The sequence below is a fragment of the Neolewinella aurantiaca genome (genome assembly GCF_008014675.1).
Classification (GTDB): Bacteria; Bacteroidota; Bacteroidia; order Chitinophagales; family Saprospiraceae; genus Neolewinella; species Neolewinella aurantiaca.
In genome coordinates, this window is sequence record NZ_VOXD01000025.1 from 1 (window position 1) to 57671 (window position 57671).

Annotated in this window: 45 protein-coding genes (1 of these 45 running past the window's edge); 24 read left to right on the forward strand and 21 right to left on the reverse strand. The window is 54.0% G+C overall.

What is annotated here, in order from left to right:
* The first annotated feature begins 767 nt into the window (after window positions 1-767).
* The 4 genes from pdhA to FUA23_RS22390 all read left to right on the forward strand — a co-directional run bounded on the left by pdhA (window position 768) and on the right by FUA23_RS22390 (window position 5220).
* Window positions 768-1826 (forward strand): pyruvate dehydrogenase (acetyl-transferring) E1 component subunit alpha, encoded by a 1059-nt coding sequence (gene pdhA / locus FUA23_RS15415; RefSeq protein ID WP_147931655.1) that lies wholly within the window; start codon window positions 768-770, stop codon window positions 1824-1826.
* Between the two features lie 268 nt (window positions 1827-2094).
* Window positions 2095-2850 (forward strand): tetratricopeptide repeat protein, encoded by a 756-nt coding sequence (locus FUA23_RS15420; RefSeq protein WP_147931656.1) that lies wholly within the window; start codon window positions 2095-2097, stop codon window positions 2848-2850.
* A gap of 179 nt (window positions 2851-3029) precedes the next feature.
* Window positions 3030-4574, forward strand: coding sequence for a hydroxymethylglutaryl-CoA synthase family protein (locus FUA23_RS15425; protein WP_147931657.1), 1545 nt, complete (start codon window positions 3030-3032; stop codon window positions 4572-4574).
* 484 nt (window positions 4575-5058) lie between these two features.
* On the forward strand, window positions 5059-5220 hold the full coding sequence (locus FUA23_RS22390) for a hypothetical protein (protein WP_187271084.1): 162 nt from the start codon (window positions 5059-5061) through the stop codon (window positions 5218-5220).
* Between the two features lie 41 nt (window positions 5221-5261).
* Here the strand turns inward: FUA23_RS22390 and FUA23_RS15430 are convergent, their stop codons facing one another.
* Together FUA23_RS15430 and FUA23_RS15435 are read right to left on the reverse strand one after the other, a co-directional pair.
* On the reverse strand, window positions 5262-5621 hold the full coding sequence (locus tag FUA23_RS15430; protein WP_147931658.1) for a VOC family protein: 360 nt from the start codon (window positions 5619-5621) through the stop codon (window positions 5262-5264).
* Window positions 5622-5780: 159 nt separating this feature from the next.
* Complete coding sequence (locus FUA23_RS15435) at window positions 5781-7418, reverse strand: S41 family peptidase (protein WP_246144255.1); 1638 nt, start codon at window positions 7416-7418, stop codon at window positions 5781-5783.
* A 437-nt stretch (window positions 7419-7855) separates the two neighbouring features.
* On the opposite strand from FUA23_RS15435, the gene FUA23_RS15440 reads away from it, so the two are divergent.
* From FUA23_RS15440 to FUA23_RS15450, 3 genes are all read left to right on the forward strand, one after another.
* A complete protein-coding gene (locus FUA23_RS15440) occupies window positions 7856-8377 on the forward strand; it encodes a GrpB family protein (RefSeq protein WP_147931659.1) in 522 nt (173 codons plus the stop codon).
* Between the two features lie 105 nt (window positions 8378-8482).
* The gene (locus FUA23_RS15445) at window positions 8483-8839 is read left to right on the forward strand and encodes a rhodanese-like domain-containing protein (protein ID WP_147931660.1); all 357 of its coding nucleotides are present in this window, start codon (window positions 8483-8485) and stop codon (window positions 8837-8839) included.
* A 15-nt stretch (window positions 8840-8854) separates the two neighbouring features.
* Window positions 8855-9253 (forward strand): rhodanese-like domain-containing protein, encoded by a 399-nt coding sequence (locus FUA23_RS15450; protein WP_147931661.1) that lies wholly within the window; start codon window positions 8855-8857, stop codon window positions 9251-9253.
* A 32-nt stretch (window positions 9254-9285) separates the two neighbouring features.
* Here FUA23_RS15450 and FUA23_RS15455 read toward each other — a convergent pair whose 3' ends face one another.
* Window positions 9286-10227, reverse strand: a complete 942-nt coding sequence (locus tag FUA23_RS15455) for a lipid A-modifier LpxR family protein (protein ID WP_147931662.1) — start codon at window positions 10225-10227, stop codon at window positions 9286-9288.
* Between the two features lie 171 nt (window positions 10228-10398).
* Here FUA23_RS15455 and FUA23_RS15460 point away from each other — a divergent pair, with 171 nt between their 5' ends.
* The gene (locus FUA23_RS15460) at window positions 10399-11100 is read left to right on the forward strand and encodes an SAM-dependent methyltransferase (RefSeq protein WP_147931663.1); all 702 of its coding nucleotides are present in this window, start codon (window positions 10399-10401) and stop codon (window positions 11098-11100) included.
* A gap of 23 nt (window positions 11101-11123) precedes the next feature.
* On the opposite strand, the gene FUA23_RS15465 is transcribed toward FUA23_RS15460, so the two are convergent.
* From FUA23_RS15465 to FUA23_RS15480, 3 genes are all read right to left on the reverse strand, one after another.
* Window positions 11124-12602 carry a DUF5723 family protein gene (locus FUA23_RS15465; RefSeq protein ID WP_147931664.1) on the reverse strand — a complete coding sequence of 493 codons (1479 nt, stop codon included), beginning with the start codon at window positions 12600-12602 and terminating at the stop codon, window positions 11124-11126.
* A gap of 245 nt (window positions 12603-12847) precedes the next feature.
* Window positions 12848-15001, reverse strand: coding sequence for a 4Fe-4S binding protein (locus FUA23_RS22585; protein ID WP_222707044.1), 2154 nt, complete (start codon window positions 14999-15001; stop codon window positions 12848-12850).
* 76 nt (window positions 15002-15077) lie between these two features.
* Window positions 15078-16481, reverse strand: coding sequence for an NAD(P)/FAD-dependent oxidoreductase (locus tag FUA23_RS15480; protein ID WP_246144256.1), 1404 nt, complete (start codon window positions 16479-16481; stop codon window positions 15078-15080).
* A 283-nt stretch (window positions 16482-16764) separates the two neighbouring features.
* Here FUA23_RS15480 and FUA23_RS15485 point away from each other — a divergent pair, with 283 nt between their 5' ends.
* Window positions 16765-17295, forward strand: a complete 531-nt coding sequence (locus FUA23_RS15485; RefSeq protein ID WP_147931665.1) for a hypothetical protein — start codon at window positions 16765-16767, stop codon at window positions 17293-17295.
* 112 nt (window positions 17296-17407) lie between these two features.
* Here FUA23_RS15485 and clpX read toward each other — a convergent pair whose 3' ends face one another.
* Together clpX and FUA23_RS15495 are read right to left on the reverse strand one after the other, a co-directional pair.
* The gene (gene clpX, locus FUA23_RS15490) at window positions 17408-18679 is read right to left on the reverse strand and encodes an ATP-dependent Clp protease ATP-binding subunit ClpX (protein ID WP_147931724.1); all 1272 of its coding nucleotides are present in this window, start codon (window positions 18677-18679) and stop codon (window positions 17408-17410) included.
* 203 nt (window positions 18680-18882) lie between these two features.
* A complete protein-coding gene (locus tag FUA23_RS15495) occupies window positions 18883-19581 on the reverse strand; it encodes a ClpP family protease (protein ID WP_147931666.1) in 699 nt (232 codons plus the stop codon).
* Window positions 19582-19978: 397 nt separating this feature from the next.
* On the opposite strand from FUA23_RS15495, the gene FUA23_RS15500 reads away from it, so the two are divergent.
* Entirely contained in the window at window positions 19979-22819 is a 2841-nt protein-coding gene (locus tag FUA23_RS15500; RefSeq protein ID WP_222707045.1) for a peroxidase family protein, read from the forward strand.
* Between the two features lie 122 nt (window positions 22820-22941).
* Here the strand turns inward: FUA23_RS15500 and eno are convergent, their stop codons facing one another.
* Together eno and carA are read right to left on the reverse strand one after the other, a co-directional pair.
* The gene (eno, locus tag FUA23_RS15505; protein WP_147931668.1) at window positions 22942-24237 is read right to left on the reverse strand and encodes a phosphopyruvate hydratase; all 1296 of its coding nucleotides are present in this window, start codon (window positions 24235-24237) and stop codon (window positions 22942-22944) included.
* Between the two features lie 221 nt (window positions 24238-24458).
* The gene (gene carA, locus FUA23_RS15510) at window positions 24459-25562 is read right to left on the reverse strand and encodes a glutamine-hydrolyzing carbamoyl-phosphate synthase small subunit (protein WP_147931669.1); all 1104 of its coding nucleotides are present in this window, start codon (window positions 25560-25562) and stop codon (window positions 24459-24461) included.
* 244 nt (window positions 25563-25806) lie between these two features.
* Between carA and FUA23_RS15515 the strand changes: the two genes are divergently transcribed.
* Together FUA23_RS15515 and FUA23_RS15520 are read left to right on the forward strand one after the other, a co-directional pair.
* Window positions 25807-27387: an ArnT family glycosyltransferase gene (locus tag FUA23_RS15515; protein ID WP_147931670.1), complete on the forward strand. Its 1581-nt coding sequence runs from the start codon at window positions 25807-25809 to the stop codon at window positions 27385-27387.
* Window positions 27374-28027 (forward strand): phosphatase PAP2 family protein, encoded by a 654-nt coding sequence (locus FUA23_RS15520; protein WP_147931671.1) that lies wholly within the window; start codon window positions 27374-27376, stop codon window positions 28025-28027. Before FUA23_RS15515 ends, FUA23_RS15520 begins: the two co-directional genes overlap by 14 nt.
* Window positions 28028-28064: 37 nt before the next feature.
* Here the strand turns inward: FUA23_RS15520 and FUA23_RS15525 are convergent, their stop codons facing one another.
* Together FUA23_RS15525 and FUA23_RS15530 are read right to left on the reverse strand one after the other, a co-directional pair.
* Window positions 28065-28502: a hypothetical protein gene (locus tag FUA23_RS15525; protein WP_147931672.1), complete on the reverse strand. Its 438-nt coding sequence runs from the start codon at window positions 28500-28502 to the stop codon at window positions 28065-28067.
* A 70-nt stretch (window positions 28503-28572) separates the two neighbouring features.
* Window positions 28573-29196 (reverse strand): HAD family hydrolase, encoded by a 624-nt coding sequence (locus tag FUA23_RS15530; protein WP_147931673.1) that lies wholly within the window; start codon window positions 29194-29196, stop codon window positions 28573-28575.
* A 226-nt stretch (window positions 29197-29422) separates the two neighbouring features.
* Between FUA23_RS15530 and FUA23_RS15535 the strand changes: the two genes are divergently transcribed.
* The 4 genes from FUA23_RS15535 to porX all read left to right on the forward strand — a co-directional run bounded on the left by FUA23_RS15535 (window position 29423) and on the right by porX (window position 35806).
* Window positions 29423-31036 (forward strand): T9SS type B sorting domain-containing protein, encoded by a 1614-nt coding sequence (locus FUA23_RS15535; RefSeq protein WP_147931674.1) that lies wholly within the window; start codon window positions 29423-29425, stop codon window positions 31034-31036.
* Between the two features lie 101 nt (window positions 31037-31137).
* Window positions 31138-31653 carry a T9SS type A sorting domain-containing protein gene (locus FUA23_RS15540; protein ID WP_187271085.1) on the forward strand — a complete coding sequence of 172 codons (516 nt, stop codon included), beginning with the start codon at window positions 31138-31140 and terminating at the stop codon, window positions 31651-31653.
* 82 nt (window positions 31654-31735) lie between these two features.
* Window positions 31736-33952, forward strand: a complete 2217-nt coding sequence (locus FUA23_RS15545; protein ID WP_147931676.1) for a tail fiber domain-containing protein — start codon at window positions 31736-31738, stop codon at window positions 33950-33952.
* A 297-nt stretch (window positions 33953-34249) separates the two neighbouring features.
* Window positions 34250-35806 carry a T9SS response regulator signal transducer PorX gene (porX, locus tag FUA23_RS15550; RefSeq protein ID WP_147931677.1) on the forward strand — a complete coding sequence of 519 codons (1557 nt, stop codon included), beginning with the start codon at window positions 34250-34252 and terminating at the stop codon, window positions 35804-35806.
* Between the two features lie 13 nt (window positions 35807-35819).
* Here porX and FUA23_RS15555 read toward each other — a convergent pair whose 3' ends face one another.
* From FUA23_RS15555 to FUA23_RS15570, 4 genes are all read right to left on the reverse strand, one after another.
* On the reverse strand, window positions 35820-36356 hold the full coding sequence (locus tag FUA23_RS15555; protein WP_147931678.1) for a DUF421 domain-containing protein: 537 nt from the start codon (window positions 36354-36356) through the stop codon (window positions 35820-35822).
* Between the two features lie 118 nt (window positions 36357-36474).
* Window positions 36475-37926: a YfcC family protein gene (locus tag FUA23_RS15560; protein ID WP_147931679.1), complete on the reverse strand. Its 1452-nt coding sequence runs from the start codon at window positions 37924-37926 to the stop codon at window positions 36475-36477.
* Between the two features lie 144 nt (window positions 37927-38070).
* A complete protein-coding gene (locus FUA23_RS15565) occupies window positions 38071-40035 on the reverse strand; it encodes a CBS domain-containing protein (protein WP_246144270.1) in 1965 nt (654 codons plus the stop codon).
* 162 nt (window positions 40036-40197) lie between these two features.
* Window positions 40198-41604: a c-type cytochrome gene (locus FUA23_RS15570; RefSeq protein WP_147931680.1), complete on the reverse strand. Its 1407-nt coding sequence runs from the start codon at window positions 41602-41604 to the stop codon at window positions 40198-40200.
* Window positions 41605-41942: 338 nt separating this feature from the next.
* On the opposite strand from FUA23_RS15570, the gene FUA23_RS15575 reads away from it, so the two are divergent.
* The 3 genes from FUA23_RS15575 to FUA23_RS15585 all read left to right on the forward strand — a co-directional run bounded on the left by FUA23_RS15575 (window position 41943) and on the right by FUA23_RS15585 (window position 46295).
* Window positions 41943-43325, forward strand: coding sequence for an efflux RND transporter periplasmic adaptor subunit (locus FUA23_RS15575; protein ID WP_147931681.1), 1383 nt, complete (start codon window positions 41943-41945; stop codon window positions 43323-43325).
* Between the two features lie 77 nt (window positions 43326-43402).
* Window positions 43403-44722, forward strand: a complete 1320-nt coding sequence (locus FUA23_RS15580; protein WP_147931682.1) for an ABC transporter permease — start codon at window positions 43403-43405, stop codon at window positions 44720-44722.
* Between the two features lie 112 nt (window positions 44723-44834).
* Window positions 44835-46295 carry a TolC family protein gene (locus FUA23_RS15585; protein WP_147931683.1) on the forward strand — a complete coding sequence of 487 codons (1461 nt, stop codon included), beginning with the start codon at window positions 44835-44837 and terminating at the stop codon, window positions 46293-46295.
* A 128-nt stretch (window positions 46296-46423) separates the two neighbouring features.
* Here FUA23_RS15585 and FUA23_RS15590 read toward each other — a convergent pair whose 3' ends face one another.
* Together FUA23_RS15590 and FUA23_RS15595 are read right to left on the reverse strand one after the other, a co-directional pair.
* Window positions 46424-47596, reverse strand: coding sequence for a thiolase family protein (locus FUA23_RS15590; protein ID WP_147931684.1), 1173 nt, complete (start codon window positions 47594-47596; stop codon window positions 46424-46426).
* A gap of 91 nt (window positions 47597-47687) precedes the next feature.
* The gene (locus FUA23_RS15595; RefSeq protein WP_147931685.1) at window positions 47688-50087 is read right to left on the reverse strand and encodes a 3-hydroxyacyl-CoA dehydrogenase/enoyl-CoA hydratase family protein; all 2400 of its coding nucleotides are present in this window, start codon (window positions 50085-50087) and stop codon (window positions 47688-47690) included.
* A 521-nt stretch (window positions 50088-50608) separates the two neighbouring features.
* Between FUA23_RS15595 and FUA23_RS15600 the strand changes: the two genes are divergently transcribed.
* The 5 genes from FUA23_RS15600 (at window position 50609) to FUA23_RS15620 (ending at window position 55511) form a co-directional block, all read left to right on the forward strand.
* Window positions 50609-50854, forward strand: a complete 246-nt coding sequence (locus FUA23_RS15600) for a hypothetical protein (RefSeq protein ID WP_147931686.1) — start codon at window positions 50609-50611, stop codon at window positions 50852-50854.
* A 57-nt stretch (window positions 50855-50911) separates the two neighbouring features.
* Window positions 50912-51334 carry an HNH endonuclease gene (locus tag FUA23_RS15605; protein ID WP_147931687.1) on the forward strand — a complete coding sequence of 141 codons (423 nt, stop codon included), beginning with the start codon at window positions 50912-50914 and terminating at the stop codon, window positions 51332-51334.
* 146 nt (window positions 51335-51480) lie between these two features.
* Window positions 51481-53055, forward strand: a complete 1575-nt coding sequence (locus FUA23_RS15610) for an aryl-sulfate sulfotransferase (protein ID WP_147931688.1) — start codon at window positions 51481-51483, stop codon at window positions 53053-53055.
* Between the two features lie 168 nt (window positions 53056-53223).
* Window positions 53224-53916 carry a sulfotransferase family protein gene (locus tag FUA23_RS15615; RefSeq protein ID WP_147931689.1) on the forward strand — a complete coding sequence of 231 codons (693 nt, stop codon included), beginning with the start codon at window positions 53224-53226 and terminating at the stop codon, window positions 53914-53916.
* Window positions 53917-53966: 50 nt separating this feature from the next.
* Window positions 53967-55511, forward strand: a complete 1545-nt coding sequence (locus tag FUA23_RS15620; RefSeq protein WP_147931690.1) for a glycosyltransferase family 39 protein — start codon at window positions 53967-53969, stop codon at window positions 55509-55511.
* Between the two features lie 165 nt (window positions 55512-55676).
* On the opposite strand, the gene FUA23_RS15625 is transcribed toward FUA23_RS15620, so the two are convergent.
* From FUA23_RS15625 to FUA23_RS15635, 3 genes are all read right to left on the reverse strand, one after another.
* Window positions 55677-56105: a CBS domain-containing protein gene (locus FUA23_RS15625; protein WP_187271086.1), complete on the reverse strand. Its 429-nt coding sequence runs from the start codon at window positions 56103-56105 to the stop codon at window positions 55677-55679.
* 187 nt (window positions 56106-56292) lie between these two features.
* Complete coding sequence (gene sucD / locus FUA23_RS15630; RefSeq protein ID WP_147931692.1) at window positions 56293-57165, reverse strand: succinate--CoA ligase subunit alpha; 873 nt, start codon at window positions 57163-57165, stop codon at window positions 56293-56295.
* Between the two features lie 271 nt (window positions 57166-57436).
* Window positions 57437-57671 carry the 3' portion of an FtsB family cell division protein gene (locus tag FUA23_RS15635; protein WP_246144278.1) on the reverse strand. 32 nt of this gene lie beyond the right edge of the window, so 235 of the gene's 267 nt are visible here — the last part of the coding sequence; its start codon lies beyond the right edge, outside the window; its stop codon occupies window positions 57437-57439.

Genomic DNA, 57671 nt, shown 5'->3' on the forward strand with positions numbered 1-57671 from the left:
GGTTGCGTAACAGACATGCTAGACAAGATGTATGACGAGATATGACGCCGTTACGCTCCTGCAAAGACTGGCCGCACGGAAGTAAAGTCATCTCTTTAGCTATAAACCGTAGCGGACCATTGTAACTCGTAATTTGCACAGCAATTCCTACACAAAAAGACTCCTCACAGAAACAGAGGTAAAGAAAGCGATCAAACAGGGTTTACACGGCGAAAACAACTCCCTGTCAAATAACCCAAATAATGGTGACCAGACGCCACAAAAATACCATATTCCTCAACTAAAGGCGTATCAACTCCCAATTAGCGCAATAATTATTCGCTTGTTGCAGCAGAGAAGTCATAACTCCTTGACAGCCTAATCTGGCGATCTGACCGGCAAGGAGCCCGCAGGAGACTTTGCTGATCATAAACAGCAATCACTTAATAGTAGGGTGTTCCCCCTGGTAGACTAGCCTAACGCTTTCTGCACGGTTCTGCTCACTCCGTTCGTAACCTCATGTCCGGCCCCTTTTGCTGCGCAGTACTTCGTGCTCGCTGCGCGGCTCCCTTCGGAGGTCTGTGGGAGAGGGGAGCAAAACAAGTAAAACGAGGCAGAAAAAAGCAGTCTGATGTGTTTACTCCAGCTAAGTCTATCCGTGAACTAAACCGAGCCGCCAGATATGGGTTATAAAGCAGGAGAGTGAGCTTGCTCTCTGGATTCTCCGTCGCGCAACCTATATTTAACGGGTAACGCAATCTAAATCAGCGAAAATTCGCTAAATCAGCATGGCAACAGTAACAAAGAAAACGACAACGCGGGCGAAGAAAACCACGACCGCCAAAAAGAACGGAACGGCTAAAGGCCTGAAATACAGCGCAGAGCAGTACATAGAGTGGTACACACTCATGTTGCGTATCCGTAGATTTGAAGAACGTGCACTGATGGCCTACGGCCAGCAAAAGATTCGCGGTTTCTGCCACGTGTACATCGGTCAGGAGGCCGTTGCTGCCGGAATGGAGAGTGCAATCACAAAAGATGACGGCATTGTGACGGCTTATCGTCAGCACGGAACGGCCATCGGTCGTGGTGTGTCGATGGACCAGGCAATGGCTGAGCTTTACGGCAAAGAAACCGGCATCGTAAAAGGTAAAGGTGGCTCCATGCACTTCTTCAGCAAAGAGAACAAATACTTTGGCGGCAACGGCATCGTAGGTGCTCAGATTCCGATCGGAACGGGCATTGCAATGGCTGAAAGCTACAAAGGAACCAAGAACCTGTGTGTAACAATGTTTGGCGATGGCGCCAGCCGCCAGGGCGCACTCTGGGAAAGCTGGAATATGGCCATGACCTGGAAGATCCCGGTCCTCTACGTTTGTGAGAACAACGGCTATGCAATGGGAACTTCAGTAGAACGGACCAGTAACGTAACCGACCTCAGCCAGCTGGGTGCCAGCTTCAGCATGCCAAGTAAGAGCGTTGACGGTATGGACCCCGCCGCCGTTCACGAAGCCTTCACCGAAGCCGCTGAACATATTCGCGCAGGCAAAGGACCGTATTACCTGGAAGTGAAAACTTACCGTTACAAAGGTCACTCCGTTTCTGACCCGGCCAAGTACCGCGAAAAGAGCGAACTTCAGGAATATCAGGAGCGTGACCCCATCAAGGTAACCGAAAAACTAATCCTTGAGAACGGCCTTGCTACCGAAGCCGAAATCAAGAAGATCAAAGACGACGTGAAGGCCGAGGTTGCGCAAGCAGCCAAGTTTGCCGAAGAGAGCGACTTCCCTTCTGCCGACACGCTCTACACCGACAACTACTCCGAGCCTTACCCCTTCCTTACCTAATAAGGTGAATGGCGGTAGAAACAACAGCGCAGGAACGAGGTGTTCCGGATTCTTTCTTTCTGCTTCCGCCATTTATTAAAGGCCCGTTTAAAAGCTTCACGATCGCCCTCTTTCCGTCTTCGGGAAGGGGGCGATGTGGTAAGAGCCTCTTTATTCGGCTGAAATCAGAAGGTTTTTCAACGGGATAAACAGAATACCCCGACATTACTTATCTTTGCGCTCGCTTATCGGAGGCCCGTTGAACCGGGCCTTTCTAAATTAAGAGAAAATGGCAAAGAAAAATAACATCGGCCGCCGCCCTCAGGGCACGCCAAGTACCGGTCGCCCCCGCGGCACGTCCGCTCCTGTTCTTGAGGGTGATGAAACCCTAGTAGACCTCGTTGAAGTCCGTGACCAGGGCCTCGATTTTTTTGAACGTAATCGTAACATCATCGTCTTCGGAGCCATCGCCATCGCCCTGCTTGTTGCCGGGTACTTCGTCTATAAGACTTTCGTACAGATCCCTGCTGAGAAAACAGCTATGGCTGAAATGCAACAGGCTCAGATTCAGTTCGAGCGTGACAGTTTCAACCTCGCCCTCGTAAACCCAGGCCAGGGAGGTCTCGGTTTCGTAGACATCGTTGATCAGTACGGCAGCACCAAGGCCGGAAACCTGGCCAACTACTACGCCGCAGTTTCTTACCTCAACGTAGGTAAGTACGAAGCAGCGCTCGACTACGCTAAGTCTTTCGATGCCTCCGGCACCCTGCTCCCCGCAATGAAGTACGGTGTAATCGGAGATGCTGAAAGCGAACTCGGCAACATGGATGCTGCCATCAGCAGCTACCGCAGCGCAGTAGACGCCGCAGGAGACAACTTCGTTACTGCCGGTTACTACCTCAACAAACTTGGACTGCTGCTTCGCAATCAGGGCAAAACCACCGAAGCGCTCGAAGCTTTCAAGCGTCTCAAAACCGACTACGGCCAGAGTCCGGAAGCGGCACAAGCCGACAAGTACATTTCCATGCTGGAAATGGCAAACTAAACAATCAGCCCTGGCCCGATCCAGCGCCCGACTACCTGATTTCAGAAAAAGCCCGCTGCACGATTCCTTATCGTGCAGCGGGCTTTTTCGTTTTATGCAAACCAAATCCGTATCCTGCTGTTGCTTTTCCTGAATCCTGCCGTGTGTCTGTTCCACGGCTAAACCTGATCTCCAAAAGTATGAGCGCTTCTCCTGTCGGTATCGACGACCTGTCCGTTTACGTCCCCCAACTTTACTTCCCGATTGAAGACCTCGCTGCGGCGAGGAACCTCAGCTACCCCAAACTCAGCAAAGGACTCGGGCTGCAGCAAATGGCCATCGCGGACGCCCGTGAAGACGCCGCCACCATGGCCGCCAATGCGGTGCTCGACCTGATGCACAAAAACGATCTGGACCCCAACGACATCGGTCGCCTCTACCTCGGCACCGAATCGGCACTCGACGGAGCCAAACCAACCGCTACTTACGTACTGGAGATGCTACAGGACCACTTCAGCGACAGCCACGGCGGCAACTGCTTCCTTAACTGCGACGTAGTAGACCTCACTTTTGCCTGTATTGGCGCCGTTGATGCACTTCAGAACTCTCTGGAATGGGCAGCGGCTAAAGACGGCCGCATCGGCATTGTAGTAGCAAGCGACGAGGCCAAATACGAAATGAACAGCCCGGGCGAATACACTCAGGGGGCAGGTGCCGTTGCGATGATCGTGAAACAAAACCCGCGCCTACTTGCCATCGATCCCGATTTCGGCGTGGCAACCCGGCCCGCCCACGATTTCTTCAAGCCTAACCGCAAAGTCACCAAGCGCGAAATCATAAATGAGGTCCTCAACCTTCTGCCCGACACTTCTGCGGAAGACTTCGACGTTGACGGGCTTATCGGCAAGCTGTCCGAAGGCCTCGACTGCAACGGCGTGCTGGACTGCAACGAGAACGACCTCTATCTGCACAAGGTCACTCCCGTATTCGATGGTCCGTACAGCAACGAAGCCTACCAGGCCCGCATCCGCGAGGCGTTGCAGGATTACCGCCGCCGCTCGGGTAAAAAAGAAGGTGAGCTCCTGACCGATTTCAGCCACCTGGTCTTTCACCTCCCTTACGCCTTCCAGGCGCGGCGGATGTTCTCAGAAATTTTCATGGAAGAACTCAAGGCCAACGGAGGATGGGTTGACTTCATCCTGAAAAACGAACTGGAAGTACCCTGCGCCGATGATTACTCGGAACGGGAAGAGTACCTGACCAAGTGCACCGATTTCCTTCGCCTGGTCACCAAATCCGAAGATTACAAAGCTTTCGTGAACGAACGCATCGCTCCGGGGGAGTGGGCAAGCTCGCGCGTGGGCAACCTCTACGCAGGTAGCGTTTTCCTGAGCCTGATGAGCACTTTAGAGGCGCTGACGCAGGATGCAAAGAACGTTGAAGGGCAAAGCATCTGTGTCTTCGCCTATGGCAGCGGTTCTAAGTCCAAAGTTTTTGGAGCAACCCTGCAAGCCGGATGGAAAGAAGTCGCTCAACAGTTTGACCTCGAACTCCGCCTCGACCAACGCCAGGCCATTGATTACGCCGCTTACGAACAACTCCACCGTAGCTCGCTGAAAGATAACATTGCCCATTCCGACGGCGGGAGCTTCTTCCTCGCTGATGTCCACGACGAACGGGACGAAACCGAAGGCGTACGCCACTACGGTTACGCTTCGGCCCTCGCGGGAACCTTCACGGCGTAGAGACAAAGAAAAAGCCGGGGCCATTGGCCCCGGCTTCTAATTAATAAGGTTGCAAAAAACGGGAAAATACTCAGTAAGGCTCAGGTGGGTATTCAAGGGATTATAGTGTCTAAATAAAGGGTTTTAGGTGTAAATCATCGGATGACATTCTCTCTGTTTCCGATAGTACAAATATAATACCACTGAAACATTCACACAACTATATGCGTACATTTAATCACAAATAGCACAAACTAACTTTTTTGATTATAAAAATCAATCTTTTTCTTCTCCTTGCTCCTCCAACAGCACCCTGCACCCGCGTCTGCGCCCGCCATCACACGCTGGCCAGTGTATACTCCCCTCAGCTACAGCAGATGATTTTTGACGCGCCATCTTTTCACCTCATGTGACCGAGGGGAGTATAGATAAAGCCGGTTTATCTCCGCAGAATGAAAACATGGACCTGAAAATGAGGTTACTTGCAGAGAGAAAATATCTAACTATGACAGACGCGCCAAAAGACAAAAAGACATCCAAAATGATGACCCTTTTCTACATCATTCTCGGAATCATTTTGCTGACCGTGTTTCTGGAAATGACCGGCATTGCCGACGTTGCCGGCAAACGAGAGCAGCAGGAAATTATTGACCGGCCGCACCAGTAGGATTGTAAACTACGACTTTTACTTTCGTCACGTCGGCCTCTTTAGCCCACATCTTCCATGATAAAGATGGCGTTGTTGTTTAAGTCGTAAAAGCCGAATTCGTTGGTTCCCCAATCGGTCCTCATCCGGAGTTTATCCTGGCCGATGGTTCCCCGCAACACGAATTCCTCGAAGAGAGGTAAAATGCCCTGAACCTGAATGCGCATTACGCCGGCCATTACGGGATCGTCTTCTGTGCCGTGGTGAAGTTGCAGGTGAAACTCCATGTTTTCCCGCTGCATGATGGCGTAACCTTTCTGATCGGCTACGTTTTGAAAACCGGTCTTCTCTTCATACCAGGCAACATCCCGGGCCAGGTCTGAAGAAGCAAGCACAGGAATAGTATTCAGGAATTTAATCATAGCATGTTTTCAGGATAAAACACCTCCCCTGGTACGCGATCGTAGTAGCTCTGGATGGCAGTGGCAACCCGGCAAAAACGTCCTAAGCGGAACGTGTACGTACGGGCCCGGCTCCAACGGATACCAGACCAACGAACGAGCACTGAAGCGGTATTTCCTCTAAGGTTTCAGCAGTTTTGCGTACCGGGCCGGATCGTTGAGTACCGCAATTGCTTCCTGAACTTCTTTGTCGTTCCGTAAGCCCATCTGGACCTCACCACGCTGGTAGTAATAACGGCCGGCGATTTCCTTTTCGATGATGTTGATGATTTCGGCCTTATAGCTCTGGATGGCCTCGAGTTGTTCTTTATCTACCTGGGCTTGAATTGCTTTGAGCTGAGCACTAATATCGTAGCCTTCTTCTTTGGTTGCTTCGAGGGCTTTCTCCAGCGCTTTTTCGGCTTTAGAGGTGTACTCGTAGTCTCCCTTTTGCAGAAAGCCGACGAACTTGTCCCAATCCGTGAAGCGGAAGTCAGCAACGGAGTCGATGGTTGGATGGCTGGTAACCCACTCGTTTACGAAGTCGAAAATGACGTGTTCTTCGAGCAGGCCTTTGGTGATTGCCGTTCCACCGAGAACGGGAAGTTCGATATCCGGGGCAACACCTCCTCCGTCGAGTACTTCGCGGCCGGCACGGGTCTTGAATACGGCGCGTTCGCTGTCGGGGATATCGAACGGCTTACCGTCGCGGTATTCGAGTGCCTGAATACAGCGCAGGCTGGGAATGTAGTATTTGGCCGTGGTGATCTTAACCCGGCTGCCGTAACCGGTTTCCATGATATTCTGGACCAATCCTTTGCCGTAACTCCGCTGGCCGATGAGCACCCCACGGTCGAGATCTTGCAGTGAACCGCTAACGATCTCGGAGGCTGAAGCAGACTTATTGTTGATGAGTACGGCTACGGGCAGTTCCAGGTCCAGGGGATTGCCCTTGGTTTTGTAGCTACGGTCCCATTCGCGCACCTTGCCCTTGGTGGTTACGATCAGTTCGTCCTTCGGGACGAAGATGTTGACGATGTCCACCGCTTCGTTGAGGAGTCCACCGCCGTTGTTTCTCAGGTCGAGTACCACCCCTTTCAATTCTGGGTTTTCGGCGCGCAGCTTGCTAACTGCGTCGCGGACATTCTTCCCGGCCTGTTGGGTGAAGGTCGTCAGCGCAACGTAGCCTACGTTGTTGGCCAGCATTCCGGAATACGGGACATTAGGGATGGAGACGTCTCCACGGAGCAGTTCCAGTTTTTTCTGCCCTACGCCCGGGCGCTCTACCGTCAGCTTCATGGTAGTGCCGGGGAACCCGCGCATTATTTCTTCGAGTTGTTCGCGGTTGTAGCCCGCAGTTTCGCGGCCGTCGATTTCCAGCAGGCGGTCTCCTGTTTTCAGGCCTGCCTCATCGGCAGGCTGGTCTTTAAACAAGACCATAATGGTGGGTAGCCCATCGATGTACTCAATGTCGGCACCAATACCCTGGTACTTTCCGCTTTGCCGCAGACGTGCAAGTTCCACGTCGGTTTCACTGATGTAGTTGGTGTAGGGATCGAGCGAGCTCACCATCGCTTCGATGCCGGTACGCATCAGTTTATTCGGTTCGATGTCGTCTACGTAGTAAGTATTGACTTCTTTATAAACGTTGGTATAGACCTCGATGGCCTTCATTATTTCAAAAAACTTATCGTTTACCGGACTCACCGTAGCGGCAGTAAAAACCATAAAAGCAAGGCCACCAAGTAGGCCGGAAAAAATCTTTTTGCGCGTAGACATGCGGTTTCGTTTAGGGAGGTACTTTATGGTAACGTTTTTAGGCGGAGATAGATTATCAAGGCACCGCCGTGAGGCGGTAAAATGGAAGGAGAGGTTAGTACGTGGGTATCACGATACGTCAGGAGTTCCCTCTTCCTGCACAAGTCGACATTTGCTCCCAACCCCTACCCCACGGGGGAGGGTCTGGTGAAAACGCCAGGCGTTTTGAGGGCAAGATTATCCATGACGAGCCATTTGGGGACTTGTGCAGGCAGGGGGACCGAGGAAACGGGACAGGGGCAGGGAGGTCTGTGCATCTCGTGATGCACACCAATACCAAGTCCACAAATCGTGGACTCTTTTAAAGCCGGCAGGGAAGTCTGTGCATCTCGTGATGCACACCAATACTTCCCACACTCACCTCCTCCTTATCCTCCGGAGCTATACCTTCGTTAATCATGCTGCTCCACCCCTACAACCCCACCTGGCCCGATCACTTCCGCCAAATCGCCGACATCCTGACCGCCGCGGCGGGAGACCATCTGGTGACGATCCACCACATCGGCAGTACCGCCGTGCCCGGCCTGGCCGCAAAACCGATTATTGACATCGATATAGAATTCAGCGGAGAAGAGAAGCTACAACTGATTATCGCCGCGTTGGGGCAGGCAGGCTACTACCACAATGGCGATCAGGGCATCCCGGGTCGGGAAGTTTTCAGGCGCAGAACAGACGTCTCCTTCCACACCGTACTCGACACCATTCCGCACCACCTCTATGCGTGCTCTTCAGACAACGCGGAACTGCACCGCCATCTCCGGTTTCGCGACAGTTTACGGTCAGACGAAAAGGCCCGCGCTACCTACGAAAACATAAAACAGGAAATAGCGACCCTGGCCGGTCAGGAGCGCAAGGCTTATGCCAGGATCAAAGAAGAGCGGGCCAGGGGGTTTATAGAAGCGGTTTTGAAAGAAGGATAAAACCATAATGATCGGCCCTTTTTAGGGTTTAGGCCGGATAAAAAGGAAAAACTCAACCCGGAGCCCCCCCGAACACGTTACCTTAGCTATACCAACAAATAAGCAATGAACGAAGGCCCTCCCGCCTGCCCCATCCCCCGCTGGACGCTTCTGAAACAGGAGCTTCGCAACGTAGGCCCCGCCGAATTCGACGAACTCCTGACCAAAGCTCCCGCCGGTACCGTACTGGACGTACGGGCTCCCGCTGAGTTCGAGGCATTTCACCTGGACGGTGCCGTGAATATGAATTACCTCGGCCCTGATTTTCTGGAGCAGATGGAAGCCCTCGACCCCGACACCGAGTACCTGGTGTATTGCCGGAGCGGTCGCCGCTCCGTGCGGGCCTGCACCCTGATGCGCAATGCGGGCATCAAGAAGCTGGTCCACCTCGACGGAGGCATCAATGCTTACGATGCAGAATAACTCCAACCCATAGAGATGAAATTTTTATTACCTCTGCTCCTGCTAACCCTACTGTGCACCTGCGGCCCCGCCCCCGAAAAGGCCACAAGCCAGGACACCGCAGCGGCACCAGCCCCAGCTTATCAGGACATTTCGCCGGCAGAGTTTGCTGGACGAATCGGTGGAAAGAATACCATTCTTATCGACGTCCGCACCCCCGCGGAAACCGCGGGAGGCATTATTGAAGGAGCAATTGAGATCGATTATCGCTCTCCGGACTTCGAGCAAAAAATAAGCGAACTGGACCCCGACAAAACATTCCTCGTTTACTGTGCCTCCGGTGGCCGGAGCGGTAAAGCCTGCGAGAAACTAAGTGAATTAGGTGCCAGCAAACTCTACAACCTCAAGGGAGGCTACGCAGCCTGGAAGGAGTGAGGTGATACCGAAAAAGCCGGACAAATCCGGATTTAGCGAACAACAGGATTGAGCCTTTTTTTACCCGGTTGTATTCCAATTGAAAACCAGGCCCATGCGTGCGGATCTCCGCCTCTGAACTCGGTCGTGAGGTGGCGTAATCCTCCGCTCAGGCGTAATCCGCGGTAGTCGATCACTCCGTCGAAACCAAGCGTCCCCACCAGCGCATTAGGGTTAATTTTGCCCCGGTAGCGATCGTCCCGGTTAAGCAGGCCACCGCTGAGCGTGGCATCGTATGCTACGAGCTTACCGTTACCGAAAAGGTCGAAGCGGAGCGTTCTTTGTTCATCGATCCGGATGGCCAGCCAGCTGAATTTCAATTCCGGAGCGAGGTTGGTATAGAGCGTTCCCAGCCGTCCGTATACGGCGGGGGTGAAGCTCAGGCGCGGAGACATATCAAAACGCTGGCTCAGTTTGAGTTCGTAGTTCAGAATTACGTCTGGCTTAACTTCGTGTGACCACCCCGGCACCTCGTCGGCAAAAGGCAGTAAATCGTGAAATGCATTCTGTATTTTTCCTCCACCGGCGTATCGGCCCAGGATTCCTGCCGTGAGCTCCCAGCGCAACCCAAACCCCATCTGGTCATCGGTGAAGGACTTCCCCCGGGTGGCGACGAGATAAGACGCAAAGGGGCGATCGTTTTTAAGCAACGACTTCGCCTCAATCCTCTTGGGTGTATAAATGTTTTGAGTCAGCCGCCAGTAGCTTTCCGCAGTGATGGTCCCACCTGCGCGCAAAGGGGTGGAGAACCGTTCGCGTTTACCAAACTCAAAATTGAGCCCACTTGTGAAATACTGGTCGGTTTTGATCGGCAGGTACAAAACGTCATTTGCTACTTTCAGCGTGAAGTAGGTGTGTCCCCAGGTCGATTGACCCGGGAGAGCAAAAGAAAAAACAGCTAAAATGGTTCCAATCAGGAACAATGCTTTTGACATACGTGCGGGAATTAATCACTGGTATGACCCGCTTCACAAAGCTAATATCGTCGGCAGAGGCCGGCACCCGGTAGGGTTACTCAGCAAATGTACGAGGATATGCTGGGTTTTGGATGATATGATAAGCCAAATTTTGATCAACAGGGCCTTGATTTCGACTACCTTTGTACCATGGCTGGCAAACTTTTCCTCATCCCTTCTCCTCTTGGCGACAACGCCCTGCACACGATCCCTCAACCCACGCTGGACGCCATCCTCCCTATTCGTCACTTTGTGGTAGAAACGGGCAAGGTTGCCCGCCGTTTTCTCAAGCAGGTCGGAGTTCCGCTGCAAGAGTGCGAGTATTACGACCTCAACAAAAGGACCGAACCACAGGATTTGCCGGAGATGCTTAGTGCGACGAAGCGCGGGTGCGATGTTGGCTTACTTAGCGACGCCGGTGCCCCCGGAGTTGCTGACCCTGGCGCCAGACTTGTGCTGCTCGCCCATCAAAAGGGTATTCAGGTGGTTCCGCTGATTGGCCCTTCCGCAATTTTGCTCAGCGTTATGGCCTCGGGGCTTAACGGTCAATCATTCACTTTTCATGGTTATCTGAGCCCGAAGCGACCGCAGCTTGCCAAAGACCTCCGCCGGCTCGAGGCCGCCAGCCGTAAAGGCAACACCACCCAACTGTGGATCGAAGCGCCGTACCGTAACCAGGCCACCGTCGAAGTAGCACTGGAGAGTCTTCACCCCGAAACGCTCTTCTCCGTTGCCTGTGACATCACGCTCGAGACAGAATACATCTTCACCGGCCGGGTAAAAGACTGGAAAAAATCGGTAGGAGCAGAATTGCAGAAACGGCCAGCGATGTTCCTTCTTCTTGCTCGCTGAAGTTGAATTCAGGAAGAACACCTTTAAAAATCGTAGCATTTTACGGCTTTGCCGCCCCGGCGGTTGTTGCGCGAGCGGCCTTTGCTCCGGCCTTTTTTACTCCCCCCGAAGTCGTGAACCCGTAGCCCCACGTAAAAGCTCCCGCTGCTCAGTTCCTCCCGCTTCAGGATCATGCCGAAGAGCTCATCGGTACCCAGATACAGCGGGCCCAGACGCAACTGGAGGCCGATGTTAACGCGGTCCCAGTCGTAGATGCCGGCGGTAAGCCCGGCCCCATACCACCATTTGCTGTAATGCGCGGCGGCAATCAGCTGGCTTCCCTGGGTGAGCTGCCGGGCCCGAAACGGAAGGTCTCCGCGGTAAACGGCGGAGAAGGAGACTTCTTCGATCGGCCTTACACTGAACTGAGCACTGATGGCCGTTGGTAGATTTACCGTAAACTCGTCTCCGGCCAGCGAGGTCAGCCCGCCGTCGTACACGGCTTGGCTGAGGCGCTGCAGCGCCTCGTCGGTGTAGTTATCGCTCTCAAAATCATAGTCTTCCCCATCAAGCAGGACATCACCGGTATTGACGAAGCGATGAACTTGTGCTCCGCGGTCGAAAGTGATGCTCCCCATATCCAGAACGGACAAACCTAATGTATAGCGAAACCCGGAGTCTCCTACTGCCCCCCAGGCGTACTGCACGCCCAGATCGACCCCGAACCCGGCACCAGTGGTACCGGTGTTGTCGTACTCCTGCCGGAAGGCGTTCGTGAAGGCGAGTTCTCCGTTGAGGTTACTGATCATTATGCTGTCTCCGCCCAGCTTCTGCAGACTGCTGCCAGCCGGGTTAAAGACCGAAGCGCCTTCTATCCCGAGCAAGTATTTGGGGCTGATGCCCAGTCGTAGTTCTCCGTCGTACCCCACCGCAAAGGCCCGGGAAAGGTGGAGAACAATTTCGCCCCAGGCTGCGGCTGAAGCATAAGTTTCGCGTACGGGAATGTCGGCACCGTTGGCAAAAGCATCGTAAGGATAATAATTGAAGCTGGCATCCAGGCTCCGGGTACTTGCAGCAGCCCTGAGTCGGGTAAACGCCCCCAGCCTGGTAAACTCCCCAACCTGAACGGAAAAGGAAGGCCCGGTTATCTCGGCACTGACGGTGGCATAGACAGACTCCCGCCCTGCGGGGAAATCATAAAAATAAACCTGGTCGTCTATGGCTACCGAGAACTCCGTTTCGCTGTAAGTAAACGTTTCGGCACCGCTGAGCTGACGAAGGAAGGAGAGTCCGGCTGCATTCTTCAGGAAGGTGAAGTTATTGCGAACGTTTACCCCTGCCGCGCTGAGGGTAAAGTCCCAGTCGTAAGGCGAAGCAGAAGTCGATGCCGGCTGCAGAAAAGCTGACGTTACGCCAGCATGAGGATCTGTGACCCAGCCCAGGCCCTGCTGAGCGCTCAGCCTGAGCGTAGCAATAAGAAAGGTGGCAAACAAAACAGTTGCTGCCCGGAATGATAATTTCATGCAAAAGGGAAGTGAAGCAGGTAGAAGAAGAACTTCGGCTTCAGGTATTTCCTGTTGACAACGGTTGATCTTTTGGTATATATTTCATCGGAGAGGAGAAATTTGAGGTCAATCCGATGTTTTTGACGAAACTGTGCACCTGCGGCCGCGCCCATTCTCAGCCAATCTGAGAGAAAGCAGCGCGGCCACAGAAAGCGATTCAAGCGTGGAAATCCCTTTCCCCGGCTCACGAACAACATTGCTTTTTAGTTCATCAGCGAGATCCCGTTTTCCATGTCGATGTGAATCACCCGTTCCGTTTCTGCCCGGTCATAGATGTCTTCGCTGGAGTTTTCAAGGCGTAGTACACCCCGCGGACAAACAGCAGAACAAACCCCGCAGCCAACACAACTGGCACGAACAATATCCTGCCCCTTCTGCGCGTAAGCACGCACATCGATCCCCATTTCACAGTGGGTGGAGCAATTACCGCAGCTAATACACTGGCTACCGTTGGTCGTGATCCGGAAGCGGCTCTGGAACTTCTGCACAAGGCCGAGGTAGGCCGCCAGCGGACAGCCGAAGCGGCACCAAACGCGGTTGCCCATCAGCGGGTAGAAGCCCGTGCCGACCACGCCGGCGAAGCCGGCACCAATCAGGAAGCCGTACCACTTTTGTACATTGCCGGTGCTGGCGAACAGGTAGTTGTCGCCACCAAAGGTCATGTAGTAAATGTTAAGCGCGATCATGCCGACGCCGAAGGCGACGCCCAGGCTGAGGCCCAGTTTGGAGATCGTCAGGCGGCTTTTTTGGTAAGCCACCAGCGCTACGGCCATTGCGATGGCCAGCAGGGCGGAAAAGATGATCAGGAAGCTCGTCCGGTTAATCCAATAATCGTCGTTAGGAAGGAAGGAATAGATCGTGGCCGCCGTCATCAGGATGGCGAAAATGAGTACGCCGTGAATGATGTAGCGCTCGAACTTCCAGGCCCGCAGGCTCTTGTCCGACAGTTGCCGCCAGGGGTCTCCCATCGTCTCGGCCAGGCCACCGCAGCCACAAACCCAGCTACAGTACCAACGCTTGCCCACCAGGTGCACCATCAGCGGTACCCCGACGATAACCAGAATGATGCCCCAGAAAAGCATGAACATGCCCAGCGAGCCGGGATTGTCGATAAAACCATCGATCGACCAACTGTGGAAAAAGTCGTAATCCAGCGGCCAGATGTTTTTCATGTCCTGAAACGGCAGGGTGGCTTTGTCTCCATGCCAGCCTTTATTGAGCGCAAGCAGGATTTCGGGAATCATAAAGGCAAAGGAAAGCTGGAAGAACATCACGGAAATGGTCCGGATGATCTGGTATTTGTTGTGGCGATATTTGGAGATCATCCGAACCCCCATCACGAGCATAATAAAGGTGTACATTAGTCCGTACAAGAACCATTTGCCCGCTTCGCCGCCTTCGTTGTATCCACTGAAGTACTGGTATATTCCTTCGCTTATCGGGCTCACCATGTGTACCCAGGCCACCACGTGCTGATCCGCCCAGTAGAGCAGCACGTAGAAAGCGATGAAGTAGGTGCCGGCCAGGATGCCGAGCCAACCGCTGTAGTCTTCCGGCCCCGCGTCGCGCGCGTCGCGCCCCCAGCTGTGGTGCACAAACAATACCAGACCGATGATGGCAAGCCCGATTGCAGCGGTAATGGCGGGCCATACGAGCTTATCGTCCATGTAGTAAAAGCCGTAGACCAGGATGCCCACTACCGTCAGCGTAAGAAAGACGCTGCGCCAGCTCAGGTCCAGCCCCCGCGTAAGCTGGTTGTGGAAAATATGGTCATTTTTGATGCCTGGCTGTGCCGAAAATTTTGGGATAATGTACAGCAGACCGCCCAGCGCTCCCAGCCCGAAGGTGAGCAGAAAAAACAGCCAGGGGTTACTTTCCACCGGCCCTGTGGCGGCATTTTTGATCCAGCCTGCGGCATTGTTTTTCAGCTTCCAGTCGGGCAGTTCTACCTGCCACATCTGCACCAAAGCGGGTTCGCCTTCCTCGTTCGTTTTGGGGTTACCCTCACCGTCGACATCCTGCGGCAGCCCTTCGGTTTCGTAATATTCTTTTACCCGGGCCTGAGCGGTGGCGTAGGTTTGCTTCAGCTTTTTCTCGGAGGCGAAGGTGGTACCGAAAGTTTCAGAAAAAAGCCCGGTTTCTTCGCCGGCGATTTTGAGGTGTGCCTGGTGAAAGGCCGCTGCGTCCTGTTGCCAGTAATTGGCATCTTCGCCTGCGGCGAAGGGTGTCAGAATTTGTTCTTCGTTGAACTTGTAGTCGTCGAGGCCAAGCATAGCCGTAAAAACCAGCAGAGAGATGGCGAACAGCCCGAGACCGATGTACTGCAGGACGGATTTTTTGGTAGATGTGGTTGGCATTATCTTATGGTTGAGCGCATGCAGCGCGATTTAGTAAATTATGGTGTCGATTATTGCGCTACAAGCGCTCGACCCATTATGTACTTACGGCTTTGCGTAAAAACCGAATCGCGGCTGAAAGCCCTCGTTTCGTCTTCAGTTCCAGTTTTGTACCCTCCTGTTGGTTGTAAAGATTCACGACATCCTGCTCGTACTGTTTGTAAAACTCAGGATCGAAGTTGGCAAGACCGAGGTTCTGCAGGACCTCCTCAATGTGCGTTTCGGTGGCAATCCATTTCTCACACACTTCGTGGCGGTAGCGGATTCCCATCAGGTTAAAGCCGCGTACCGCTTTGGTGCTTGCTTCGTAGTTGATCCGTACGGCGTGCTCACCGTCTTCGTGCTCCCAATAAAGGGATGCCAGTCCCTCGCGGCCGTGAGCAGGCACCTCTCCGTACACCTGGTATTCCAGGTCGATGAATTTGGCGGAGTTGAACCAAATACCTGGGTCGTATTCCACCGGTTTATTCAGAATATTGTAGGCTACCGTCTCGCCCATCATCCGGCCGGTGTACCAAATAGCTTCGATGTTCCGCCGGCCTTCGCGCGGTGTTCTTAGCTCGGCACAATCTCCGATGGCGTAGATGTTCGGCACGGAGGTGCGGAGGTTATTATCTACCTTGATGCCCCGCCCAAGCTCGATCGATTCTTCGCTTTTCAGAAAACTTACGTTAGGGCTCACACCCGCGGTGAGCCCAACAAACTGACAGTCGATTTTTTCACCATCTTTGGTGGTCACGCTGCCCGCTGCCCCTTTCCCATCATCGTGGATGGTGTCGAGCTCTGTGTTCTCCCGCAGGTCGATGTGATGGCTTTTGATGTGCCGGCTCACCATTCTGCTTTCTTCAGGGGGCAGGGCGTTGCTCCAGTAAGAACCTTCCCGAATCAGTAGCGAAACGGGAATTTGCCGACTGTGAAGCATTTCCGCCAGCTCAATCCCGATCAGTCCGCCCCCCACAACGACGGCCTTTTTGATTTCGGGCGTAATTTCTTCGAGGTACTGAAGATCCTGAGCTGAGACCATTCCCCCTACCCGTTCCAGGTCCTGCCCCGGCCAGCCGAACTTATTCCATTTGCTTCCGCAGGCGATCACCAGGTGATCGTACAGCATAGTGGTACCGTCGGCAAACTCCAGTTTATTATCGGCGGCATGGACGCGCTCGACGTAATTCCTCTCGAGATCAATACGGTTTTTCTCCCAGAAAAAAGGCTCGTAGGGCATCAGGTCTTCCCAGCGCATATGGCCCATATAGGCGTACATGAGTGCAGTACGAGAAAAATGAAACTCGGTTTCAGCAGAGATGATGGTGATTCGGACGGCGTCGTCGAGTTTGCGCAGCCAGCGGGCGGCACTCACTCCGGCGATGCCGTTGCCGATGATGGCTACGTGCATAACTATGGTGGGTTCTTGTTGCAAAGAATGGTTCTGCAAACTACGCATTTAAGCAGAGTTTGTTGCCGGACACGACGAGGTCTTGTCGGGAAAGGACGTTTGCCCCCTCACTATTGTCATATTGCGACGCTGTTTTTCCAGTTTGCACCTACCCATCGTTTCATACAGGCGCAAGAGAATTTGGGCGCAAACGCAGGTGCAGTAAAAGTTATGAAGGAGCAGGCCTCTTCGTCGAAAAAAATGGGACGCTCGTCCAAAGACACCTTCTGTACCACCTCAACCAGCCCTACTTTAGATCAATAAACCTAAGCATTCATCATCCATTATCATCATGAAACCACGCTACCTCCTCCTGCTTGCTCTGCTGGCCTGCGGCTTCTCCGCCTGCACAACCGACTATACTACCAATACCTCCCACATCTCCCCCCTGCCGGAAGGCGAACTCATGAACGCCGCTTCCTTCGCCGAACTCGCTTCCGGCCTTGAAGAACTCGGCCTTTTCGACGCAACTGCGATGGCGGACGAACCTCTCGCTGTAGAAGACCTTCGCATTTACCTACACGAAAATGAGCTTACTGCAGATTTCCTGTCCGACAGCGGCAACGAAGAGACCGACCTTACGCTGGAAGAAATTATGGCCCTGCGCCCTGCACGTAACTGGAGCAGTTCCGTTACCCTCTCATATTCGAAAGAGGGCGCCGAACGATTACAACGCTGGCTCACCGATAACTTCACCGGTAGTACACACATAGACTTGCGCTTCATCGTTTCCGCAAACAAACAGGAAATCATCGTTCGAGGAATAGAACCCTCCGCCGCAGATTTCGAGCAGTTTCCGGAAGTGCCTCTTTTCAATTTCTAGTGCTCGAAGGCATCATAAACGAACACGGAGCCGCAGACAAATTGTCTGTGGCTCCGTGATAACATAGTTCAAATTAAAGAAGCGCCCTCAGAGTGGGCTGTGGCAGAACCTGCTACGCTGCTCTCAGCATTTCCAACATACCGCCTTCCAGTTTGGACTTGGCGTAGGCACGGTCGATGGTAAAGTGCTTCACGTCCTTCATTCCTGGCATTTCGAACATCGCATCGGTCATTACTGCCTCACAGATAGAACGCAGGCCACGGGCACCCAGCTCATACTCCAGTGCAGTTTCGGCCAGGTACTCAATTACGTCGGGCGCAAAGGTCAGGTTGATGCCCTCAAGCCGGAACAAGTGCTGGTACTGTTTCAGCAGGCTGTTTTTCGGTTCCGTCAGGATAGACTTCATGGCTTCCAGGTCGAGTGGCTTGAGGTAAGTTACTACCGGCAGGCGACCAATCAACTCGGGGATCATACCGAAACGACGGATGTCTTTGTGAGAGACGTACTTGAGCAGGTCTTCCTCCTCAATGCGTTCGTCTTTATTGCTGCCAAAGCCGATTACCTTGCTGTTCATCCTCCGGGCAATCACTTTTTCGATGCCATCGAATGCTCCGCCACAGATGAAGAGGATGTTTTCGGTATTCACCTTCACCAGCTTCTGCTCAGGGTGCTTGCGGCCTCCCTGGGGTGGAACCATCACGTCGGTCCCTTCCAGCATTTTCAGCATAGCCTGCTGTACGCCTTCGCCGCTCACATCACGCGTGATGCTTGGGTTGTCAGATTTACGGGCAACCTTGTCCATCTCATCGATGTAAACGATACCACGCTGGGCGCTTTCCACATCATAGTTACACACCTGTAGAAGCCGGCTGAGAATAGACTCGACGTCTTCACCTACGTAGCCCGCCTGGGTAAACACGGTGGCATCTACGATAGAGAATGGGACATCGAGGAACTTAGCAATCGTCTTGGCAAGCAGCGTCTTTCCGGTACCGGTACGACCAACGAGCAGAATGTTGCTCTTCTCGATCTGTACTTCGTCTCCGATTTCGGCGGGGTGCATCAAACGCTTGTAGTGGTTATAGACAGCAACGGAGATGATTTTCTTCGCCTGGTGCTGACCAATCACATACTGATCGAGATGCTTCTTGATGTCGCGGGGAGTGATGTTCTTAGGAAGTTTGAACTCTTTTGTTGTCTCTTCCGCTTCTGGCTGCACAGCGGCTGGCATCATGCCTCCGTATAGCTCTTCAGCAACGATTTCCTGTGCTTGTTCAACACAAATTTCACAGATGTGAGAACTCAGGCCTGCTACGAGCACCAGGGCCTCGCCTTTGTCGCGGCCGCAAAAGGAGCAATGTACCTCCTGTCTTTTTCCTCGCATCATAGGAGTAGTAATTTAGTAGTGATGTTTGATAGCGTTGCTACCATGCGTTGGAGGTGACTCCACGCCACCGAATAAGAGAAAGAAGCCGCTCCGGAACAGTCGCCGTTGGCGGGTCTCGGAGCGGCTTCGGGGTGCGAAAGTACGAATAATGCGCGATGGAAATAACGGATTGATTCAATCCGTCATTCCACTACGATTTTCTACTCTTTGTCGCGGCTGAGCACTTCGTCAACCAGGCCGTAAGCAACGGCTTCCTTGGCGGTCATCCAGTTGTCACGATCACTGTCCTTTTCGATGGACTCGAAAGTCTGGCCGGTATGATTGGCCAGAATGGTGTAAAGTTCGTCGCGCAACTGGCTGATGAGGCGGTAGTTAATTTCCATATCGGAGAACTGGCCCTGCATGCCACCGCTTGGCTGGTGGATCATGACACGGGCGTGGGGTAGAATAGAGCGCTTACCCTTCTCGCCGGCAGCAAGGAGGACAGAGCCCATAGAAGCCGCCAAACCGGTACAAATCGTTGCCACATCGGGGGTAACGTACTGCATCGTATCGTACATGCCCATTCCGGCAATTACACTGCCACCGGGGCTATTGATAAACATCTGAACATCGCGCTTCGGGTCAACAGACTCAAGAAAGAGTAGCTGTGCCTGAACAACATTCGCTACATAGTCAGATACTGCGACCCCCATAAAGATGATGCGATCCATCATCAGACGGCTGAAAACATCGAGGGCAGCAATGTTCATCTGCCGCTCTTCGATTACGTTAGGGCTAAAACCGGTTACCTGTGGGGTAGCCATGCCTCCGATCGTGGAAGCGTATTTCTCAAGGTGCATTGTACTCATCCCCATATGACGGGTTGCGTACTTCATGAATTCATCCTGTGGGATCATGGTAGGGTTATTTTTTTGTTGCTGACGCTACCGGAAACGGGCGTCTGGAGGTAAACGCGTAAAGGGGAAAGGGGTTTAAAAAGACCTTTGTAGTATTGGTTCACCCGGGAGGCAGGATGCCGTATTCACGACTCTATTTTTGGTGGAGAACATCTCTGATTCGCCTCCTCGTTCAAGCGATCGCACTTTAATACGGCACTACCTGTCCCTTTCTCCATATCAAGTCCAGTTTTTCGGACATAAGAAAGTACAAGGCTCTCCCTAACACAGTGTTGTGTCATTTTACGGCTCCATTAAAGTCTCAAAACCTACCGCATCCTCTTGATTTGTTACCTTTGTATGTATATTCAGTCTTCTATATATCCCTTTCGATCATAATCCGTGAACTCTTATGAAATTGAAATTATTACTTAGTTGCTGCTTACTATTCTCTTTTATTCCATCCCAGGCACAGACCGTTGACACTGATCTTTACCGTACGTTTACCGGAGAAAGTAACAATCCCGATCAGCAAAACTGGGGAGCATCACATACAGCCCTTATTCGTCTCGCTGGCGACGGTTACGTCGATGGCCAATCGATCCCTCCCGGCGAAAACCGCCCCAACCCCCGCACTGTATCCAATACGCTTTTCGCACAGGAAGGCCTGTTCAATGATCCCGTCGGGCTAAGCGACTACACCTGGGTTTTTGGGCAGTTCATCGACCACGACGTAACGCTTACAGAGATTCCTCAGGAGTATACTCCTATTCCCGTCCCCGCCGGAGATCCGGATTTTGACCCCTTCTTTTTCGGGTCAGTAGTCATTCCGTTCAACCGCAACGCCCCCCGGCCCAATACCGGCTTCGGCATCGGTAACCCGCGTAATTACAACAACGATATTTCAGCCTTCATTGACGGTTCAGGAGTATACGGTTCTGACGAAGCTCGTGCCAATTGGCTGCGCTCTTTCAGTGATGGAAAACTGAAAGTCAGCTCCGGAAACCTGATGCCTTACAACACCATCGACGGAGAAATCGACAGCCCACTGGACCCCACCGCTCCGCACATGGACGACGCCGTAGGGCGCTCTCCGTATCACTTCGTTGCCGGCGATGTCCGCGCCAACGAGAACCCCCTTCTGGCAAGTTTTCACACTCTTTTTGTGCGCGAACATAATTTGCAGTGCGAACGCCTCAAAAGCGAGCACCCCGACTGGGACGATGAACAACTCTACCAACATGCCCGCAAAATTGTAGGAGGGCTCATCCAGGCCATCGTTTACAACGAGTGGTTGCCGGCAATGGGAGTTCCCGTCGGCGAATACCAGGGTTACGACCCTCAGGTCAATCCTCAACTCACTAACACTTTTACCGCCGCTGCTTTTCGGGTAGGTCATACTCTCCTGAACGGAAACCTTCGTCGCTTAGATGTGAACGGAAACGTAATTCCCGAAGGGAATATGACCCTTCGTGATGCTTTCTTCAACCCAACGGTATTAGCCGAAGTCGGCCTCGATCCTTTCCTGCGCGGCATGGCCGAGCAAGTCCAGCAAAAGATGGACAGCAAGGTTGTCGACGATGTTCGGAACTTCCTCTTTGGCCCTCCCGGAGCCGGAGGCCTCGACCTCGCATCGATAAACATCATGCGGGGGCGGGACCGTGGCTTGCCCAGCTACAACAACATTCGGCTGGCCTACAACCTCCCGATCAACTTCACCTTCGATCAGATCAATCCTGATCAGGAAGTCTACACCGTTCTCGAAACCCTCTACGACAACAACATCGAAGAAATCGACCCCTGGGTAGCCATGCTGGCCGAGCGCTCCGAGAACGGCAGTATTTTCGGCTCCACCATCCGCAGAATTATGGAAACCCAATTCTCCAACCTGCGAACGGGTGATCGCTTTTTCTACCTCAATGATCCGGTGCTCAGCGAAGATGAAAAAGACATGATTCACACAACCACCTTTCAGGAGATCGTGATGCGGAACAGCAGCATCGAACTGATGCAGGAAAACGTATTCGAAGCAATGCCCTTCAGTGAAATTTGCGGCGATGCCGTAACTTCTACAGACGGCTGGATTCAGGTCCATACCGTTGGTACACAACTACCCGATGTTACCGTTTCTGCTAACGGTGATAATGGTTCGGTAATGGGCACCTCAGTCACTTCTGATCTCGGATTCTATGAGTTCGAAACCCTGCCCGCCTGCCAGGATATCGTCCTAACGGCCAGTCTCAACGACGACTGGGTATCTGGAGTCAACATCTTTGACATGATCGCCATCAACCGGCACCTGCTCGGCCTTCAGTACCTCGAAAATCCATATCAGCTTATTGCCGGAGACGTCAACAACGACAAGTCTCTGGACGTAATGGACATCATTGATATTTCCCGCCAGCAGCTTGGTTACATCGACAGTTTCCCCGGCGGTAACGCACAGCCCTGGATCTTCATTCCGGCGGGCTACGACTTTGTCGACCCCGAGTTCCCCTTCGACGAAGACATTCCCTTCTCGATCGACTTCGCCCGCGTGCCTCCCTCCGAGATCAACCAGGGTTTTGTGGCGATCAAACTGGGTGATGTAAACGCCGACTTACAAATTGACGCCAACAACCAACCTCCCGGATTATGGGTCGAAGTACCCGAAGAAGAGATCGCCGCCGGCGATCAACGTACCATTGAACTCCAGTTTTCCGGAGAAGAACTCAACGGATTTCAGTTCGGACTGCAGGCACAGGGGCTCCGCGTACTCGACGTAGTGAGTACCGATTTGCCGGAAAGCGCATACCGGCTCAGAGACGGAGAACTACAGTTCGTAAGTCTCGAAAACGGTACTACCCGCCATTCGGTGGTACTAACGGTACAGGCTGATCGTTCCGGCCCCCTAGCCGATATGTTCTCCCTGACTCCCGACACAGCTCCGGTAGCAGTCGATTTATCGGGTGCTCCACGTAGCGTTCAAATAGGCACGACTGCAGGTGCAGGGAGCGTCGCTTTGGAGAGCACAGTATCCCCCAACCCTTTCACCAATTCGGTCAGGCTGAGCTTCGCCTCTCCCCTCACGGAGTCGGCTAACCTCGAGCTGTTGGATGTAAACGGTCGCACACTCTATACTGAGGTATTGACCGCCGGAACCGAATCTTCCCGCATCGATGGTCTCAGCCTCCCGGCGGGAACTTACCTGGTGCGGGTACTGAGCGCCGCTTCGGGGGACGTTCTCTTCCGCAAGACTTTACAGTCGGTTGCCCGCTAGCGGTTATATCGCAAAAGTCTTCCGGCCCGCAGGGCCGGGCCTTAAAAACAATCAGGGCCACCACTTCTACGAAGTAGTGGCCCTGGTCATTTAACGGACTTAAGCTTAATAAGCCGGAGGGCTTACCGTCCGATCTTCTTCAGCAGGTCACGGCCGGGGAAGTAAGCGGTAGAACCGAGTTCCTCCTCAATGCGGAGCAGCTGGTTGTACTTAGCGATCCTGTCGGAACGGCTGGCGGAGCCGGTCTTGATCTGGCCACAGTTCAGAGCGACCGCGAGATCAGCGATGGTTACGTCTTCGGTTTCACCGGAGCGGTGGCTCATTACGCTGGTGTAACCAGCGCGGTGAGCCATGGTTACGGTATTGATTGTTTCGGTAAGGGAACCAATCTGGTTCACCTTCACGAGGATAGAGTTGGCGCTGCCTTCCTGAATGCCACGGCTGAGGCGTTCAGTGTTGGTCACGAACAGGTCGTCACCCACCAGCTGACAACGGTCGCCGAAGCTCTGGTTCAGCGCGGCCCATCCCTGCCAGTCGTCCTCATCGAGGCCGTCTTCGATAGAGAAGATTGGGTACTTGTCTACCCAGGACTTCCAGTAGTCCACCATAGCGCCGGATTCGATCTTGCGGCCGTCGGACTTATGGAAGTGGTAAACATTTTCTTTTGCGTCGAAGAACTCAGATGCAGCAGCATCCATCGCGATCATCATGTCGTCGCCAGGCTTGTAGCCTGCCTTCTCGATGGATTCCAGAACGATCTCGATGGCCTCGTCGTTCGACTTGATGTTGGGTGCGAAACCACCTTCATCGCCTACGTTGGTGGAGTAGCCTTTGCCTTTCAGTACCTTCTTGAGGCTATGGAAAGTCTCGACTCCCATCCGGAGGGCTTCACTGAAAGTATCGGCCCCCAGCGGGATGATCATGAATTCCTGAAAGTCGATGCTGTTGTCCGCGTGGCTACCGCCGTTGAGGATGTTCATCATCGGTACGGGCATGGTGTGCGCATTCACGCCGCCGATGTAGCGGTAGAGGGGCAGATTCTGCTCCAACGCTGCTGCCTTGGCACAAGCCAGAGATACACCGAGGATGGCGTTGGCGCCGAGTTTTCCTTTATTGGGGGTACCGTCCAGGTCGATCATCATTTCGTCGATATAGCGCTGGTCGGTTACGTCTACGCCGAGGAGTTCATCGGCGATCTTTTCTTCTACGTTCGCTACGGCTTTCAGTACGCCTTTACCAACGTAAACATCTTTGTCTCCGTCACGAAGCTCTACGGCTTCGTACTTACCGGTAGAAGCACCGGAAGGAACGGCTGCACGGCCGATTGCGCCATCGCTGGTGAGAACTTCCACTTCTACGGTGGGGTTACCCCGGCTGTCCAGGATCTGGCGGGCTCTTACGTCTAGAATACTGCTCATTCAATTATATTTTTCGAGTGGGTAGTGTGCTGCACCCAGACGGGGGGTCCGGGAGGCATGATGATGATGGGTTTGTGGTTTCGCAACTGCGCCCTGAACATGCCCGCATTCGGGTAGCTGGCGCGGTCGCAGGTGCAGGGAGAAGGTTCTTTGAAGAGCCGGGGAGTAAGAAACGATCTTTCATCCCCCGCCCTGCACCTGCGTTCCCCGCCCCTATAATGCTAGGCTTTATTCTCTTTGATCAGGTCGACGAACTGATCGAACAGGTAATCAGCGTCGTGTGGCCCGGGGCTGGCCTCGGGGTGGTACTGTACGCTGAAAGCCGGTTTACCAACGATACGAATGCCTTCAATCGTATCGTCGTTGAGGTTGCGGTGGGTTACTTCTACCTTGTCCGCATTAGCGGCAATAGCTTCGGGGCTTACTCCAAAGCCGTGGTTCTGGCTCGTGATCTCCGACTTGCCGGTGATCAGGTTTTTTACGGGGTGGTTGATGCCACGGTGACCGTGGTGCATTTTGTAGGTCGGGATGTCTACGGCGCGGGCCAGAATCTGATGACCCAGACAAATACCGAACATCGGCTTTTCCTGCTCCAACATCTCTTTAGCAGTGTCTACTGCGTAATCCATTGCGCCGGGGTCGCCGGGGCCATTGGAGACAAACAGACCGTCGGGAGAGAAGCTCATGATATCTTCGATGCTCGCCTTGGCGGGAAAGACCTTCACGTAACAGTCCCGGCGCAGGAAATTGCGCAGAATATTCTGCTTGGTTCCCAGATCGAGCACGGCCACCCGGTAGGAGGCAGATTCTTCGCCGAGGGTGTAGGCTTCTTTGGTGGTCACCTTGCTGGAGAGCTCGAGGCCGTCCATATCCGGAGCCGCATCAAGTTGCTTCTTCAGCTCATCCATATCGAAGGTCTCGCTGGAAATGATGCCGTTCATTGCTCCTTTGGAGCGTATATGGCGAACGAGCGCGCGGGTATCCACGTCGCTGATGCCAACAAGTCCTTCGCCTTCCAGGTAATCCTGGATGGAGCTTTCAGCAATCTGGCGGCTGTAGGGTACAGTGAAGTTCTTACAGATCAGGCCGGCGATCTTCACCGAATCGGATTCTGTGTCGGCATTCATCGTTCCGTAGTTACCGATGTGGGCGTTGGTGGTAACCAGCAACTGGCCGAAGTATGAAGGATCCGTGAAAACTTCCTGATAACCGGTCATACCGGTATTGAAGCAAATTTCACCGGTGGTTGTCCCTATTTTACCGACAGCTTTCCCTTCGTAAGTGGTGCCGTCGGCGAGGAGTAAAATGGCGCGTTGATGATCCATGGAGCGTTTTACGGGGGTCAATATTTGCGCAAAGATAAAAAACGTAGGGGGTTGGAGCCGGTAGGCCAGTAATATGTTTTGGTTAAGTACGATGTGTAGGGAGCTCCCCTTCTTACCAACCAGCAGCGAGAGAGAACTTTTGTCCATCTCACCGGGCTTATGTTAACCGGCATTAACCGATTTCTTACCTAAACTTAGTTTTCGATTCTCTCCCCATTAACATTCGGGCAGGACCTTAGCCACCATGTTACGTGGCGTTTCATTGTCTTCATGGTGGCTGGTCTTCGTCCTGGTTCTTTTCCTTATCGGGCTTGGGGCGTTTCCGGTATACATTGTCGACGAAGCCCGAAATGCGCAGGCAGGTTGGGAGATGTTCCGGTCCGGCGACTGGCTCGTTCCGACCTTCAATGGAGGTGTGCGTACCGATAAACCACCGTTGCACTACTGGGCGATGCAGCCCTTTTACGCCTTGCTCGGTAAAACAGCCGTGGCGGCGCGCCTTGGCAGCGCGCTCTGCGGAGTACTGACCGCATTGTTGGTTTTCGCTTTTTGCCGCTGGAGTTTCAGCTCCCGGGCTGCGATCCTGAGTGCATCTGTATACGGTCTGGGTATTTACGTTCCTCTTCAGTTTGGCCTGGCAACGCCAGACCCGTACCTGGCGCTGTGCTTCACGGCAGGAATGTTCGCCTTATTCCGGGGCTACCGTGATTGTGATAAAAAATTTCTCTTCGCTGGCTACGCTCTGCTGGGGATCGGCTCCCTGGCCAAAGGTCCCGTCATATTCGTTCTCGCCGCGACGGCCTGGGCTGTTTACCTTCTATTCAGCGGCCGGGATTGGTGGTCTGGCGTGCGCCGCCTGAACCCACTTGCCGGAATAATACTGGCATTGGCTATTGCCGCTCCCTGGTACCTGATGATTCACTGGCAAACCGAAGGACTGTTCACCCGGGATTTTTTCATGGATCACAACATCCGGCGATTTGCTCATACCAAAGAAGGCCACGGCGGCCCGGCTCCTCTTATTCTTTTGCTGGCACTAGGTGCATTATTACCCTTCAGCTGCTGGTTGCCCCGCGCGGCGGTAGCCGCCGCAGGGCGTTCCGCCGCCCCCGCCCTGAAGTTTTGCCTGGTAACCGGCAGCGCGGTTCTGGTCTTTTTTGCACTGAGCGGTACAAAACTCCCAAGTTATCCTTTTCCCGCACTGGCATTCCTGGCTGTTCTCATCGGAGTATGGCTCGAACGTTTGTGGCTCGGCCAGCGCCCGGTCCTGTCAGATCACCTGGCCTTCAGCGTCGCTTCGTTTTTTGTTGCTGCCTTACCGCTTGCAATGTGGCTGGGCCTCAAACAAGACAAAGTACTGGCGCCACTGGCGGGAGATTGGTGGCACCTGGGTTTTCTCTGGCCGGCAGCCCTTGGGGCTGCCTGGTACTGGCTTCGCCAACGCCCAACGTACGCCCTTGCCACCCTGGCTGCCGCCTGGTGGGGATTACACCTCTACCTCATGCTGGTTCTTCTGCCTGCCATCAGCGGGTTCAATCAGGTTACAGCGTCGCTGCCCGTGCTTAAGCCTTCCCCTTCGGTAACGGCCTTTGGCCGGTTTGCACCAGCTTACGTTTTCGAGCTAGACCACGAAGTACCCCGACTGGACTCAATCATCGCGCTTACGAACTGGCTTGACACGGTCGCCGACGGCGGCCGCCTCCTGTCGGCGGAGAGATACATTGATTCCATTCCCCCAAACGCTCCTCTGGAGATAATTTTTCGCCAGAAAGATTTATTCGAATATCCTACCACCATAATCTACCAGTACCATGCACCACACTGATGCCTGGCGACAATTCATTCGCCTGTTTTTCCTGGTTTTCCTTGCGGGTCTCGCAGTTGCTCTCTTCACAGAAAAAGGTGCCGTCGTTTTATGGATGACTGAGCACCGCACCCCGGTGGCGAACACCGCTTTTCGGGTCATCACCTTTCTCGGTGATGGTATTATGGTTGCTCTGGTGTGTTTACTGGCTCTTTTGATCCGGTACAAATACACCCTTACCTTAATACTGATTGGGCTGGGCCAACTGTTAATATCTGCTTTTCTAAAGAGAACCGTTTTTGGCAATCACCCCCGTCCTCTGGCCTATTTCCAGGAAATTGATCCGCTGTGGCTCGTAGAGGGAGTGCAGGTACACACTAACTATGCTTTTCCTTCCGGGCATACGATCACTGCTTTCAGCCTCTGTTTTTTCTGCGCGCTGATGTTTGACCGCCGGTGGATCACTTTTTCCATGGTGGTGCTCGCTACGCTGATCGGTATCAGCCGGGTTTACCTCTTCCAACACTTCATTGAAGACGTTGTAGCTGGCAGCATGGCCGGAGTAATCATTACCGGAGGCATTTACTACGCCATGGCCGGGTGGGCCCTCTTCTGGGAAAACCAAAAACTGCAAAGATCCGTTGTGGGAGAGTGGTTTTGAGGCGTGTAGAGTTTTGCTCAATACCGGCACAATAAAGCTACTGCTCCATCCTCCGGTATCGAAGCGCGCAATATTCCACACACGTAAGGTAAACTACGGCCAATTCCCCTCTATCCAGATCGACGCTGAAAGTGTGCGTGTAAGGATAGTTCACGGTATCGTTAGGGCAGGAGTCGACCACGAAATGAGAATTCTCGGCGTCGTAAGGAATTTCCTCAGGTGCTCCGGCTGGGCCGGAAAGATCACAAAAGCTACCGTTGGTGTACACTTTTCCCTGCCAAAACTGAAGGGTACGCTCGCTGTGCAGGGGCTGTACCTCCGACGGGTCCCAGGAGATACTCTGAACAGATGCATCTAGTTGCCAGACAACAGCTTCGGAACGCAGATCATTTAGTGTAGTCAGCTCCTTGTTTTTCTCACAGGAAGACAAAGAAAGAAGCAACAGAATAAGCGGGCAAAAATATTTCGTTGTCAACGATTTAACCGTACAACGCAAGCTGTTCACCAATTGCTGCTTGCTGACATTTTTCTTATCCAGAGGCAACCTATTTTAAGACCTCCAACTTCCTCAGCTCCCCCTTCAGCTCCTCCGGCCCAACAAACTGGATGGTCTCCAGCCCCAGCGACCTTGCTGTCTCACAGTTTCGCGCACTGTCATCAATGAACAGGCAGCCCGAGAAATCACCCAGCTTATACGTTTCCGCCAGGTGCAGGAATATATCTGGGTTGGGCTTCTTCATTTTTACCTCGCCGGAGACCATGATATCTTCGAAGATGTCGAGAAAGTCGAAGTTTTCGCGGGCCCAGGGGAAGAGCTCGGCGCTCCAGTTGGTGAGGGCGAGGAGGCGGTACTCTCCGGAGGCTTCCAGTGCCTTTAAAACTTCCACTGAACCTGCGATCGCGCCCGAAAAATGCTCCGTCCACCGGTCGTAGTACATACGGATTTCGCGTTCCCATTTCGGGTGTTCGCGTACCAGTTCTTCGGTCGCTACGGCTACGGGGCGGCCCCGGTCCTGCTCTTCGTTCCAGTCCAGGTGGGTAATGTTATTAACAAACCAGTCGGCCTCTTCGGGCGTGTCGAACACCTTATTATACAGCAGGCGGGGGTTCCAACCGATGAGTACGTTGCCGATATCGAAGATGATGGTATGTTTTGGGGTGTTCGTCATTTGGTCTGGTAATTACTGATGCGCAAATTACCAATAGTTCCAGTAGATCACACACTCCGGCGGGGCAAATCTCAGCGCAATTACACACGCAAAGGAGAGAACTTAAGGAAGCGGGCGATTACGCAGGATGCAGGGTTGAAATCCTTCGGAGCAGCAAAATAGTGGACCGAAACCCGTAACGCACAGCACCTTCGGGGTATAAAGCACCGAATCATCCCTCCTTTCCATGTTTCGGTGCTTACTTCCATTGCTGGCTTTCGTTTGCTGCGGTTCGCTGGTGGCACAAGACTTCCCGGCCGTCACCGAAGTATGCCGGTACGGGGCCTTCTCCCTGCAAAGCCCGCTCACAGATGGTGTAAACTACGCCTACCAGTGGGAGCGGAGTTTTGACGGAGGGGCTAGTTGGTCGCCCACCGGCACCGACGCGCCATCCCTCCACATTCCCAGCCCAAACTCCGGCGTAAGCTACCGGCTTTTCTACGCCACCGACACAAGCTGCCTTGCCCTGGCAAGCTGCCGCTCGGTTACTTCCGCCACAACTCTGATGGTGAGCATCCCGACCTTCGCCCAGGGCCGGAGCATCTGCCACGGCGACACGCTTTTTGTAGGGGCAACGGCCCTCACTTCTTACGGCAATCACGAAACGGTCTTGCAAACAGCAGACGGGAACTGCGACAGCCTGGTCCGGACTTTCCTGCAGGTGCTGCCCGCCTACGACGATCGTTTTTTTATCGACCTCTGCCCCGGCGATTCTTTTCGTGGCCAGGTCTTTACGGCCGACACCATTATTCAGGAGTTTCTGGTAGCAAGCTCGGGGTGCGACAGTACCGTGGCTTACGCGATCAGTATTGCCTTCCCTTCGCAACCCACCATCACCGGTCCCGACCAGATTTGTGCCGGAGAAACGGCCAGCCTGGAAGTTGCCGGAGCCTTCTCGCGGTACGCGTGGAGTACGGGCAATGACGGAGATGACGCATCGGTCACCACCCCCGGAACATACACCCTTACGCTTACCGACTTCAACGGCTGTACCCTTGAGCTGAGCCACCAGCTCTCCGTAACCGAACTGAGCCTGGAAGCCCCAACGACCACCCAGCCCGCCTGCCCGGGCGGAAGCAGCGGAGCAGTTTCCGTATTCGCCACCGGAGACAGCGACCTGCTCTATTCCATCGATGGCGGAGAAAGTTTCCAGCCCGACTCACTGTTCTCCGGCCTCAGCGCCGGAGCATACGACCTGGTGGTCGAAAACATCGACGGTTGCCAGGCAACCGGTTCCGTTGTGCTTGACGATGCTCCCCAACTGCGCATCTCCGGCAACTTGCCGGAGGAGTTGACCATAGAGCGCGGAGACTCCGTTTTTGCAAGCTTTACCTCCGACTTTGCCGTAGAGGAGTGGCGCTGGAACGGACAGGCTTTTGCTTCCTGCAACGACTGCCCGGACCCCGTGCTCACGCCTTTCGTCACTACCCGGTTCATCATCGAAGCGGTGGCCGCCGGTGGCTGCAGCGTGCAGGATTCCGTCCGGGTTAACGTTCTCGACAGCCGGCGTTTCTACGCTCCTACCGCCTTTAGCCCCAACGGCGATGACCGCAACGATGTGTGGCGGCTCTTTACCGGTCCGCGGGTAGAAGCCGTAACCGGCTTACAGATTGCGGACCGTTGGGGCGGAATTCGTTACCGGCAAATCGCTGATTTGCCTCCCGACGAGGCAGCCTGGGACGGCAACCAACAAAACGACGGGCAGCCACTGCCCGCGGGCACCTACGTATGGTCAGCCGGTCTGCTCTTCACGGACGGCAGCAGCCGGGCGGTACGGGGGCAAATCACCCTGATGCGTTAGCCCGCTCTTTCACCCTTCCTTCATTACCGGAGGAGGAGACCAATGCAAGAGACAACACACGCCGATTTTTTCTAAAAACCTTCATCCCAAACTCTACCACCATGCTTTTTTCAACCCTCCATTGCACCCGCGGCCGCGCCCCGATGCTACTGATGGTACTCTTTGTCGCCTTTACCCCCCTTCTTTCGGGCCAGGAGTTGTCGCGCAGCGTCGTTGGCGCTGCGGGTAGCTACTACTCGGAAGTCAACGTCGGCAACATCCATTTCACCGTAGGAGAAATTGCCGTAACCCGTTCGCAAAACGGGTTGGTACTGGAGCGCGGCTTTCATCATGGCCTCTACGAACTGATTGCAACCAGCACCTGGAGTGCTCCGGCAATCCAGCTGGAGATGAGTGCTTTCCCAAACCCAACGGCCGACAAAGTGACGCTTACCGGCGACTGGAACCTCCGGGATCGCCTTAAGGTCTCCGACCTTTTGGGGCGCTTACTCTCCGACAAAGAGTTACCGCCGGGGCAGGCTGAATTAGACCTGACAAGCTACCCCTCCGGCACTTACCTCCTAACTGTTTCACGAGCCGGCCAGCCGCTGAAAACACTGCGGATTGTCCGTCAGTAGTCGAGTTCAGGCAACGACCACGTAACACCCTCCCCCTCAGACGCATAAACCATCACCAGTCATTCCCATAAACCCATAAACGATGCAACGCTTAATTTTCACCTGCTTTCTTTTCCTTACCCTTGCCGGCCTTAACGCACAGGCGCCATCCGGTTTTCGATTTCAGGCAGTAGCCCGGGACGTAGATAACAACGCGATGGCTACCGACAATATCGCCGTGCGGGTCAGCCTCCTTGCCGGCGGCCCCTCCGGCTCCGTAAGTTACTCTGAGCGGCACGAAGTAACCACTACCGACCTTGGGGTTTTCGACCTTCATATCGGTAACGGCTCGGCGCTGTCCGGAGACATCAACACCATCAATTGGGGTACAGACAATTACTTCCTCAAGATCGACATCGACCCCGATGGCGGCAGTAGTTACATCAACCTGGGCGCCAGCCAGCTATTGTCTGTTCCCTATGCTCTTTACGCCAAAGAGAGCGGCTCCGGCGGCGGAGGCGGAGACCCCACCGATGAGCTCCAGAACCTGATCTACGATCCCGGCTCCCAAACGCTTACCCTTACCGATGGCAACTCGGTCACCCTTCAGGTCGGCGGCAGCGGCATGCCCCAAACCCTTGCTTTCGACAACGCAACGCGCCAACTCACCATCAGCGGTGGCAACTCCATCGAGATTCCTGGCGGAAGCCCGGGTCCGCAGGGCGACGCTGGCCCAGTAGGTCCGCAGGGTGATCCCGGCCCGCAAGGCCCCCAAGGCGATCCCGGCCCAGCAGGCCCGCAAGGCCCGCAGGGTGATCCCGGTCCGGCAGGGCCACAGGGCGATACCGGACCAGTAGGGCCGCAAGGCGACGCAGGGCCCGCAGGGCCACAGGGTGACGCAGGGCCGGCAGGCCCGCAAGGTGATCCCGGCCCGCAAGGCCCTCAGGGTGTTCCGGGCCCTCAGGGCCCCGCTGGCGATCTGGAACTGCCTTACTTCGAAGAGACAACGACCGACGACGCCAGCGCGGCTTTCCACATTCAGAACACCAACACCAACGCAACTTACGGCGTGGTGGGTACTACGGGTGATGGAGGTTCAACGCTTCCTTCCAACCGGGCGGGCGTACTTGGTTTTTCTACCGATGCACACGGGGTGTACGGCGTATCAGAGACCAGCTTTTTCGCCGGTGTACAGGGCGTATCGAATTCACCCGAGGGAGTAGGTGTTCAGGGTTACGGTTTCGGAGGCGGTGTTGGCGGTCACTTCTACACCACCTCCAGCGGAGTTGCGGCCCTGACCACCGGCAGGGGCAACGTGGGCATTGGCATCGATGAGCCGGAAATGAAGATGCACGTAGGAGGAGACCTTTTCGTGCAGACCAACCTCGGCGAACTGGTGATGGGATTCCCCGATAACGGTAACCAGTGGCAGTTCAGTACCAGAGGACAAGGAGCTGACTTACAGTTTCAGCACAAAGAGAGTGATACCAATTCATTCCTCACCAAATTTCGGATGCGTCAAAACGGCGAGTTTCAGATCGGCGACATTGGCACGCCAACTGCCTGGCTACACGTAGAGGCCAACAGCACCCTGAGTAAACCGCTGTTGAAGCTGGAAGAAACCGGCAACGATTTCGCCCGGTTGGAACTAACCAACGACGCCGCCAGTGGCTCTTTTTGGCACGTAGCCGGATTACCTTCCGCAACAACTTCCAGCGCACGACTCAACTTCTACTTCCGGAACGGAAACGGAGCAGCAGACCGCATGACGATCACCGGAGATGGCAAAGTAGGCATCAACGGAACCCCGACCGCGAGACTCCATATTAACCAACGCAGTCAAACCGTAGGTACCGGATTGCGGTTCAGCGACCAAACGGCCAACCAGGACTGGGATATCACGCACGGGTTCGGTCTCCGCTTCCACTACGGCGGCAACCTGAGATCGCTCATCAATGCCTCCACGGGTGCTTACGTACAGAGTTCTGACAAGCGGCTGAAGGACAATGTGAACCTGCTTTCGCCCGTACTGGCGCGCGTCAAAAACCTGGCGGTAAGTACCTACCACTACAAATCCGACAAGACCAAAGAATCTACCATCGGCCTGATCGCCCAGGACGCCCGGAAGCTATTCCCGGAACTCGTTTCATACTCCGAGGCAGACGAGCTATACGGGATTAACTATGCAGGTTTCAGCATGGTAGCCATCAAGGCCATTCAGGAGCAGCAGACGACAATTGATGCGCAGGATAAACGCATCAGCGAACTCGAAGCACGGTTGGCGCGGCTGGAGAGATTGCTGACGGCAGAAAAAGAATAGGCCATTCCCGTGCGCACCTGCGGGAGCACCGAATGTTTTGTGAAGTAGGTTACACGACACTTCCGGACACTGTTGTCCGGGGGTGTCCTTTTTTTTGACTTCTTCGGGTGTACCCTTCCGGGGGCGCTGACGCGGGTGCAATGGAGGCTGGGAAGCAAAGTAAGGCGGTAAATCGTCCGAAAGCCAAAGACTATTCGGATAATCAGCTACGTTCAGAACATCACGCCCTTTGAAGCGTACTCTTGTAGCAGTTAACACTTCCCCTACTTCTGCTAAGACAAAAACCCCAAATACTACATGGATCAGATCACCATCCTCTGGGCCGACGACGAAATCGACCTGTTCAAGCCACAGCTTTTATTTCTGAAGAAGAAAGGCTACGAAGTCATAACCGCCACCAACGGTCACGACGCTCTGGAAGAGCTGAGCGAGAACGACGAGATAGACATCGTCTTTCTCGATGAATCCATGCCAGGCCTCACCGGCCTGGAAACCCTGGGTCGCATCCGGGAAACGGGCAACAATATCCCCGTGGTGATGATTACCAAAAACGAAGCTGAAAGCGTGATGGAAGAAGCCATCGGCAGCCAGATTGCAGGCTACCTGCTTAAGCCCGTAAACCCGATGCAAATCCTGCTTACGCTGAAAACCATTGTCGACGAAAAACGGCTCGTCCGGGAAAAAACCAATACCGATTATCAGCAGGACTTCCGCCAGTTACTTATGCAGATCAATAGTGGCCTCGACCGGGAAGAATGGGTTGAGGTGTACAAAAAGATCATCAACTGGGAGCTGAAGCTGGACGATAGCCAGAGCGAACAGATGGGCGAAATCCTTGCCGTTCAGAAACGGGAAGCAAACGCAGAATTCAGCAAGTTCATCGAACGCAACTATATGGACTGGGTGCAGGGCGAGGACGCTCCCATTATGTCTCATAACCTGATGAAGAAAAAAGTGCTTCCTCATCTGAATAAGGAAGTACCAACGGTGATGGTACTGCTGGACAATATGCGCTACGATCAATGGAAGGTGATAGAGCCCTACTTGACAGAACTCTTTAAAATTGAAGAAGAAGACCACTTCTACAGTATCCTGCCTACTGCAACCCAGTATAGCCGCAACGCCATCTTTGCTGGCATGATGCCCTCCGAAATAGCCAGACATTATAAAGAATGGTGGAAAAACGACGCCGACGAAGGAGGTAAGAACATGCACGAGGCAGACCTGCTTGGCAAGCAGCTCGAACGGGTTCTCCGCCGGGGCGATATCAAATGGGATTACACTAAGGTTACCCGCACCAACTTTGCCCGCCAAATGCAGGACCGGGCGCTGGATTTCCTGAACAATGACTTCAGTGTCATCGTCTATAACTTCATCGATATGCTGAGCCACGCCCGCACAGAGATGGAAGTGCTCAAGGAGCTGGCTGGCGACGAAAAAGCCTACCGCAGCCTTACTCGCAGCTGGTTCGAGAACTCCCCCCTGTGGGCAACTTTACGCAAGCTCGCAGAACGCGACGTTCAACTCATCGTAACAACCGACCACGGCACCATCCGCGTCAATACGCCCAGCCGCGTGGTTGGCGACCGCGACACCAGCTCGAATCTCCGCTACAAACTCGGCCGCAATCTGAACTACGACGAGAAAGACGTTCTTGAAGTACGCGACCCTCTGAAGGCTAAGCTTCCCCGCCCGAACCTCAGTTCCACCTTCATCTTCGCCAAGGAGGATAAGTTTTTCCTCTACCCCAACAACTATAACTACTACAACAATTACTACCGCAATACTTTCCAGCACGGTGGCATTTCGTTGGAGGAGGTCATATGCCCGGTTATTCGGCTGCGCAGCAGGTAACCTGCGGGAGTTTCTATATCTCCGCAGGGCTCGGCACCACGCCCGCCAGGATTTTTTCGTCTACCTCTCCGGAACCTTCTTTGTGGAGTACGGAAACATCTCCCGTGGTTTCGAAGACGACGGCCTTTACGTCCTGCAACCGGAATACGTTTGCTTCCCTCAGTTTGGCCATCAGGTCCGACTCGGTAACGCCGGTGTTTGCCAGATTCTCTGACAGTACCTCTCCCTCCCACATCAGGTAAACCGGGTTATTTTCCGATTTGTCCTCGAACCAGTCTGAGTAGCGCTTTGCGAAGGAGAAGAGTTGCTGAAAACCGATGATGGTAAGCAGGGCAACAGCGCCTTTGAGCAACGACTGGTCGGTATTGATTGCGATGGACGCAAGGATCGAACCAACCGCAATGGTGGAGGCAAAATCTACGCTGGACATCTTAGCAAAGCTCCGCAGGCCATACAGCCGCACGATCACCAGGATGGCGATAAAGATGAGGATACAGGAAATAATGGTCTTTACGATTACAGGCAGCGGAGCGGTAAGCCAGTTTTCCATAGTTCAGGGTTTTACAGCTATAGCATAAAATCCTTCGCCTATGTTCTTTCTATCGGGCAAAGAGCCCCTTCTTCGTAAACGAGGTTTGCACCTGCGGCCGCGCCCGAAACGTTTTGCTCTAACTGTACCCAACCGCTACCGCCAGCAGCAGCCCCAGCCAGGCCCAGACCAGGAGCATCCCCGTAAGCGGCAGCGCAAAGCGCAGCCACCGGTCGAACGGAACCCGGCACAGCGACAGCATTGCAACAAGGCCACCCAGCGACGGATTGAAGAGATTTGTAACGCCGTCGCCAATCTGAAAAGCAAGGATGGATATCTGAGGATTGAGCCCCAGTTCGTTGCCCAGCGGAATCATTACTGGTAGCGTCGCCATTGCCTGTCCGCTCCCCGAAGGGATGAGCAGGTTGAGGCCACTTTGCCCGATCGACATCCCGATGGCAGAGAGGTACGTAGGCAGCCCGTCCAGCGCGTTGGCCAGGCCGTTCGAGATGGTGTCCTGAATCTGCCCCTGCTCCATAATCACGCTCACCGTGGTGGCCATCCCGATGATGAAGGTTGCCGGAGCCATCTGGGCGATCGAGTGAAACCCCGCTTCGGTAACGGCCTGCCCCGAAAGACCGCTGGCCACCGCCAGCGCTACAGTCACCATCAGAAAAATAGCGGAAGTATCGTTGATGTGGAAGCCCTCGATGTTGAACACTCCGTAGAGCACGGCCGCAAGTCCGAGCAAGAAGATCGACAACAACAACCAGTTCTTATTCGTGATTTCGTACTCCGCCAGGGGCTTGCTGAGTTGCATCCCTTCGGTATCCAGTCCACGCCCGATGCCGCTTTCCGGATCGGCCTGTAGCCGGCGGTAGTACCGCACGTTGTACCAGGCAATGAGGGCGAGGCCGCCGGTGCAAAGAATGGTTCTGAGCCAGGCTCCGCTGAACAGGGGCAGATCGGCGATCAGGTGGCCGTTGCCCACCGTGTAAAAATTGATCGGAGACAGGCCGAAGGCAACCGTCATGCCGCCCACGCTCACTCCTGCTGCGAGCACGAGGTCTCCGCCCAGCGCCAGCACGACGATCGCTGCAATCGGGATGGTTGCAATATTGTTTTCGTACCCGACCATTATCCCCAGCAAGCCGTAAACGATGGTGAGCAGCACCAGTAAAATCTCTGCCCGCCCCTTCTTCATGGGTGCACTTTGCCCCATTCCGGCCTTCTGTGGTGCGAGGGCCGGAGCCGTAGTATGCTTCCCGCTCATCAGATAGACCACCCGTCCGATTACGTTCTCGATGGTTTTGCTTCGTTCCAGCAGCGAGAACATCAGGGCACTGGCCAGGCAGATAAAAATAATCGGGGTTGCCCGTTTATAGCCTTCGGGGAAAGCCTTGAAAATATCGAATATGCTGAGCGGAGAGGGTTCCACCAGCCCGTAGCTGCCAGGGACTACCCGCATCCGGCCGTCAACTTCTACCCGCTCGTACAAGCCGGCGGGCAATAGCCACGTCATTGCCGCCACCACCAGGATGATCAGGAAAAGCATGATGAGGGGAGAGGGGATACGGCTGTACCATTTCATAGTGGGGTAATCAAAAAGTCTTTCGCCCTGTAACTCAGGCCAAGCCGAAAGTACGACGTGAACCGTTACGTTCACGAACCTGCCGTTCAACTTACCCTGTATCCTGCGTTTGCGCCCTTATTATCTGGTCTTGTGGCTGTATTTCTACTTCAACCGATCAATCAGCCTGCCGCTGACCCTCAGGAAGTCCATCTCGGTGATGATTCCCACCAGTTCCTTGTCTTTGATCACGGGCAGACAGCCGATTTTCTCGCCCCGCATTACGTGCATCGCATCTTTGATCTTTGTACTGGGGTCGATGGTACGGGGGTTCGCGATCATAATGTCCTTCACACACACGTAGCCCGCCTCCGGGCTGTCCGGACGATCCCGGCGGGTGTAGTACCGCAGCAATTTGCGGGTCGTGATGAGGCCGGTGAGGTGGCCCTTGCCATCCTCAACGGGTACGTAGCGCAGTTTACGCCACTCCATCACGTTGGCTACCATTTCGAGCAAATCGTCTTCGTGCACGGTAAAAAGATCCGTTTCCATGAATTCTTCCACCCGCAGGCCTACCGGACGGTAGCTTTTGAGGTCCTTCACGTTCGGCAACTCCCAGGTATGAACGGGCTTTTCCGACATCTGATTACGAATCATTGCCGATGTGATCACCGTGAGGCCTTCGTCCTGATTGACTTCAGCTTCGAGCTTGGTGAACGATTGCAGCAACCAGCGGGCACCGTTCTGGTGGGCTTTCGCTCTTTCTTCGATCACCCCCAGGTAACGGTCGATATCTTCGGCGACAATTCCCCTGCTTTGCAGCCCCTCGCGGGCGATAGGGATCAGTTCATCGACGATGAGGTCGCAGCAGGCGACCTTTCTGTTGTTGAACCAGGTGAACTGGGTGTCTACTCCGAACTGGGCCGCCTTCACGAAGTTGTCCTTCGCGTCGGCGAAGCTCATATGCTCGCGGATGTCTTTGAATTTGTTGGCCATACCGATCATGGTTCCCAGCCAGAAGGCGGAGTTAGCAACCTGATCGAGCACCGTTGGCCCGGCGGGGATGACCCGGTTCTCGATCCGGAGGTGTGGCATACCGTTTTCACTGATTCCGTAGCAGGGCCGGTTCCAGCGGTATACCGTACCGTTGTGTACCTGCAGTGCCTTCAGTTTCGGGATTCCTTTTTTACCGACGGTTTCCAGGCTGTTCTCCTCCACTTCTGCACCCAGGAGGACGCGGAAACGGGAAATGTCTTCTTTATAAATTTCCATGATGCTCTTATCGAGCCAGTCGGTACCAAAGCTCACCCGTGGCTCGGGCTGGCGCATGTGGTCCTGGGTGGTCCGCACATCGAGCGACTGCTGGAACAGGGCGATGCGGCTCTCGTGCCACAGCCGCTTACCAAACACCAACGGGCTGTTGGCGGATATGGCCAGAATCGGACCGGTGATCGCCTGAGCGATGTTGTAGAGCGGAGCGAAGGTATCGGGCGTAACCTGCAGGTGAACCTGATAGCTGGTGTTGCATGCTTCCATCAGCGGGCTGTCGTGACTGATGATCAGTTCGTCAATTCCCGTCAGCCGCAACTCAAACCCTTTGGAGGATTTTGCCTGGGCCCGGATCGCTTCGATCAGCGCCCGGTAGCGGGGCTTCGGCGTCAGGTTGTCCATCGAGAGGTCAAACTTCCGCAGGGTCGGCAGAATTCCTGTCAGCACCACCAGGGCATCGCTTTTTTTTGCCGACTCTAAAATCTTAGCCAACTGGGCCCGGTTTTCGGTCTCCATCAGGCGCAAGGCATTCCCGGTAAACTCCTGAGGGCTAAGATTGCACTCCACATTGAAGCGGGCAATCTCGGTAGTTGCCCACGGGTATTGCTTCAGGCGGTTCAGTACCTGAATGTTCTTTGGTGTAGGTTTCAGCGTTTTTTTATCGACAAGACACATTTCCTGTTCCGCACCAATCCGGATGGTTTCGGTCTCAAACCATTCGTGTGCCAGCATGTATTCCAGCGCCTGCACGTCCTGCAACAAATGGCGGGTAAAGTTGGTGCGGCTTTCGCTGGTGGGTACGTTAACTTTTTCTTCGCCCATGGTGGTTTCCTCGTAAATTGGTGTGCTTGTATCACTCAATTTACGGTAATTCAGGGCAGATGTTCGAGCAAAGCTTGTTATTCGTTGTAAATCAATGCTTTTCGTAAAAACACAGAGATTCAGGAGGCGCGGCCGCAGGTGCAGAGGGAGTTTTGAGGGAGCTTCGCTGGCCGGGACGGCTGGAACTGGCGCAGGCTCTGTTTACAGTGTCTTCAGGTACTCCACTACGGCCCAGCGTTCTTCTTCTGAGAACTTATCCCCGAAGTAATGTCCCTCGTTGCTATAGCCGGGCACTTCGGTATCGAAAGTCCATTTTTCGTTTTTGGGCTCAGGGTCGTAGTTCCAGCCCAGGTGTTTCCAGTCGTAGTCTTTGCTATCGCCGGAGCGCGTCCAGCGGGCCGGACGTGCTTCGGAGTTCAGGACCTGATACACGGTAGGAACTGATCCGTTGTGCAGGTATGGTGCCGTGGCCCAGATCCCGTCGAGCGGCGGAGCTACGTAGCCCATTGTTGGCTCGAACCTCGAATTGGGTTGGCTGGTTGCAAACCAGCTTTCGTTGTACCAATCCACGATACCACTTTGATTGATGTAATCGGCGTAGAGGCGATCGGTTTTCACTACGTTCAGGTTAACGACTTTATTGGGGTAGGTATGTCCTTCCTCATCATCGTAGGTGCCGTGGCAACCTGCGCATTTTTTCTCGAACAGGGGTTTTCCTGCCGCAGCAAGTTTCTGATCTATTTCGCCGGGGTACGCCGGGCTCTCCAGCTGAAGTAACCAGGCGTAGACGTCTTTAAACGCTTCGACAGATTTTCGGCTGTGGCTGCTGTCCGGCACACCGAGCACGCTGGCCTGTAGTAGCAGCTTTGGCATGCTACCCCGGCCGATGCCGTTGTAGTAGAGGGTGTTCTTCTTTTTCACGTGCCAGAGGGGCGGCGTATCGGTGGCGATGTTGTAATCCCACATATCGTAGAGGGGCTTGTCTACGTAAGTAAGGTCATCGGGGTCGCGGTGCATCATACACGCTTCCGCGAGGCGGAAGGCGGGGTTGGAACCGGGCTGGGTGGTTTTGATCTTTGGCGCCATTCGTTTGAAGTAATTGCCAAAATCTTCGAAAGCAGCTGGCTCGAGGTCCTTCTTTTTACTGTACTTGACGGCCATCCCGAAGCGCATCATAGTTCCCATCGTCACCATACTTTTTTCGAAATCGGAGAAGCTGTCTCCGAGGCCAATCACCAGTTCACCGTTCACCTTACCAGCGTGGCAGGTGAAGCAGTTTCCGTTGGCGATTTTCGCTCCGTTCGGGGCAATGAAAGCCGTCATAAAGTACGGGATCCCCTCGTTGAGTTCATTGCGAGGGTATGGATCATCCTGGCGCATTTTAGGCGCAGCCTTTTGCATTATTTCTAACGGTACTCCACTTCCGATATAATCGCCGTGGATGAGAAAATCGAAACCGGCAACGGGGTCACCGGTTGTATCCTGCTGACTGGGCGGCAATACCCGGGTCTTCCAGGCATCAGTACCCGCGGCAGTTTCGGCCAGCGGCCGGTAGGCATTGCAGGCTACGAAGAGCAGCAGGATGGAGAAGATGTATAGGTAGCGCACTCGGGTTCAATTTTCGGGTATCCAGCCGGCCTTCAGACCGGCTGGGCAGGTTATGCCTATGAAATGACCAGAATCAAAAAGAGTTCACTTTAATTATCAAAGTTCTTTAAATATTACAAAACCATTATCGTCAACACCTTTACACGGCTAGCTTCGCGCAATTACGCGAGCGGCCAACAAGTAAGAGCAAGCTTCAATTCAACAACTCTTTGCACCTGCGGCCCCGCCCCGTTATGTCGCAAACGTTAATTTCTCAACTGACCAACAATAGTTACCCACCACTCCGTTAACTTTAGGCATCCTATTTTCGCTGTTTTCTTTCCACCATACCCATTACGATGAAAAAATACCTGCTCCCGCTTCTTGGCCTGGCCCTCGTTGGCCTTGCCGCCTGGTACTTTACCCGGCCAGCCGAGACTGAAGAATCCGTCCAACTTACTGCGGCCGTAAAAAGAGGTCAGTTTCTGATGAACGTGATCGCCACCGGCGAACTGCAGGCCAAACGCTCCGAAAAGATCAAAGGCCCTACGGGCATGCGCAGCAATCAGATCTACCAGACCAATCTTACCGACCTCGTGCCGGAGGGCACGATGGTGAAGAAAGGCGACTACGTAGGTCAACTCGATAAAACGGAACTCGACACAAAAGTAAAGGCCGCCCTGAGCGAGATGGATAAAATCAATACCCAACTCGAGGCGACCCGCATTGATACCGCAATCGAAATGCGGGCGATGCGCGACCAGCTCATCAATATGCGTTTTGGGATGCGCGAGAAAAGGCTCGAGGTAGAACAAAGCAAGTACGAAGCACCGATGGTGATTCAACGCGCCAACATTGAACTGGAGCGCTCGGAGCGCGACCTCAAGCAACTGGAACAGAAGTACGAACTGAGCCAGGAAAAAGCCCGGACCCAGGTTGCTGAGATTATGGCCAACATCAAGCAGCAGCAGGTCATTGTAACCCGGCTGCAGGAGTTGGCGCAGGAGTTCACCATTATGGCCCCGAAGGACGGAATGGTGATTTACGCCAGGGGCTGGGGTGGCAAAGTAAAAGCAGGATCGCAAATACAAGCCTGGGATCCGGTGGTTGCGGAACTGCCTGACCTTTCGGAAATGATTTCCAAAACCTACGTGAATGAAGTAGACATCAGCCGCGTTCGTAAAGGGCAGGAGGTACAGCTAAAAGTTGATGCTTTCCCCGACAATACTTACACCGGTCTCGTTATTCAGGTCGCCAACATCGGGGAACAACTCCGCAACTACGACTCGAAGGTCTTTGAGGTCATCATTCAGGTCAACGAAGCCGATTCTATCCTGCGGCCGGCCATGACAACCGGCAACGAAATTCTGACGGATGTGCTGGAAGACAAACTCTTTATCCCGCTCGAAGCACTCTATAAAGACACCGTTTCCTTTGTTTACAAAGAGGTAAACGGACGCCCCGTAAAACAGGAAGTACTAAGCAGCTGGAGCAACGAAAACGAAGTTGTGATTGTAGAAGGGCTTTCTGCCGGAGACAAGGTTTACCTTACGGCTCCGGCCGATGCGGTAAATATGCCGATGCAACCACTGGCGCAAATGGTTCGTGATTCGGCAACGAATTTCCTGTACTCCGAACGGGAAGAGCGGCGAAAAATCGGTGACGCCAAGGCGGCAAAAGTGAGAGACGAAGGTCAGCTCGGCGGAGGTGGAGGTGAAGGAGGCTTCATGATCATGTTCTAGACGTTCCCCCTGCCTTTTCTGTGCGGGAAGGATTTTCAGTCTATGTGTCCCCTTTATTAACCTCAGTCACCTGCCCCATGCAAAAACTGTTTTTCAACTTTCAACTCGCCCTCGAAGGCGTTGCGGCTAACCGGTTGCGGGCTTTCCTGACCGCTCTGGGTATCGTCTTTGGTGTCGCGGCCGTAATTGCGATGCTTGCCATCGGTACCGGCGCGCGGGAAACCATCCTTGCTCAGATGCGCCTCATCGGGGCCAACAACATCGTCGTTACCAGCCTCACCGAGGCTGCCGACGATGAAGAAGCCGAAGAGGCCCAGTCTGCCGGCCAGGACAAAAACACCAAAAAGTGGTCTCCGGGCCTGACGCTGGGCGATGTCCGGGCCATTACATCTATCCTTCCCGGCGTAACTGCCACCAGCCCCGAGATTGTGCTTCCCACCACCATCATCCGGGACGGTAAGATCGGTAAAAGCCGGGCGGTGGGGGTTACCAATGCATTCTTCGAACTCAACAACCTGGGCCTTGAGCGGGGAACGATGTTCCACAGCCTTCACCAGCAACGGGGTGATCCGGTCTGCATTATCGGGCAGGACATTCTGCGGAAGTACTTCAGCGCAGGGAACCCGATTGGCCAACGCATTAAATGCGGCAACACCTGGATGCGAATCATCGGAGTGCTGGAGCGACGCATCGCGAAAGACGAACAACTCGAAAACCTTGGCATCCGGGACTACAATCAGGACGTCTACGTTCCGCTACAAACAGCGCTGATTCGCTTCAAAGACCGCAGCTACGCCCACCTGACCAACATCGGCCGCAGCAACAACAACCAGAAGGCCGAAAACTACCATCAGCTCGACCGGCTGGTGATCAGAGTAAACAAATCTGAAGAGCTCCTTGCTACCTCCAACGTAATAGCCCGTGTGCTCAAGCGCCGGCATCAGGGCGTGCTTGATTATGAAATGGCCGTTCCCGAGAAAATGCTCGAAGCGCAGCAGCAAACACAAGACACCTTCAACAAAGTACTCGCCTTCATTGCCGGTATTTCCTTGCTCGTTGGTGGCATCGGCATCATGAACATCATGCTGGCCTCGGTGCTTGAGCGGACAAAAGAGATCGGTACCCGTCGCAGCCTGGGCGCAACCCAGCAGGACATTGTACAGCAATTTTTGCTGGAGGCCATCTTCATCAGTCTCCTCGGCGGCATCAGCGGCATCATTGTCGGCGTAGGCGCAGCACAGTTTATTGCGGCCAATTACGACATCCCGACCGAAGTGTCGCTCTGGAGTGTACTCCTTTCCTTCGGGGTAGCTTCGGTTATCGGCCTCGTATTCGGACTCTTCCCCGCACAGCGCGCGGCAAAACTCGACCCCATCAAAGCCCTTCGTTCAGACTAGCCCGCACAATGCACGCTCGGCGTGCGAGCTTGAAACCCCGCAGCCAGAGGCTACACCGTAAGCTCGCACACGGAGTGTGCACCCACCCGGCACAACCAGAAAACCCAAGCCCATGCGTTCCCTTACTTTGCTGTTCCTGTTCTTTTTTTGCACCTGCGTCAGCGCCCAAAAAACCTATGTCTTAACCCTGGAGGAAGTGGTGGAGATTGCCCGCAGCGAGTCTCCCGACATGAAACTTGCCGAAACCCGGCTCAACAACAGCCTCTGGCAATACCGCTCGTTTCAGGCCGATTACAAACCGCAGATTAGTCTCGACGCCACGCTGCCCGGCCTCAACCGTTCCATCGAGCCCATTACGCTGCCCGACGGCAGCGAAGATTTCGTGAGCCGGGCTTTCATGCGCAATTCGGTCAACCTTTTTCTCTCCCAACCCATCACGGCCACCGGAGGACAAATTTTCCTCACCACCGGTCTGCAGCGCCTCGATGTATTCGAGACCGACATCAACGCAGGGTCACTGTCTTACCTCTCCACACCGGTTTCCATCGGCTTCACCCAGCCCCTGCGGACTTACAACGACCTGAAATGGCGGCAAAAAACCGAACCGTTGCGTTATCAGGAAAACAAGCGTCAGTTCAACGAAGCGAAGGAACAGGCAGCAGCTACCGCATCGAACCTGTTCTTCGACCTCCTCATCGCTCAGCTAACCCTGGAAGCAGCCAACAAAAACAAAATCAACGCCGACACCCTCTACGAAATCAGCCAGGGCCGTTATTCCGTTGGCCGCATCGCCGAAACCGACCTATTACAGATTGAGCTGAGCGTCATGAACGCCAACGCCTCGCTCGCCAGCGCCAACCTGAACGCACAAACGGCCAACGAGCAGCTGCGCAGTTTCCTTGGGATTACGACCAATGCCGAATTCCAACTCATCCCGCCCGACGGCATACCGACCAATACCGTTGACCCCGAAATGGCCCTGCAGCACGCCCTCCAGAATCGCAGCCTCATCCTCGCCTTCGAACGGCGGGTGCTGGAAGCCGAAGCCGAACTGGACCGCGCGGTAAAAAGCAACGGCTTTCAGGTTGACATTAACGGGCAGTTTGGCCTTTCCGGAACGGGAAAAAGCCTGGACGGAGCCTACAACGGGCTCATCGATCAGGAGGTGGTTACCCTGGGGATTCGTGTTCCGATCGCAGACTTTGGCAAGGCCCGCAGCCGCATCGAGGTTGCCCGGTCGAACCAGGACCTGGAGCGGCTCAACATATCTCAGGAGAAAATCAGCTTCGAACGGCGCATCCGTTTGCAGGTGCAGCAGTATGACCTGCTGCGCAACCAGGTTGCTCTTTCTGACCGGGCCTACGAGGTTTCCATCCGCCGCGAAGAGATCACCCGCAAACGCTACCTGATCGGCAAACTGAGTGTGACCGAGCTCAACCTGGCCGTGCAGGAAAAAGACGCGGCCCGGCGGCAATACCTCTCCAGCCTGCGGGATTTCTGGATCGGGTATTACGAGCTCCGTCGGCTTACCCTCTTCGATTTCGTTACGGGAGAAAAGTTGGTGGCGGAGTAATTTTTTTCCTGCGCGGACGCAGGTGCAGAAACAGTTATGCTGCCGCAATGAACCCCTCCAAAACAAAGAAGCCCCGCAACCATTGCTGGTTGCGGGGCTCTGTTCTTCAGCCTTCAGGCTGAGCGGTATCAGCTCAAACGCTCGAAGATGCCGGCAATACCCTGGCCACCACCAACACAGGCGGTAACCATTCCGTACTTCTGATCGCGGCGGCGCATCTCATCCAGCAACTGGATGGTCAGTTTGGCTCCCGTACAACCCAGCGGGTGACCCAGAGCAATGGCCCCACCGTTGGGGTTCACCGTTTCGGGATCGATGCCCATCGTCTTGATCACGGCCAGCGCCTGGGTGGCGAAGGCTTCGTTGAGTTCTGTTTGCTGGATGTCCTGAAGTTTCAGTCCGGCACGTTCCAGAGCTTTCGGGATCGCTACACAGGGGCCGATGCCCATGTAAAGCGGATCAACACCACCTACGGAGCAGCTCGCCAGGCGGGCGATTGGCTCCAGGCCCAGCTTCTTCACCATGCGCTCGCTCATCACGAGGGTAAAGGCGGCCCCGTCGGAAGTCTGGCTGGAGTTACCGGCAGTAACCACACCACCTTGCTCGAACACAGCGCGCAGACGGGCGAGGCCTTCCATGCTTGTGCCACGGCGAACGCCTTCGTCCATCGCAACGGTATGGCTTGACTTCACCATTTTGCCGTCCTTCACGAACACGTCTTCTACTTCAACCGGAACGATCTGGCTGTCGAAGTTACCAGCGTCAATACCGGCAGCAGCTTTTTCGTGGCTGCGTACGGCAAAGGCGTCGGCTTCCTCGCGGGTTACGTTGTACTTTTTGGCAACGGCTTCGGCCGTTTTACCCATACTGACGTGGTAGTTGATGTTGTCCATCGTGGCCTTGTAGCTTGGGCTGAGCTTGTATCCCGTCATCGGGATCTGGCTCATGCTCTCGGCTCCGCCGGCGAGGTAGATGTCCCCGAAGCCTGCTTTGATCTTACCCACCGCCATAGCGATAGACTCGAGACCAGAGGCACAGTAACGGTTGATGGTAATACCCGGCACTTCTTTACCGAGTGCGCGGGCAGCGATGAGGCGACCGACCTGAAGGCCCTGCTCCCCTTCCGGGTTGGCGCAGCCAACGATCACATCGTCGACCAGTTTAGGGTCCAGTTCGGGCACCGTGCTCATCAGGTGCTTGATTACGTCCACGGCGAGATCGTCGGAACGGTAGTTTTTAAATCCTCCTTTTTTGGCGCGGCCAACGGCGGAGCGGTATCCTTTTACTATGTAAGCTTCCATGATTGGTGCTTTAATTGTTGAGTTGAGGGGATGTTAGAAACTAGGAACTAGAAACTAGGAGCTAGTTGCCAGCCCTACTAGTTCCTGGTTTCTAATTCCTAAGTGGCTTATTGTTCTGCAGTGTGTACTGGATCCGTTCCAGGGTCTTCTGGTTGCCCAGCAGACTGAGGAAGGCCTCACGTTCGAGGTCCAGGAGGTACTGCTCGCTTACCAGAGTGGTCTGGGTAAGCTCGCCACCACAGAGGATGTTGGCTACGTGGCGGGCCACAACGCCGTCGTATTCGGAGATGTATTTACCGAGCTTGAACTCATTGATCGCCGTGTAGAGGGCGGCCAGTCCGGCACGGCCAAGAACAGTGATGTCTTCGCGGATGCTGGGTGCTACGTACTCACGGGAGAGTTCAAGCACCTTACGCTTGGCTTCGCCGATGTTGCGCTGGAGGTTCATCTCTACGAAGTCTTTGCCCTCAATGAGGTATCCGTAGTCAAACGCTTCGGAGGCTGAGGTAGAGACCTTCGCCGTTGCGATCGTCTGGAAGGCATCGATGAGGGTTGGCATCATAACGTCGCCTTCGAAGAACTTGTCGGACGCACGCAGGGCGAGTTCCTTCGTTCCGCCGCCGCCGGGGATGAGACCTACTCCTACCTCCACGAGGCCGATGTAGCTTTCTGCGGCGTAAACGCCCGCATCGGCGTGCATTGCAATTTCGCAACCACCACCGAAGACGTACCCCTGAGTGGCCACCACAACGGGAACCTTACAGGTCTTGATTTTCATGTTCAGCTGCTGGAAGCCATCGATGAGTGCATCGAGTTCGGTGAACTGTTGCTGCATCGCCATCATCCCGACGTTCATCAGGTTAGCTCCTACGGTGAAGTTTTTGGCGTTGTTGCCAATCACGATACCGGCCCAACCTTCTTCTTCCGCCTTATCGATAGCGTCGGAAATAGCCTGGCCGATGGCGTCGTCGATGGAGTTCGACTTAGAGGTAAACTCTACGCACATTACACCGTCGCCGAGGTCGTGAACCGTCGCAGAATCATTCTTGATGATCGGTGCGTTCTCCCGCAGGGTGTCCAGTATGATGTAGTTCTCGAGGCTCGGCACTGGCTTGTAGCCCTTACTTGCCTGGTCGTAGTACAGCCGCTTACCGCCTTCTACTTTGTAGAAAGAGTCGTGGCCGGCCTTTTGCATTTCGCTGACCCAGCCGGCGACTTTACTGCCGGTTTCTTCGATCATCTTGATGCCTTCGGCGAGGCCGATCTGATCCCAGGTCTCGAAGGGGCCGTATTCCCAGAAATAGCCGGTCCGCATCGCGTCGTCGATGCTGTACAGGTCGTCTGCAATTTCTGGTACACGGTTAGCGGAGTAAGCGATGAGGCCAGCGTAGTATTCGCGGAGGAATTTGCTCTCCCGGTCGTCTCCACCAACGATGGTCTTCATCCGCTGCCCCATATCGTCGATCATCTTAGCCTTACCGATCGGCAGGCGCGGACGCGTAGCGGGAGCGTACTCCAACGTTTTGAGGTTGAGCGCGTGGATGATGGATTTACCCTTCTCATCGCGCTCTTTTGTCTTTTTGTAGAAGCCCTGACCAGACTTATTACCGAACCACTTCTGGTCAAGCAGGTGCGCCATGAACTCAGGCTGCTTCTTGCCTTTTACTGATTCGATGTACTCATCGTCGGAAACGTTTTCCATTACGAAGCCAGACACTTTAGCACTGGTATCGATGCCCACGAGATCCTGCAGGCGGTAGGTTGCCGTGTTTGGCCGCCCGATGAGAGAACCGGTGATTGCATCAACTTCCTCGATCGTCATATCGTACTTCACCGTAAGGTCCATCATCTGGACGCCAGACATTACGCCGATGCGGTTACCGATGAAGCCGGGAGTATCTTTACAAAGTACGGTTTGCTTACCGAGATAAACATCGCCGTAGTGCATGAAGAAGTCCACTACGCCCTGGTCGGTTCCTTCGTGGGGAATCACCTCGAAGAGGCGCAGGTAGCGCGGCGGGTTGAAGAAGTGCGTACCACAGAAGTGCTTCTGAAAATCTTCAGAACGACCTTCGGCGAGCATCTTGATCGGGATACCGGAAGTGTTGGAAGTAACAAGGGAACCGGCTTTGCGGTACTTGTCTACCTTTTCAAAAATCTGCTGCTTGATGTCGAGCCGCTCGATCACTACCTCGATGATCCAGTCGCAGTCACCGATTTTTTCGAAGTCATCGTCAAAGTTTCCGGTGGTGATGTGGCTGGCAAAGTCTTTCTTAAACAGCGGAGCTGGTTTAGATTTTATGGCTGTGGCCAGTGCACTAACAGCTTGGCTGTTGCGCTTCACGGGGTCTTTTTTCTCTTCGTCGGAGAGGTTAAAGGGGACGATATCCAGCAGGAGTACGTCGAGTCCGATATTAGCAAAATGGCAAGCGATGCCAGAGCCCATAACGCCGGAGCCTAGTACGGCGACTTTCTTTATTCGGTGTTGCATGATGATGGTTGTATAAATGTAGTAACGCTACGAGTTGACAATGAGTTATATCAATTTAGCGAATTTTCGCTGGCGAAGATAAGGAGTTATGGCCCAACAGTCAAATACTCCTGCAGTCAAACCGTCTCCGGGGGCAATAATATTGTGCGTTTCGCCCGGTTGAAGCGGGAATAGTGCGACAATCCCGCAGGGAGCAAACCAGATTGTCGCGGCTCCTTCCCAGGGTAGCGATGCGGGGAGGGGTTGAGCGACAATCTGGTTTACGACCCATCCCACACAGGGGAGATATACGGGCGCGGCCGCGGGTGCAGAGGATGCTTTCAGGGAGCGACCGCGGGACTGTTCACCGTGCGTTGGGTCTAGGAATGATCTCGCTGTGGCACAAGTTGAGAGGAGGGAAGAACTTTGCCTTAAAACCGTTTTTTCACCTGCGCTCGCGCCTTATTACTGTACTAATAATCAGCCAGGTAAACTTTTATCTGCCCTGAAATCGTTATATTTACCACTCAAAGCTTTCAATCATGGCTAAACAGAGCCAACTACTAAGTCGGGTTATTGATGTTCTTTCGGACTTTCCCTCTCCGGAAGCTGTGATGGAACTTTGCACCAACCCGGCAGAGGAAATCCGTTTAAATGAGCTTTCCGTCAGGAATGAAGCCGGGCTTCTTTCCTTTGAAGAAAAAATTGAATTAGAACATTACCGCGTGGCAGAACACATGGTGCGCATGGCCAAAGCCCGTGCTTACCGCCGCCTGATGAAAGCCTGATTAGCCGTAGCGCTGAAGCATCTGTGTTAAAATTTTGATTTTCCAGGAGTACCCAGCGTGAGCAAAACCTACATCCCCGTCATCCTTCGCCGTCAAATTACCGAAGCAGCCGACAATTGCTGCGAGTACTGTAGAGTGCCCCGGGCCGTCGCTTTTGCCAGTTACCATATCGATCATATTATCAGCGAAAAGCAGGGCGGAGAGACCGTATTCGGCAATCTTGCCCTGGCGTGCAGGCTTTGCAACCTCAGTAAGGGAAGCAGCATCGCTGCCTGGCACGAGTTCCAGGAATCCCTCATCCGGCTGTACAACCCAAGAAAAGACGCCTGGCATAATCACTTTAATTTCCGTCCTTCCGGACTGATCGTTGCGCGCACTGAAATCGGACTCGGAACCATAAAGGTGCTCAACCTCAACGACCTCAACCGGGTAAGTTCGCGCGGGGTGCTCATCGACGCGGGGATTATCGAAGCCAGCTGATTTTTTCGAGGAGAACTAACCCTGTAAAGCGCCTACCCTAAAAGGCGGAAAACCCGATTATCTGTCGTATACCAACAAGATACCCTTGCCCCCTGTGCCGCAAATATGGCGTAACTTGCACCGATCTTTAGTAAACCTGAATCGACATGTTTTTACGTCTGTTAACGCTACTGGTAATTGCCGGTATTTCCTCCGTCTTTTCTGCCTGCCAGCAAAGTACTCCTGCCCTGGAAGACATCCTGAAAAGCCCGGTTGAGGTGAGGCTAAACCCCTACGACCGGGTTCCGCTGAGCGCCATTCTCCAGATCAGAACCGAGAAACCCTGCAGTGTTTCAATCACCGTTCCGGGTGAAACGCCTCTGGTACAAACGTTCTCGGACCACCTCAACTTCCGGGAAGTTCCGGTTTTGGGTCTTTACCCCGGCCAGGAGAACAAACTCGGGATTGTGCTCACTACCGAAGATGGTGAAGTATTTGAAGGGACCACCTCCGTAACCACAGCAGCGCTGCCCGCCGGCTTCCCGACCATAGACGTGACAACCCTGAAACCAGACCGGATGGAAGATGGGTTCCACCTCGTTGAACTGCTGCTCGCCAACAACGGCAAGTTCCTGCCCTACACCTTAATGTTCGACGATCAGGGCGTGATCCGGTGGTTCATGGACATGAGCGAGCAGGGACAAATCTCTTATACCACCTACCGCCTCAGAAACGGGAATTGGTTATACCTCAACTGGATCAAACTACTCGAAGTCGATGACCTCGGTAAAACCATCCGGGAAGAACAGATGTGGGGCAACGCCGGCAACCATGAGATCATCGAGATGCCCAACGGGATGCTGCTGATGGGCGGATCGAAGAAAGACAGTTACGTGATGAGCGAAGGCCGCAAGGTCCCTACCCGCTTCGACCACGCCGTCATCTGGGACCGGGTCACCGGTCGCACAGCCAAGGAATGGGACATGCGCAAGTACCTTAAAGTGGACCGACAGATTTTCCCGGCAGATTACGGCATGGACCCAGCAACCGACTGGTTCCACGTCAACTCGATCGCGATGAGCCTGCAGGACAACTCAGTGCTTGTCTCCGGACGAAATCAGGGTGTGGTAAAAATCGGTCCGGACGACGGCCTGCGCTGGATTCTGGCTCCGCACGTTGCGTGGGGGCAGGCCGGTTTTGACGGCAAAGGCCTCAACACCACCGATTATCTGCTGGCTGCTGCCAACCCGGCCGGCGAGCTCTACCCCGGAGAGGTCCAACAAGGAAAGGTCTCTGCCGAAGACTTCGACTGGCCCTCCGGCCAGCACGCACTTACCGTTTTGCCCAACGGCAACCTGCTGTTGTTCGACAACGGCCTGCGCAGAAACTATGAAGCAAAGCCGACTTACTCGCGTGCGGTTGAGTATAAAATCGATGAAGCCGACCGGACCATCACTCAGGTGTGGCAATATGGAAAAGAGCGGGGCATGGATCTTTTCTCCCCCATCACCAGCGATGTTGACGCACTCCCCAATGGTAACCGCCTGATCACTTCCGGAAACATCCGGGCGAGCGGCAAACCCGGCCACGGAAAGATGGTGGAAGTCACCTACCCCGACAACGAAGTTGTTTTCGAGGCCGACATCTACTTCAAAGACGCACTCGGCTCCGGCGAGAAAAGCTGGGGACAATTCGACATCCTTTTCCGCGGAGAGCGGTATTCTTTACTCAATAACGAATAAGCAGCCGGTTCGGGCTGCTGCCTTATGCATCCGGCACAGCAAAAAAGTCAGTTGGCGCCAGCCCAACAAACCCTCTGTAACCTTACGCTCTCATTAGGGTGTGAGTGACACCACTAACTCTCTTTTCTTTCCTGACACTACGTACATCTCAGGGCCAAACAAACTCAAATGTCATTGAAAATACTTGGTGTGGGAGCTCCCCGCACCGGAACCTCATCCCTTAAAGTTGCCCTCGAAATGCTTGGCTACGGCAAATGTGCCCACATGCAGGAGCTGTTCGGCAACCCCACCAAAACCAGTCAATGGGAGCAGTTCTTTGAGACGGGCAAAACAGATTTTCCGGACCTCTTTGATGGTTACCAAAGCAGCACAGATTTTCCCGGCTGCCTGATGCATAAAGAGCTCTCGGAACAGTACCCGGGGATGAAGTTTATCCTCACTCTCCGCGATCCCGAGGAGTGGTACGAGAGTGTGCTGCGGACGATCCACGCTGCGGTACCGCACAGCGCTGCGGCAAAAGAAGCAATGCGATTGAAGGGTGAGGCTTCGCCGAAATTCAGGAGTATTGGCAATGCACTCGCCCTGGTAGAGAAGTATCTTTTTCAGCGGCACTACGCCGGAGAGTTCCTGAACAAGGAGGCAACAATCTCGCGTTACCTTGCTTTTCAAAACGAGCTCCGCACCTGCGTCCCCGCCCAAAATCTGCTCGAGTTTCGCATCAGCGACGGTTGGGAACCCTTGTGTGCTTTCCTTGGTGTTCCGGTTCCTGAGGAGCCTTTCCCGTTCAAGAACAAACGCAAAGATTTCCAGGAACAGATCGGAAAGATGATATCTGATGGCGGACAGTTAAGAATAAAGTAGCTGTAACAAAAAGGGGGCCATCTTCGTGTATAAATTGTCACCACTACTTTATGCACACCCCCACCCCCAAACCCGGCCTGTTTCAGAAAGGCCTTTTCGGACTGCTTGCCGCCAAAACGTTGCTCCACCTTACGGCCATTTTAAATGGTTATGGCCTGCACAGAGATGAATACCTCTACCTTGCCGAAGGCCATCACCCACTGTGGGGATACATGGAGGGGCCGCCCGTAATCGGCTGGGTGGCAGGCATCAGTCAGCTCATTTTTGGCGGGACGATATGGGCGGCAAAAATTCCTGTGCTTATAATTGGGCTGCTCAGCCTGTGGTTGCTCTGCGAGATGGTCAGAGAACTGGGCGGCGGGAAGCACGCCCAACTGATTGCGGGCGCCGGTTGGTTGCTCTCGCCCGTATACCTGGGCTCTAATGCGTTGTTTCAACCCGTCAGTTTCAACCAGTTTTGCTGGCTTCTGACGGGACTCGCCCTGGTGCGCCTGATTAATTACCAACGCCCGAAAGACTGGTACATTCTCGGCGGAGTCGCAGGCCTCGGCCTGATGACTAAGTACAGCATCGTATTCTACCTCTTTTCCTTGCTGGCGGGCCTGCTGCTTACCGAGCAACGCTCCCTGCTTCGCAGCAAACACCTGTGGCGGTCTGTCGGGATTGCGCTGGTCATGTGGTTACCGAACCTGTGGTGGCAGTTCAATCATGGATTTCCGGTGATGGCACACATGCAGGAATTGTCTGAAACACAGCTGGTGAATATGTCGGCGATGGATTTTCTCGTCCCCCAATTTCTGTTCCACGCGCTCGGAGTCCTGATCTGGCTACCGGGTTTGGTTTACCTCATCCGGTCGAAGCAACTCAGGCCTTACCGCTCTCTGGCCTTCGCTTACATCATTTTAATTGCGCTCTTACTACTGCTGAACGGAAAAGCGTACTACACCTTTGGGGCCTACACTTCTCTCTTCGCAGCAGGTGGCTGTTACTGGGCTCAACGCCTGGGAGAGAAAAGCTGGTGGGTGGTGTTACCGCTGGCAGCCAACTTCATCCTCATACCATTCGGTTTACCGGTACTGCCTGTGGATAAAATGCAGCAGTACAGCATTTTCACCCGCGACAACCTGGGAATGACCGCCGGGCTGCGCTGGGAAGACGGTACTGTACGTGATCTCAGCCAGGACTATGCCGATATGCACGGGTGGGAGGAAATGGTAGCAAAAGTAGCTGAGTTTTACCACCAACTACCACCGGAAGAACAGGCTACCTGTATGATCGAGGGTGGCAATTACGGACACGCCGGGGCGCTGAGCTTCTTCCGCCATAAGTATGACTTACCCGAAGCGGTTTCGTTCGATGCCAGCTTTCTCCTCTGGGTTCCTGAGCAGGTTGAATTTGACCGACAGATTATTCTCGACGATAGTCCGCAGGGACCATCCGACTACTTCTCCGTTGTCAGCCTGATCGACAGTACCCATACACCTTATGCCAGGGAAACCGGTTTCATCTACTACCGCAAGCAGCCAAAAACCGATGTTTCTCAGGCATGGACAGATATTGTGCGTGCCCGCAGGGCCGCACAACTAGGAGAATAAGAACTTAAGGCTTTTCCGGCCTTACAAGCTGCGAGTGCTCTCCTCCGCCGCCGGTTTCCCGGGAGGAGATTGGATTTGAGAGACACTCGTCAGCCTGCAGCGAAGCAAAGCTTTTCAGTTTGTCGTTGTACCTGGTTCCCGCGATGTAAATGTGAGAATGTAGAGTTATGCCATAATTCGGTCTGCGTAAAGAATTGGTTCCGGGTAGGCCTTTTTGAATGAGTACCTGATCACATCGAAAGCCGTAACCACTCCCTTCAGTTTACCGTCGAGATTAACGACAGGCAAAGTTTTGAAGCGGCGGTCCATGAACAATTCGGCAGCGGTGCCAACCTTGTCTTTTGGGGCCAGTTTAACGATGGATCTGGTCATGACCGTTCCTACGAGTTCCTCGGCACAATTGGGGTTGTTGCGGCAATTCTGCCAGAGGTCGTAGCTTGTAATCAGGCCTACTAGTTTGCCGTACTTGTCCACAACAGGCAGCTGTTGCAGGCGTTTTTGTTCCATTAGCTCCAGCACGTCGGCTACGTGCTGGCCTGGCGTCACCGTAGTGACCCTGGTGGACATAATCGTCCTTACTTCTTCGTTCATCATAAGCTCTATGTTTTGAATACGGATTACTATATGACTGTAATATACTGAATTTAGCCGTGTAAAGCAAATCATATTTTGAACGAGACCAAAGATGCAAAACAAGCTGAGCGCCAAAAAAAAAGGAAGGGCCGGTTTCCGTACTGGAAACCGGCCCTTCCCGGGTGGTTGCAAGGTAACTTGCCTCTTACTATCCTTTGAGTGCAGCAACCATCGTTTTGCCGATGTCTGCCGGGCTTTTTACTACGTGGATACCACACTCAGCCATAATCTTCATTTTGGCTTCGGCGGTGTCTTCATGTCCACCAACGATGGCACCGGCGTGACCCATGGTACGGCCCTTAGGTGCAGTCTGACCAGCAATGAAACCAACAACTGGCTTGGTTCCGTGCTCTTTGATGTAGTGTGCAGCGTCGGCCTCCATTGTTCCTCCGATTTCTCCGATCATTACGATGGCGTCGGTATCAGGATCTTCCATCAGCAGTTTTACAGCATCTTTAGTGGTGGTTCCGATGATGGGGTCGCCTCCGATTCCGATACAGGTGCTCTGGCCCATTCCGGCTTTGGTGATCTGATCTACCGCCTCGTAGGTAAGAGTACCTGAGCGGGAAACGATACCGATACGACCAGGGTTATGAATGAACCCAGGCATGATACCACATTTTGCTTCTCCGGGAGTCATTACGCCTGGGCAGTTAGGGCCGATGAGGGTACAGTCGTAGTCATCGATGAAGGAACGAACCTTCACCATGTCCTGAACGGGAATACCTTCAGTGATACAGATGATCACCTTGATACCTGCGGCAGCTGCTTCCATGATAGCGTCTCCGGCAAATGCCGGTGGAACGAAGATGACGGTGACATCAGCTCCAACTTTAGCTACAGCTTCGGCTACGGTGTTGAATACGGGGACACCTACGGCCTCCTGACCGCCTTTACCGGGTGTTACACCACCAACAAGATTGGTGCCGTATTCTTTCATCTGGCCGGCGTGGAAACCACCTTCTTTACCAGTGATACCCTGAACGATGATGTTTGAATCTTTTCTTACGAGAACTGCCATGTGGAGTTAGATTTTTTAATTTTCTGGTTGGTGGAGAAAGGTTTGCTCAGAACGATGGTTATTCAAAAGCCAGGCTTTCAAAAAACCTCCCCTGCCCCGAAAGCTATCGGAGACGGCTGTGCCCTGAAAAGCACCTGTGGAAATTTGACGCGAAGGTAAGGTTTGGAAGACGGCGCACAAAAAGTTATTGAGGGTGAACGTCCGGAATACAGAAATCCACGCATAAGTTTACTTACACGTGGAACTTATCCGGAAGAATGAATTAAGAATTTTACTCATCATCTTTCTCAACGATGATGAAAACATCCTCGTCGTCTTTCTGCATGAAGTAGCCTTCACGGGCAAAAGTCTCACGGTTCGTTTCCATATCCAGCTTTTCGGCTTCGGCCTCATCGATAAGGTCATCAAACCGGTCCAGGTCTCCCTCCAGTCGCTCTACGGTAGAATGAAGGCGGAACTGGGTGGAAATGTCGTGCCGGTCAATAAAAACCATAAAGAAAGTAAAT

Bases quoted from the DNA above. Each gene is read 5' to 3' on its own strand.
- pdhA (WP_147931655.1), top strand. From the start codon at position 768: ATGGCAACAGTAACAAAGAAAACGACAACGCGGGCGAAGAAAACCACG.
- FUA23_RS15420 (WP_147931656.1), top strand. From the start codon at position 2,095: ATGGCAAAGAAAAATAACATCGGCCGCCGCCCTCAGGGCACGCCAAGT.
- FUA23_RS15425 (WP_147931657.1), top strand. From the start codon at position 3,030: ATGAGCGCTTCTCCTGTCGGTATCGACGACCTGTCCGTTTACGTCCCC.
- FUA23_RS22390 (WP_187271084.1), top strand. From the start codon at position 5,059: ATGACAGACGCGCCAAAAGACAAAAAGACATCCAAAATGATGACCCTT.
- FUA23_RS15430 (WP_147931658.1), bottom strand. From the start codon at position 5,621: ATGATTAAATTCCTGAATACTATTCCTGTGCTTGCTTCTTCAGACCTG.
- FUA23_RS15435 (WP_246144255.1), bottom strand. From the start codon at position 7,418: ATGTCTACGCGCAAAAAGATTTTTTCCGGCCTACTTGGTGGCCTTGCT.
- FUA23_RS15440 (WP_147931659.1), top strand. From the start codon at position 7,856: ATGCTGCTCCACCCCTACAACCCCACCTGGCCCGATCACTTCCGCCAA.
- FUA23_RS15445 (WP_147931660.1), top strand. From the start codon at position 8,483: ATGAACGAAGGCCCTCCCGCCTGCCCCATCCCCCGCTGGACGCTTCTG.
- FUA23_RS15450 (WP_147931661.1), top strand. From the start codon at position 8,855: ATGAAATTTTTATTACCTCTGCTCCTGCTAACCCTACTGTGCACCTGC.
- FUA23_RS15455 (WP_147931662.1), bottom strand. From the start codon at position 10,227: ATGTCAAAAGCATTGTTCCTGATTGGAACCATTTTAGCTGTTTTTTCT.
- FUA23_RS15460 (WP_147931663.1), top strand. From the start codon at position 10,399: ATGGCTGGCAAACTTTTCCTCATCCCTTCTCCTCTTGGCGACAACGCC.
- FUA23_RS15465 (WP_147931664.1), bottom strand. From the start codon at position 12,602: ATGAAATTATCATTCCGGGCAGCAACTGTTTTGTTTGCCACCTTTCTT.
- FUA23_RS22585 (WP_222707044.1), bottom strand. From the start codon at position 15,001: ATGCCAACCACATCTACCAAAAAATCCGTCCTGCAGTACATCGGTCTC.
- FUA23_RS15480 (WP_246144256.1), bottom strand. From the start codon at position 16,481: ATGCGTAGTTTGCAGAACCATTCTTTGCAACAAGAACCCACCATAGTT.
- FUA23_RS15485 (WP_147931665.1), top strand. From the start codon at position 16,765: ATGAAACCACGCTACCTCCTCCTGCTTGCTCTGCTGGCCTGCGGCTTC.
- clpX (WP_147931724.1), bottom strand. From the start codon at position 18,679: ATGCGAGGAAAAAGACAGGAGGTACATTGCTCCTTTTGCGGCCGCGAC.
- FUA23_RS15495 (WP_147931666.1), bottom strand. From the start codon at position 19,581: ATGATCCCACAGGATGAATTCATGAAGTACGCAACCCGTCATATGGGG.
- eno (WP_147931668.1), bottom strand. From the start codon at position 24,237: ATGAGCAGTATTCTAGACGTAAGAGCCCGCCAGATCCTGGACAGCCGG.
- carA (WP_147931669.1), bottom strand. From the start codon at position 25,562: ATGGATCATCAACGCGCCATTTTACTCCTCGCCGACGGCACCACTTAC.
- FUA23_RS15515 (WP_147931670.1), top strand. From the start codon at position 25,807: ATGTTACGTGGCGTTTCATTGTCTTCATGGTGGCTGGTCTTCGTCCTG.
- FUA23_RS15520 (WP_147931671.1), top strand. From the start codon at position 27,374: ATGCACCACACTGATGCCTGGCGACAATTCATTCGCCTGTTTTTCCTG.
- FUA23_RS15530 (WP_147931673.1), bottom strand. From the start codon at position 29,196: ATGACGAACACCCCAAAACATACCATCATCTTCGATATCGGCAACGTA.
- FUA23_RS15535 (WP_147931674.1), top strand. From the start codon at position 29,423: ATGTTTCGGTGCTTACTTCCATTGCTGGCTTTCGTTTGCTGCGGTTCG.
- FUA23_RS15540 (WP_187271085.1), top strand. From the start codon at position 31,138: ATGCTTTTTTCAACCCTCCATTGCACCCGCGGCCGCGCCCCGATGCTA.
- FUA23_RS15545 (WP_147931676.1), top strand. From the start codon at position 31,736: ATGCAACGCTTAATTTTCACCTGCTTTCTTTTCCTTACCCTTGCCGGC.
- porX (WP_147931677.1), top strand. From the start codon at position 34,250: ATGGATCAGATCACCATCCTCTGGGCCGACGACGAAATCGACCTGTTC.
- FUA23_RS15555 (WP_147931678.1), bottom strand. From the start codon at position 36,356: ATGGAAAACTGGCTTACCGCTCCGCTGCCTGTAATCGTAAAGACCATT.
- FUA23_RS15560 (WP_147931679.1), bottom strand. From the start codon at position 37,926: ATGAAATGGTACAGCCGTATCCCCTCTCCCCTCATCATGCTTTTCCTG.
- FUA23_RS15575 (WP_147931681.1), top strand. From the start codon at position 41,943: ATGAAAAAATACCTGCTCCCGCTTCTTGGCCTGGCCCTCGTTGGCCTT.
- FUA23_RS15580 (WP_147931682.1), top strand. From the start codon at position 43,403: ATGCAAAAACTGTTTTTCAACTTTCAACTCGCCCTCGAAGGCGTTGCG.
- FUA23_RS15585 (WP_147931683.1), top strand. From the start codon at position 44,835: ATGCGTTCCCTTACTTTGCTGTTCCTGTTCTTTTTTTGCACCTGCGTC.
- FUA23_RS15590 (WP_147931684.1), bottom strand. From the start codon at position 47,596: ATGGAAGCTTACATAGTAAAAGGATACCGCTCCGCCGTTGGCCGCGCC.
- FUA23_RS15595 (WP_147931685.1), bottom strand. From the start codon at position 50,087: ATGCAACACCGAATAAAGAAAGTCGCCGTACTAGGCTCCGGCGTTATG.
- FUA23_RS15600 (WP_147931686.1), top strand. From the start codon at position 50,609: ATGGCTAAACAGAGCCAACTACTAAGTCGGGTTATTGATGTTCTTTCG.
- FUA23_RS15610 (WP_147931688.1), top strand. From the start codon at position 51,481: ATGTTTTTACGTCTGTTAACGCTACTGGTAATTGCCGGTATTTCCTCC.
- FUA23_RS15615 (WP_147931689.1), top strand. From the start codon at position 53,224: ATGTCATTGAAAATACTTGGTGTGGGAGCTCCCCGCACCGGAACCTCA.
- FUA23_RS15620 (WP_147931690.1), top strand. From the start codon at position 53,967: ATGCACACCCCCACCCCCAAACCCGGCCTGTTTCAGAAAGGCCTTTTC.
- FUA23_RS15625 (WP_187271086.1), bottom strand. From the start codon at position 56,105: ATGATGAACGAAGAAGTAAGGACGATTATGTCCACCAGGGTCACTACG.
- sucD (WP_147931692.1), bottom strand. From the start codon at position 57,165: ATGGCAGTTCTCGTAAGAAAAGATTCAAACATCATCGTTCAGGGTATC.